This is a genomic window from Nannocystis bainbridge (genome assembly GCF_028368995.1).
Classification (GTDB): domain Bacteria; phylum Myxococcota_A; class Polyangia; order Nannocystales; family Nannocystaceae; genus Nannocystis; species Nannocystis bainbridge.
In genome coordinates, this window is record NZ_JAQNDL010000003.1 from 1,325,583 (window position 1) to 1,382,995 (window position 57,413).

The 57,413-nt window shown below is 71.3% G+C and carries 47 protein-coding genes (2 of these 47 cut by a window edge); 24 read left to right on the plus strand and 23 right to left on the minus strand.

All coding sequences use genetic code 11. The features are described 5' to 3' along the window. A protein-coding gene (locus POL25_RS30510; RefSeq protein WP_272089779.1) for a sensor histidine kinase crosses the window boundary here: on the minus strand, positions 1-316 show its start. 605 nt of this gene lie to the left of the window's left edge; only the first 316 of its 921 coding nucleotides appear in the window; the start codon lies at positions 314-316; the stop codon falls past the left edge of the window. Positions 317-847: 531 nt separating this feature from the next. Beyond that, positions 848-1,465 (minus strand): hypothetical protein, encoded by a 618-nt coding sequence (locus tag POL25_RS30515; protein WP_272089780.1) that lies wholly within the window; start codon positions 1,463-1,465, stop codon positions 848-850. 579 nt (positions 1,466-2,044) lie between these two features. Between POL25_RS30515 and POL25_RS30520 the strand changes: the two genes are divergently transcribed. After that, positions 2,045-3,586, plus strand: a complete 1,542-nt coding sequence (locus POL25_RS30520) for an ATP-binding response regulator (RefSeq protein WP_272089781.1) — start codon at positions 2,045-2,047, stop codon at positions 3,584-3,586. A 69-nt stretch (positions 3,587-3,655) separates the two neighbouring features. Here the strand turns inward: POL25_RS30520 and POL25_RS30525 are convergent, their stop codons facing one another. Beyond that, the gene (locus tag POL25_RS30525; protein ID WP_272089782.1) at positions 3,656-5,482 is read right to left on the minus strand and encodes a WD40 repeat domain-containing protein; all 1,827 of its coding nucleotides are present in this window, start codon (positions 5,480-5,482) and stop codon (positions 3,656-3,658) included. 282 nt (positions 5,483-5,764) lie between these two features. Between POL25_RS30525 and POL25_RS30530 the strand changes: the two genes are divergently transcribed. After that, positions 5,765-6,685, plus strand: a complete 921-nt coding sequence (locus POL25_RS30530) for a hypothetical protein (protein ID WP_272089783.1) — start codon at positions 5,765-5,767, stop codon at positions 6,683-6,685. A 139-nt stretch (positions 6,686-6,824) separates the two neighbouring features. Here the strand turns inward: POL25_RS30530 and POL25_RS30535 are convergent, their stop codons facing one another. Then, complete coding sequence (locus tag POL25_RS30535; protein WP_272089784.1) at positions 6,825-8,156, minus strand: MFS family transporter; 1,332 nt, start codon at positions 8,154-8,156, stop codon at positions 6,825-6,827. Positions 8,157-8,468: 312 nt separating this feature from the next. Further along, a complete protein-coding gene (locus POL25_RS30540; protein ID WP_272089785.1) occupies positions 8,469-9,368 on the minus strand; it encodes a LysR family transcriptional regulator in 900 nt (299 codons plus the stop codon). Positions 9,369-9,445: 77 nt separating this feature from the next. On the opposite strand from POL25_RS30540, the gene POL25_RS30545 reads away from it, so the two are divergent. Together POL25_RS30545 and POL25_RS30550 are read left to right on the plus strand one after the other, a co-directional pair. Then, positions 9,446-10,834: a monooxygenase gene (locus POL25_RS30545; protein ID WP_272089787.1), complete on the plus strand. Its 1,389-nt coding sequence runs from the start codon at positions 9,446-9,448 to the stop codon at positions 10,832-10,834. A gap of 184 nt (positions 10,835-11,018) precedes the next feature. Next, positions 11,019-11,849, plus strand: a complete 831-nt coding sequence (locus tag POL25_RS30550) for an amidohydrolase family protein (RefSeq protein WP_272089788.1) — start codon at positions 11,019-11,021, stop codon at positions 11,847-11,849. A gap of 125 nt (positions 11,850-11,974) precedes the next feature. Here POL25_RS30550 and POL25_RS30555 read toward each other — a convergent pair whose 3' ends face one another. Together POL25_RS30555 and POL25_RS30560 are read right to left on the minus strand one after the other, a co-directional pair. Then, on the minus strand, positions 11,975-12,487 hold the full coding sequence (locus tag POL25_RS30555) for a DUF1622 domain-containing protein (RefSeq protein WP_272089789.1): 513 nt from the start codon (positions 12,485-12,487) through the stop codon (positions 11,975-11,977). 357 nt (positions 12,488-12,844) lie between these two features. After that, positions 12,845-13,288 carry a hypothetical protein gene (locus POL25_RS30560; RefSeq protein WP_272089790.1) on the minus strand — a complete coding sequence of 148 codons (444 nt, stop codon included), beginning with the start codon at positions 13,286-13,288 and terminating at the stop codon, positions 12,845-12,847. Here POL25_RS30560 and POL25_RS30565 point away from each other — a divergent pair. Further along, on the plus strand, positions 13,287-14,804 hold the full coding sequence (locus POL25_RS30565) for a hypothetical protein (protein ID WP_272089791.1): 1,518 nt from the start codon (positions 13,287-13,289) through the stop codon (positions 14,802-14,804). The two genes, POL25_RS30560 and POL25_RS30565, sit on opposite strands and share 2 nt — an antisense overlap. A gap of 296 nt (positions 14,805-15,100) precedes the next feature. After that, complete coding sequence (locus POL25_RS30570) at positions 15,101-16,453, plus strand: hypothetical protein (protein WP_272089792.1); 1,353 nt, start codon at positions 15,101-15,103, stop codon at positions 16,451-16,453. A gap of 75 nt (positions 16,454-16,528) precedes the next feature. Here POL25_RS30570 and POL25_RS30575 read toward each other — a convergent pair whose 3' ends face one another. The 3 genes from POL25_RS30575 to POL25_RS30585 all read right to left on the minus strand — a co-directional run bounded on the left by POL25_RS30575 (position 16,529) and on the right by POL25_RS30585 (position 21,024). Next, positions 16,529-17,071, minus strand: a complete 543-nt coding sequence (locus POL25_RS30575) for a hypothetical protein (protein ID WP_272089793.1) — start codon at positions 17,069-17,071, stop codon at positions 16,529-16,531. A 390-nt stretch (positions 17,072-17,461) separates the two neighbouring features. Next, the gene (locus POL25_RS30580; RefSeq protein WP_272089794.1) at positions 17,462-18,118 is read right to left on the minus strand and encodes a glutathione S-transferase family protein; all 657 of its coding nucleotides are present in this window, start codon (positions 18,116-18,118) and stop codon (positions 17,462-17,464) included. A gap of 152 nt (positions 18,119-18,270) precedes the next feature. Further along, on the minus strand, positions 18,271-21,024 hold the full coding sequence (locus POL25_RS30585; protein ID WP_272089795.1) for a serine/threonine-protein kinase: 2,754 nt from the start codon (positions 21,022-21,024) through the stop codon (positions 18,271-18,273). Between the two features lie 127 nt (positions 21,025-21,151). Here POL25_RS30585 and POL25_RS30590 point away from each other — a divergent pair, with 127 nt between their 5' ends. Further along, complete coding sequence (locus tag POL25_RS30590; RefSeq protein ID WP_272089796.1) at positions 21,152-21,769, plus strand: RNA polymerase sigma factor; 618 nt, start codon at positions 21,152-21,154, stop codon at positions 21,767-21,769. Positions 21,770-21,773: 4 nt separating this feature from the next. Here POL25_RS30590 and POL25_RS30595 read toward each other — a convergent pair whose 3' ends face one another. Then, entirely contained in the window at positions 21,774-22,685 is a 912-nt protein-coding gene (locus POL25_RS30595; protein ID WP_272089797.1) for a trypsin-like serine peptidase, read from the minus strand. 195 nt (positions 22,686-22,880) lie between these two features. Here POL25_RS30595 and POL25_RS30600 point away from each other — a divergent pair, with 195 nt between their 5' ends. The 3 genes from POL25_RS30600 (at position 22,881) to POL25_RS30610 (ending at position 25,502) form a co-directional block, all read left to right on the plus strand. Beyond that, positions 22,881-23,285, plus strand: coding sequence for a hypothetical protein (locus POL25_RS30600; protein ID WP_272089798.1), 405 nt, complete (start codon positions 22,881-22,883; stop codon positions 23,283-23,285). Between the two features lie 122 nt (positions 23,286-23,407). Then, the gene (locus POL25_RS30605) at positions 23,408-24,115 is read left to right on the plus strand and encodes a hypothetical protein (protein WP_272089799.1); all 708 of its coding nucleotides are present in this window, start codon (positions 23,408-23,410) and stop codon (positions 24,113-24,115) included. 25 nt (positions 24,116-24,140) lie between these two features. Further along, positions 24,141-25,502: a hypothetical protein gene (locus POL25_RS30610; RefSeq protein WP_272089800.1), complete on the plus strand. Its 1,362-nt coding sequence runs from the start codon at positions 24,141-24,143 to the stop codon at positions 25,500-25,502. 69 nt (positions 25,503-25,571) lie between these two features. Here POL25_RS30610 and POL25_RS30615 read toward each other — a convergent pair whose 3' ends face one another. After that, positions 25,572-26,465 carry a hypothetical protein gene (locus POL25_RS30615; RefSeq protein WP_272089801.1) on the minus strand — a complete coding sequence of 298 codons (894 nt, stop codon included), beginning with the start codon at positions 26,463-26,465 and terminating at the stop codon, positions 25,572-25,574. 194 nt (positions 26,466-26,659) lie between these two features. Between POL25_RS30615 and POL25_RS30620 the strand changes: the two genes are divergently transcribed. From POL25_RS30620 to POL25_RS30635, 4 genes are all read left to right on the plus strand, one after another. Continuing rightward, entirely contained in the window at positions 26,660-27,355 is a 696-nt protein-coding gene (locus POL25_RS30620) for a CoA transferase subunit A (RefSeq protein ID WP_272089802.1), read from the plus strand. A 26-nt stretch (positions 27,356-27,381) separates the two neighbouring features. Continuing rightward, positions 27,382-28,200 (plus strand): hypothetical protein, encoded by an 819-nt coding sequence (locus POL25_RS30625; RefSeq protein WP_272089803.1) that lies wholly within the window; start codon positions 27,382-27,384, stop codon positions 28,198-28,200. Positions 28,201-28,240: 40 nt separating this feature from the next. Beyond that, positions 28,241-28,900, plus strand: coding sequence for a CoA transferase subunit B (locus POL25_RS30630; RefSeq protein ID WP_272089804.1), 660 nt, complete (start codon positions 28,241-28,243; stop codon positions 28,898-28,900). A gap of 190 nt (positions 28,901-29,090) precedes the next feature. Then, a complete protein-coding gene (locus POL25_RS30635) occupies positions 29,091-30,749 on the plus strand; it encodes a leucine-rich repeat domain-containing protein (RefSeq protein ID WP_272089805.1) in 1,659 nt (552 codons plus the stop codon). A gap of 161 nt (positions 30,750-30,910) precedes the next feature. Here the strand turns inward: POL25_RS30635 and POL25_RS30640 are convergent, their stop codons facing one another. After that, positions 30,911-31,822, minus strand: coding sequence for a hypothetical protein (locus POL25_RS30640; RefSeq protein ID WP_272089806.1), 912 nt, complete (start codon positions 31,820-31,822; stop codon positions 30,911-30,913). Between the two features lie 108 nt (positions 31,823-31,930). On the opposite strand from POL25_RS30640, the gene POL25_RS30645 reads away from it, so the two are divergent. Together POL25_RS30645 and POL25_RS30650 are read left to right on the plus strand one after the other, a co-directional pair. Then, positions 31,931-32,314: a BlaI/MecI/CopY family transcriptional regulator gene (locus tag POL25_RS30645; RefSeq protein ID WP_272089807.1), complete on the plus strand. Its 384-nt coding sequence runs from the start codon at positions 31,931-31,933 to the stop codon at positions 32,312-32,314. After that, positions 32,311-33,561: a M56 family metallopeptidase gene (locus tag POL25_RS30650; protein WP_272089808.1), complete on the plus strand. Its 1,251-nt coding sequence runs from the start codon at positions 32,311-32,313 to the stop codon at positions 33,559-33,561. The genes POL25_RS30645 and POL25_RS30650 overlap by 4 nt, the downstream gene beginning before the upstream one ends. Before the next feature lie 407 nt (positions 33,562-33,968). Here POL25_RS30650 and POL25_RS30655 read toward each other — a convergent pair whose 3' ends face one another. Both POL25_RS30655 and POL25_RS30660 read right to left on the minus strand, forming a co-directional pair. Beyond that, positions 33,969-34,385: a VOC family protein gene (locus tag POL25_RS30655; protein ID WP_272089809.1), complete on the minus strand. Its 417-nt coding sequence runs from the start codon at positions 34,383-34,385 to the stop codon at positions 33,969-33,971. A gap of 75 nt (positions 34,386-34,460) precedes the next feature. Beyond that, positions 34,461-35,429, minus strand: a complete 969-nt coding sequence (locus POL25_RS30660) for a sigma-70 family RNA polymerase sigma factor (RefSeq protein ID WP_272089810.1) — start codon at positions 35,427-35,429, stop codon at positions 34,461-34,463. Between the two features lie 450 nt (positions 35,430-35,879). Between POL25_RS30660 and POL25_RS30665 the strand changes: the two genes are divergently transcribed. Continuing rightward, complete coding sequence (locus POL25_RS30665) at positions 35,880-36,827, plus strand: hypothetical protein (protein ID WP_272089811.1); 948 nt, start codon at positions 35,880-35,882, stop codon at positions 36,825-36,827. A gap of 3 nt (positions 36,828-36,830) precedes the next feature. On the opposite strand, the gene POL25_RS30670 is transcribed toward POL25_RS30665, so the two are convergent. After that, a complete protein-coding gene (locus POL25_RS30670) occupies positions 36,831-38,075 on the minus strand; it encodes a M48 family metallopeptidase (RefSeq protein WP_272089812.1) in 1,245 nt (414 codons plus the stop codon). 100 nt (positions 38,076-38,175) lie between these two features. Beyond that, the gene (locus tag POL25_RS30675) at positions 38,176-38,616 is read right to left on the minus strand and encodes a tellurite resistance TerB family protein (RefSeq protein ID WP_272089813.1); all 441 of its coding nucleotides are present in this window, start codon (positions 38,614-38,616) and stop codon (positions 38,176-38,178) included. Positions 38,617-39,511: 895 nt separating this feature from the next. On the opposite strand from POL25_RS30675, the gene POL25_RS30680 reads away from it, so the two are divergent. The 4 genes from POL25_RS30680 to POL25_RS30695 all read left to right on the plus strand — a co-directional run bounded on the left by POL25_RS30680 (position 39,512) and on the right by POL25_RS30695 (position 46,333). Next, positions 39,512-42,628, plus strand: coding sequence for a DUF2309 domain-containing protein (locus POL25_RS30680; protein ID WP_272089814.1), 3,117 nt, complete (start codon positions 39,512-39,514; stop codon positions 42,626-42,628). After that, positions 42,618-44,024: a proton-conducting transporter transmembrane domain-containing protein gene (locus tag POL25_RS30685; protein WP_272089815.1), complete on the plus strand. Its 1,407-nt coding sequence runs from the start codon at positions 42,618-42,620 to the stop codon at positions 44,022-44,024. The genes POL25_RS30680 and POL25_RS30685 overlap by 11 nt, the downstream gene beginning before the upstream one ends. Then, positions 44,021-45,526, plus strand: a complete 1,506-nt coding sequence (locus tag POL25_RS30690; protein WP_272089816.1) for a proton-conducting transporter transmembrane domain-containing protein — start codon at positions 44,021-44,023, stop codon at positions 45,524-45,526. Before POL25_RS30685 ends, POL25_RS30690 begins: the two co-directional genes overlap by 4 nt. Before the next feature lie 477 nt (positions 45,527-46,003). Then, the gene (locus POL25_RS30695) at positions 46,004-46,333 is read left to right on the plus strand and encodes a hypothetical protein (protein WP_272089817.1); all 330 of its coding nucleotides are present in this window, start codon (positions 46,004-46,006) and stop codon (positions 46,331-46,333) included. Here the strand turns inward: POL25_RS30695 and POL25_RS30700 are convergent. Both POL25_RS30700 and POL25_RS30705 read right to left on the minus strand, forming a co-directional pair. Then, entirely contained in the window at positions 46,330-48,027 is a 1,698-nt protein-coding gene (locus tag POL25_RS30700) for a DUF389 domain-containing protein (RefSeq protein ID WP_272089818.1), read from the minus strand. The genes POL25_RS30695 and POL25_RS30700 overlap by 4 nt on opposite strands. Before the next feature lie 144 nt (positions 48,028-48,171). Then, positions 48,172-48,792 carry a hypothetical protein gene (locus POL25_RS30705; protein ID WP_272089819.1) on the minus strand — a complete coding sequence of 207 codons (621 nt, stop codon included), beginning with the start codon at positions 48,790-48,792 and terminating at the stop codon, positions 48,172-48,174. A 231-nt stretch (positions 48,793-49,023) separates the two neighbouring features. Here POL25_RS30705 and POL25_RS30710 point away from each other — a divergent pair, with 231 nt between their 5' ends. Together POL25_RS30710 and POL25_RS30715 are read left to right on the plus strand one after the other, a co-directional pair. Next, positions 49,024-50,883 (plus strand): FG-GAP-like repeat-containing protein, encoded by a 1,860-nt coding sequence (locus POL25_RS30710; RefSeq protein WP_272089820.1) that lies wholly within the window; start codon positions 49,024-49,026, stop codon positions 50,881-50,883. 137 nt (positions 50,884-51,020) lie between these two features. Beyond that, the gene (locus POL25_RS30715) at positions 51,021-51,512 is read left to right on the plus strand and encodes a hypothetical protein (protein ID WP_272089821.1); all 492 of its coding nucleotides are present in this window, start codon (positions 51,021-51,023) and stop codon (positions 51,510-51,512) included. A 141-nt stretch (positions 51,513-51,653) separates the two neighbouring features. Here POL25_RS30715 and POL25_RS30720 read toward each other — a convergent pair whose 3' ends face one another. The 4 genes from POL25_RS30720 to POL25_RS30735 all read right to left on the minus strand — a co-directional run bounded on the left by POL25_RS30720 (position 51,654) and on the right by POL25_RS30735 (position 56,885). Beyond that, the gene (locus POL25_RS30720) at positions 51,654-52,721 is read right to left on the minus strand and encodes an outer membrane beta-barrel protein (RefSeq protein WP_272089823.1); all 1,068 of its coding nucleotides are present in this window, start codon (positions 52,719-52,721) and stop codon (positions 51,654-51,656) included. Between the two features lie 760 nt (positions 52,722-53,481). Beyond that, positions 53,482-54,063 carry an HdeD family acid-resistance protein gene (locus tag POL25_RS30725; RefSeq protein WP_272089824.1) on the minus strand — a complete coding sequence of 194 codons (582 nt, stop codon included), beginning with the start codon at positions 54,061-54,063 and terminating at the stop codon, positions 53,482-53,484. A 209-nt stretch (positions 54,064-54,272) separates the two neighbouring features. Beyond that, entirely contained in the window at positions 54,273-56,084 is a 1,812-nt protein-coding gene (locus POL25_RS30730; protein ID WP_272089825.1) for an IgGFc-binding protein, read from the minus strand. 150 nt (positions 56,085-56,234) lie between these two features. Continuing rightward, on the minus strand, positions 56,235-56,885 hold the full coding sequence (locus POL25_RS30735) for a 3-oxoacid CoA-transferase subunit B (protein ID WP_272089826.1): 651 nt from the start codon (positions 56,883-56,885) through the stop codon (positions 56,235-56,237). Positions 56,886-57,016: 131 nt separating this feature from the next. Here POL25_RS30735 and POL25_RS30740 point away from each other — a divergent pair, with 131 nt between their 5' ends. Further along, positions 57,017-57,413, plus strand: partial view of a hypothetical protein gene (locus POL25_RS30740; RefSeq protein ID WP_272089827.1) — the beginning only. It continues 1,019 nt past the right edge of the window; the window shows 397 of its 1,416 coding nt (coding positions 1-397); it begins with the start codon at positions 57,017-57,019; the stop codon falls past the right edge of the window.

Here is a 57,413-nt window from a genome sequence, read left to right on the forward strand (position 1 = left end):
TGTCGTGCGCCAGCATCTCCAGCAGCTGCGCCTCGCGCTCGCGCAGCAGCGCCGCCATGCTCGCCGCGTACTGGCGGTCCAGCACCTCGTGGAGCGCCTCGCCGACCTCGCCCTCGCGATCGGCCGGTTCGAGGTGGCCGGCGACGTCCCGGCGCAGCGCCGCGAACTCGCGCGCGAGCGCCTCGGGCCCGGCGTCCTCGCGCGCGCGGCTGGCCCCGTGCCCGGTCGCCGCGTCGGCGCTGGCCGTCGTGTCGGTCGTCTCCAGCAGCTCGGCCAGCTCCTCGACCAGCAGCTCGGCGCCCTCGAACAGCGTCACGAACGCGGGCAAGCGCTCGCGCAGGCGCTGGGCGGCGTGCGCTCGGGACGAGGGTGGAGACCGCCGGGCCGGCATCGTCGGCCGCGGAATATGGCACAGAGGCCCGCGGCGCGTGAAGCTCCGCCCCGCCGTCCGCGCCGCGCGACGCCTGGGAATTCCCCGACGAAAGCGGCGCTGTACGGGTGATTTTCGCCCCTGCGCAGCAGGTTCGTCGCCGACTCACGCCGCGCGCCGCGACGCCCTCCTGCGCGACCGCTCGCCCCCGTCTTCACCCGACGCCCGGGCCGCGCCCGCGCGGCCCGCGAGGCCTCGATCCTCGGGAGCGCCGCGCCTCTCCTGTCTTTGCAGACAGCCTCCTCCGAGGTCCCCGCGACCCTGACGCCCGCGGCCCGCCCCCCGGCGAACATGTCCGCGAGGACAGCCTCACCGGTCCCTGCGTGAATCCCCGTCCCGCATCCCACCTGTCCCCGAGGACATCCGCCTCCGTGACCTGTCCCCGAGGACATCCGGCGGCGCTCGACCTCGCTGGGCTCACTCCACGCCGCTGTCGTCCCGCAGCAAGTCGGCGTCCGGATCGGGTCGCAGCTCGAGCGGCACCCCGAGCAGCGCCGCCAGCTTCGCCGCCGCCGCCTGTGCCGCCGCCTCGCGGATCGGCTCGGCCAGAGGATCGAGGTCCAGCGACCCGACCCGCAGCGTGCGCGCGTGCGTACGCACCTTCAGCTCGAGCCAGCGCGGCGCGCCGCGCTTCATCTTCGCCCGCGCCGGGCGGGCCTCCAGCGCCTGCAGCCCGAACGCCGGCTCGCTGTGCCGACGCGCGGCGGCCTGGAACTCGAGCGTCACCTCGCCGCGCACTGCCACGATTCGCAGCGGAGCCTCGAGCAGGAAGCAGTAGAGCACCACCCGCAGGCAGATGTAGAGCGGCAGCAGGAACGACACGCCCTTCAGCGCGTTCGCCAGGGCCATCTCGCGGTACAGCAGCACCCCGAAGATGAGCACCTGGAGCGCGGCGATCGTCACCACCGCCAGCCACAGCCCGACGCGGCGCCGCCAGTCCGCCGCCGTCCGCCGCCGCGACAGCACCAGCCGCGTCCCGTCGTCGACCTCGACCGTGAAGGGCCGGAACGGGTCCTCGATCACCGCCTCGGGCACGATTTCCAACCATACCGCAGTCGAGCTCGCCGCCACCACCCGCCCGACTCGCGGGTTCGCGCGTGCGCTCGACGAAGCGTCGGGCGAGCCCGACCTGCGAGGGCGTGAGCTCGGCCTCACGCGCCGTCGCCGACGCCCGCACCGACGAGCTTGCGCGCCCGCCCGTGCGGCGGACGTGCCGTCACGCGCCGCCCTCGCCGCGCGCGTCCCGCTCGCGCCCGGCTCGGCCAGGCGCTGCGAGCCCGACCTCTGGCAGCGCCTCGACCGAGCTGGGGCCGGCCAGCTCGCTAGCCAGGCCGCAGGCTCGCCCGCGTCGGAGATCCCCCGCTCGAGCTCGCCTTGAGGTCGGCCCGCCGCGATTGTGCCAGTGCCCCCAGCGGCTGACCTTTCGGACATCTCGCGCTCCCTTCGCCGCTGCGCGTCATGACCGACCTCAGCCATGTACCTGCATGTGACCCGGCGAATACGAACTGTGGTTCGCCGGAGCCGCTGCGACAGCGGCACGCGTGTATGCCACACACGGTGCGGCAGGCGCTGATATTGCGGCGCGGCCCCGGAGCGAGGACACTGTCACTCGGCATGCACGATCCCGGAGGCATGGATCAGCTCGAGCAGTTGGAGGCATCGCGCGCCCGCCTGGCCGCGATCGTCGACAACTCGCACGACGCCATCTTCAGCAAGACGCTCGAGGGCACGATCACCTCGTGGAACGCGGCGGCCGAGCGGATCTTCGGTTACACGGCGGCCGAGGTGATCGGTCGGCCGATGGCCCTCATCATCCCCGAAGATCGCCTCGAGGAGGAGCGGAGCGTGTTGAGCCGGATCCGCACCGGCCAGCTCGTCGAGCCGTTCGAGACGGCGCGGCGGCGCAAGGACGGCCAGATCGTCGCCGTCTCCCTCACCGTCTCGCCGATCAAGGACCGCCACGGTCGCATCATCGGCGCCTCCGGCATCGCCCGCGACATCACCGAGAACACCCGCGCCGAGCGCGAGCGGGCCCAGCTCTTCCTCGACCTCCAGCGGGCCAACCAGGCCAAGGACGAGTTCCTGGCCATGCTCGGCCACGAGCTGCGCAACCCGCTGAACGTCATCACCGTCGCCGTCGACGTGCTCGCCCAGGACCCGTCCGAGGCGGCCCACGCCCACGACATCATCGCCGAGCAGGCCGCCCACCTGAAGCACCTCGTCGGCGACTTGCTCGAGGTCGGCCGCGTCGTCTCCGGCAAGATCCGCCTCGACCTCCAGACCTTCGACCTCGGCGAGCTGACCCGCGAGCACGTCGCCGCCTTGCGGACCAGCGGCACCTTCGACCGCCACACCGTCACCTGCGAGGTCCGCCCTGCGCTGGTCCAGGCCGACCCGCAGCGCCTGCGGCAGATCCTCGACAACCTGATCGGCAACGCCCTCAAGTTCACCCCGCCGGGCGGCACCATCGCCGTCCAGGTCGACGTCTCCGACGACGTCGTCGCGCTCGAGGTCCGCGACAGCGGCATCGGCATGACCGCCGAGCTGCTGCGCAGCGCCTTCGACCTGTTCGTCCAGGGCCACCGCGACGCTCACCGCGCCGAGGGCGGCCTCGGCCTCGGCCTCACGCTCGTGCGGCAGCTCGTCGAGCTCCACCACGGCTCGGTCGAGGCCTTCAGCCAGGGCGCGCAGCAGGGCACGCGCCTGCTGGTCCGCCTGCCGCGCCTCCGCGCCAGCCCGACCCTGCGCCCGGCGCCGAAGCTGTCGCGGCCCAAGATGCCGCCGCAGAGGATCGTCGTCGTCGAGGACAACAAGGACGGCCGCGAGATGCTGCGCAAGTTGCTGCAGCTGTCCGGCCACGAGGTCGAGGAGGCGGCTGACGGCCCCTCGGGGGTCGAGCGCATCCTGCAGTTCGCCCCGCGCATCGCCCTGATCGACATCGGCCTGCCGGGCTTCGACGGCCACGAGGTGGCGCGCCGGGTGCGAGCGCAGCAGTCGAGCGAGCAGCCGCCGATCCTTGTCGCCCTGACCGGCTACGGGCTCGAGGCCGACCGCGCCGCCACCCGCGCCGCCGGCTTCGATCACCACCTCACCAAGCCGGTCGGCCTCAAGGACCTGGCCAAGGTGTTCCACGCCCACGAGCTCGACCGCGAGTGAGCATGTCCCGAAGGACATGCTGCGCCGGGCCGCCTTGACGACATGTCCCTCGGGACATGTCTGCCGAATCTACGGCTCGAGCTCGCCCCAGCGGACGATCGTGCCGTCCTCCGAGGCGCTCCACAGCGCGCCGTCGGCCCACCGTAGATCCAGCACCTGATCGGTGTGTCGGTGGAGCACCGCGACCTGCTCGCCGCCGGGCACCCGGTGCTGCGTGATCTGGCCCCACTCGTGGCCGACGAACAGCCACTCGCGCGTGAGCAGCAGGCTGCACGCGTGGCTGGGCCCGCTCGGGAGCTCGGGCAGCGCCTCGACCACCGCCCCGGTCGCCACGCGGATCAGCCGGATCTCCGGGTACCCTGCCACCGCCACGAACGCCCCCTCGGGGCTGATGGCGATCGCGCCGCCTCGCTCGATCTGCAACGACAGCGTCGGCTTCGCCTTGGCCAGGCCGACCACCGCCAGCGCCTCGCCGATCAGCACCGCCGCCACCTCGTCGGCCAGCGCCAGCCGCGGCCAGTCACCCTTCGCCTTGAACGTCTTCCCCTTCGCAGCTCCGAACGCGCGCCACTGGGCGTGGCAGGTCGGATCGCTGCGCGGGTTGGACGGCCGCGTGTGCGACAGGACGCCCCACGTCGCGTCGTTCGGCGCCAGCGCCAGCCCGTCGGCGCAGCGCTGGACCTCGATCGTCTCGAGCTTCTCTCCCTCGGCGTCGAGCACCGCCACCGCCACCGCCGCCCCGTCGTGGAGCACCACCATCCGCTGGCGGTCGCGCGTGCGCACCACATCGTGGACCTGCACGTGCGTCAGCATCCGCGTCGCTCCGCTCGCTAGCTCGATCTCCACCACCGAATCGAGGTAGTTCAGCGACTGCGTCAGGTGGGCCGTGACCGCCCCCTCGTACACGATCACCCGCCGCAGGCCGCGGCTGAAGCCCGTCACTCTGGCGAGTGGTTGCTCCGGGCGATCGATCGCCCAGATCGCCACGCTCGCGTCGATGCAGTCGATCGCCGCCACGTGGCTCGCGCTGGCGGCCGCCCCCTGCCCGCGCCAGCCCGGCTGCTGCCCGATCGTGCCTGGTTGCCGGGCGGTGAAGATCGCCCGCTCCGCCGCCACCTCCCACACCACCACCTCGCCGAGGCTGTCATGGAAGGTCACGCGGCTGCGATCGTGCGCCACCGTCCCGGGGCCCGAGCCGATCGACAGATCGCGGAGGTGGACGAATTTGCCGTCGACGAGCCCGGCCCGCTCGCCGCGCGTCCCGATCATCCCGCCGTCGTCCGTCACCAGCAGCGGGTTCGGGCCGATGAAGAACGGGCTGTCCTCGCGCGGCTCGATACGCCCGTCGGCATGCACGATCAGCAGGTGATTGCTGCTCATATAGACCGCGCCGTCGCGGCGGACCGCCAGCGCCCCCCTCGCCTCCGGCGGCAGCTCGATCTCGCCGAGCACCGCCCCGGTGAGCGTATCGACGCGAAAGAGCGTCGCCGGCCGACCCGGTCGATAGCCGACGAGCTGCGCCCCGTCGGGCGTCAGCGCCCCGTTGAACTGAAACCCCGGAATCGGCGCCGGCACCAGCCCGACCACGCGGCCCGACGCCGGCCACACGCGCACCACGGCGCGGCCTCCCGGCTCGCGCACCGCCGCCACCACCGATTCCCCGTCGGGGTGGGCCACCATCCATTCGACCCCGCCGATGGCGGGGATGCTCGCGCGTGGCGGCATCGGCGACGCCGGATCGTGGAGCGTCAGCCCGTGGCTCGCGCCGACCACCAGCGACCCGTCGGCCAGGAACGCCAGCGCGTGCGGCTTGCCGGCGAAGATCCGCAGCGCCGGCCCGCGCGGGGCAGCAGCAAAATGCACGATGGGAGCGGCGAGACGGGGGGTCCAGGTCATGGGGAGGTGCCCGAGAATAACCGTGTGCGCCTTGTCGCGGTTCACGATCGTCCATCGCCGCGATCGATGGCGCCCCGGGTGGCACTCCTCCTGCGTGACCCCGACGCCGCGCGAACGCGTGCTTTGGCGCGTGACGGAGATCCACCGTCACGCGCCCGCGTACGGCGTCCGACCGTCGAGGGGCGACCGCGACGTGCGGATCGCTCCTGGGTTGCTACGCTGCGCCCCCATCCGATCGGTCGATATCACCGCCCCGGATGACTTGCCGATACCTCGGAGAAAATGATGCATAAGCCTGCTCGAATCCTCACCCTGTTGTGCGCCGCGCTGCTCGGCGGCTGCTCGGATCCCGGCGCCGGCGTCACTGCGGCCCCCAGCACCGACGATCCGTCGACCTCGACCGACTCCACCGGTTCGACCACCGTCGCGCCCACCACCGGCGAGCCCACCACCGGCACCACCACTGGCACCACCACCGGCACCAGCACCACCAGCGACGACGCCACGACCAGCGTGACCGACGGCGAGGAGGCGATGTGCGACGTGTGGCAGCAGGACTGCCCGGACGGCTACAAGTGCATGGCCTACGCGCCCGAGGGTGAGCCCGCGTTCGTCGGCAACAAGTGTACCCCCGTGATCCAGAACCCCGGCAAGGTCGGTGATCCCTGCATCGTCGAGGACGGCTGGTGGACCGGCGTCGACGACTGCGACTACGGCCTCGCCTGCTGGAACATCAACCACGACGACAACACCGGCCAGTGTGTCGCCCTGTGTTCCGGCACCGAGGACTCCTACGATTGCCCGGGCTCGGCCGACATCTGCGTGTTCTGGGTCCCCGGCATCGCCCACGTGTGCCTGCAGGGCTGCGACCCGCTGCTGCAGGACTGCCCGGACGCCCAGGGCTGCTTACCCGACTGGGCCAGCGGCGGCCAGCAATTCGTGTGCCTCGCCGAATACTCGTTCGAGGAGGGCCAGGAGTTCGACCCCTGCCAGTTCAGCAACGTGTGCGACCCGGGCCTCCTGTGCTGGGGCTCGGACTCGGCGCTCGAGTGCGACCAGGACATCGGCGGCTGCTGCCTCTCGTTCTGCGACATCACCGATCCGCAGTGCACCGGCGAGGGCGCCGAGTGCGTGTCCTTCTACGAGGGCCGCGAGGTGCCGCCGGCCTTCGCCGACGTCGGGATCTGCGTGCTCCCCGGCTGAACCAACGCGCCGGCTCTCGCTTGAGCCTCGGATGTCCCTTTCGCCATGTGCGAAGGGACATCCGAGACACGACCCGGATCCAATCCATCGAGATGCCCCCGAGGACAGGTCCACGCGGACGTTTCAATCAACGCCCGCGTCAGTGCTCATGATGAAGATACGCCGCCTGCCGCGGCAGCCGCAGGCTCACCAAGAACGCGAGCGCCGCCATCGCGCTCACGTACCAGAAGAACGCCGACTCGTGGCCCGCCGCCTTGAGCGCGAGCGCCACGTACTCGGCGGTCCCGCCGAAGATCGCGTTGGCCACCGCGTAGGCCAGCCCGACCCCGAGCGCCCGCACCTCGGCCGGGAACATCTCCGCCTTGACGATCCCGCTGATCGACGTGTACGCGCTGACGATCGCCAGCGCCGCCACCACCAGCACGAACGCCAGCGCCGGGCTGCTCACGTGCTGCAGCGCCGTCAAGATCGGCACCGTGAAGATCGCCCCCAGGCCGCCGAACAGCAGCATGTTGGTGCGTCGGCCGATCCGGTCCGACAGCGCCCCGAACAGCGGCTGCATACACATGCACAGGAACAGCGCCGCGGTCATCACGTAGCTCGCCGTCTTGATCGGCAGGTGCACCGTGTTGACCAGGTACTTCTGCATGTACGTGGTGAACGTGTAGAACATCAGCGAGCCGCCGGCGGTGTAGCCCAGCACCGTGAAGAACGCCGCCCCGTGGTGGCGCAGCAGCCCCGCCACGCTGCCGGCCTCGGCGTTCGTGCGGGCCTCCTCGCTCTGCGTCTCGTGCAGCCCGCGGCGCAGCAGCAGCGCGACCACGGCCGCCACCGCCCCGGCCGCGAACGGGATCCGCCAGCCCCACGCCTTGAGGTCGGCCTCGCTCAGCAGCAGCTCGAGCACCACGATCACCAGCACCGCCAGCAGCTGCCCGCCGATCAGCGTCACGTACTGGAACGACGAGAAGAACCCCCGCTGCCCGCGGAGCGCCACCTCGCTCATGTACGTCGCCGTGGTCCCGTACTCGCCGCCGACCGAGAGGCCCTGGAACAGCCGGCACGCCAGCAGCAGCAGCGGCGCCCAGCCGCCGATCTGCGCGTGCGTCGGCAGGCAGGCGATCACCAGCGAACCGGCGCACATCATCGTCACCGAGATCAGCATCGAGGTCTTGCGCCCGAGCCGATCGCCGATCCTTCCGAACAACCACCCGCCGAGCGGCCGCATCAAGAACCCGGCCGCGAACACCCCCGCGGTGTTCAGCAGCTGCGCCGTCGGGTCCGAATCGGGGAAGAACGCCGGCGCGAAGTACAGCGCCGAGAACGCGTACACGTAAAAATCGAACCACTCGACCAGGTTGCCCGACGACGCCGCCACGATCGCGAACACGCGGCGGCGCTTCTCCTCCGCGGTGTAGTGCGGGCTCGCGGCAGGGACCGTCGGGGTCGCGGGGGTCGTGGGATCGTCGCGCATGGTCCTCGCCCCGCAAGTGTTCGCCGAAAGCCCCCCACGCGCGCAACCTGCAATGCGCAGGTCGCTCGCCCGCCCTCGCCGCCGCCGTGGGGCCTCGTGCGGCCGCTGCAGCGCCGGCGCCGCTGGGGCAGCCCGAACCGCGGAGCCGCCCTGCGTCGTCGCCCGCCCGCTATCCCGCGAGCGCCGCACCGTGGGGCCCCTCCGCCGACGAGCCTCGCGCCTCCGTAGCACGCGACCGCCGACGATCGGCGAGGGCCACGCCGACCTCGCTGCGGTGTATCGCCGCAGCTCGCCGCGCCGAGTACCGCGAGCTCACCCGGCGCCGACGCGCTGATGAAACAGCTCCTCGAGGGCAGCCACCACCGCGCGGATCCGCGGCACCTGCCGCAGCTCGCGGTGATACACCAGCCACACCGTCACCGACGGCAGCGGTTCCTCGATCTCGATCCGCACCACATTGTCGAGCTCGCGACCGACCACCTCCGCCATCATGGCGATCCCCTGCCCGCGCTCGGTCGCCTCGTGGATCGCCTGCATCGAGTTGGAGCGGAACGGGAAGTGCTTCGCCCCGCGCGCCACCAGCCACTCCTCCAATTCGCGCTGGCGCGGCATCGCCTGGCTGTGGCCGATGAAATCGTGGCGCTCGTAGTCGCCGGGGCGCAGGCGGGCCCCACGGAGCCGGCGCTCCACATACGCCTGCGACGCGAACAGCCCGAGGTGCAGCACGCCCAGGCGGCGCTCGATCAGCACCTGCGACTCGGTGCGAGTGGTGCGGAGCCCGATGTCCGCCTCGCGGCGGGCGAGGTCGGCCAGGCGCGACTCGGCCATCAGCTCGATGCACGTCTCCGGGTGCTTGCGGCGGAACTCGCACAGCCCCTGCGTCACCGCGCGCACGAACCCGTCGCCGACCGACAGCCGGACCGTGCCCGCCAGCTTCGAGCTGCGCCCGCCCGCGTCGCGCCGCACCGCCTGCAGCCCGTGCTCGAGCTCCTCCGCCAGCGCCACCAGCTGCAGCGCGTCCGGCTCGATCGACGTGCCCGCGCTGCTGCGGTGCACCAGCGTCCCCCCGAGCGCGGCCTCGAGCGCCTCGATGCGGCGCGCCACCGTCGAAGTCGAGGTGCCCAGGGCCCGCCCGGCCGCCAGGAAGCTGCCGTGGCGATGCACCGCGAGCAACACGCGCAGGTCGTCCCAGGTCGTCGAGTCGATTTCCATATCCGGGAAACCGTTTAACAGAAATGTCCATCGCTGCGAAGCCGCAGCGCGCTCATCCTTCGCCGCGGGAGCCTCTCATGACTCTATTTGTGAACGGCCGGGGCGCCGCTGCCCCGTGGTGCATTCCTTTGTTCGCCTTGCTCGTCGCCTGCGGCGGCGACGACAGCGAGGCGTCCGCGACCGACGTCGGTGATTCCACGAGCGCGACCGCGGGCGAGGAGGCGCCCCTCACCTATTGGCAGGACGTCGCCCCCATCTACTACGCGCGCTGCGTCACCTGTCATCAGGCCGGCGGGATCGCCCCGTTCCGCCTCGACGATTACGCCGCGGCCGAGCCGTGGGCCGCGGCATCGGCGAGCGCCGTCGCGGCGCGCACGATGCCGCCGTGGCTGGTGACCGACGACGGCAGCTGCGGCAGCTTCGAGGGCTCGCGCGCGCTGTCGGCGGAAGAGATCGATGCGATCGAGGGCTGGGCCGCCGCGGGCGCGCCCGAGGGCGAGCCGCGCACCGACCTCGCGCTGCCGCAGATCGAGGTCCTCGCCGACGCGATCACCTACGAGACCCCGTCGTTCGTGCCCGAGGCCGAGGGCGGCGACCTGGCCGCGTTCGACGAGTACCGCTGCTTCCGCGTCGAAACCGGCCTCACCGCCGATCGCTTCCTCACCGGTTACAGCGTCGAGCCTGGCGTGGCGGCGATGATCCACCACGTGCTCGTCGTCATCGTCGACCCCGAAACCCCGGGCGCCGGCGGCGTCAAGAACAAGGACCTCATCACCGCGCTCGACGCTGAATCACCCGACCGCGACGGTTGGCCCTGCTTCGGCGCCGCCGGCGAAGGCGTCCAGCCGCGAGGGATCCCCGTGTCATGGGCCCCCGGTCAGGGCATCAGCGAGCTGCCCGCCGGCACCGGCTATCGCATGACGAAGGACGACTGGATGATCGTCCAGGTCCACTACAACCTCACCGACGACGCGCTCGCCGGCGTCGAGGACAAGACGGCCGTGCACGTCCGTTACGCCGACAGCGTCGAGCGCGAGGGCCACTTCTTCCTGCCCGACGACCTCCTCAACAGCCTCGCCACCGGCGATCCCGTGCAGCTCGCGCCCGGCGAGGCCTCGGTCGAGTACAGCTTCGACTTCAAGCTCGCCGACTTCCTGCCGCACCACGGCGCGCAGACCGGCGAGCTGCTCGGCATCTTCCCGCACATGCATCAATACGGGCGCAAGCTCAAGGTCGAGCTGGTCGAGGGCGCCGCCGCCCCCCGCTGCGCCGCCGATGTCCAGCGCTGGGACTTCGACTGGCAGCTCTACTACTTTTATCAGCAGCCGCTGCCGCTGACCATCGATTCGAAGCTGCGGATCACCTGTAATTACGACACCCGCAGCGCGGTCGACCCGGTCCTCCCGGGCTGGGGCACCAACAACGAGATGTGCCTCGCCGGCGTGTTCATCGTCCCCGACCCGTGAGCCCCGCCGGGGCCGGCGCGCCGCTCGAGGGAATGGTCGTGTTCATCGTCCCGGGCCCGTGAGCCCCGCCGGGGGTCGGCGGGCCGCTCGAGGAATGACGAGAGCGCAGTCGTGCTCGCGGCGGCGGCCCCTCGCTGCACGCGCGCACGAGCCAGGGGTGCCGCGTGATACGCTCGGTCTCTCCATGAGCGACGCCACCCCGCCGACGATCATCGACGCCTGGATGCAGCACCCGACCCCGCGGTTCATGGCGCAGCCGTGGCTCGACTCGCTCAAGCGCTGGACCGGCGACGATTTCGCCGGCCCGTGGCCGCTCGAGGCGACGCTGACGAGCATGGACCAGGGGGGCGTCGGCTTCGGCCTCATCAGCGCGTGGGTCGGGCCCATGGGCCCGCTCGTCAGCAACGACGAGGTCGCCGCATGGGTCGCGCAGGCGCCCTCGCGGCTGGCGGGCATCGGCTCCGTCGACATCACCCGGCCGATGGACGCCGTGCGCGAGCTGCGTCGCTGCGTCAAGCAGCTCGGGTTCCGCGGCGTGCGCGTGCTGCCGTGGCTGTGGGAGCTGCCGCCGACGCACCCGCGGTTCTATCCGCTGTACGCCGAGTGCTGCGAGCTCGGCGTCCCGTTCTGCACCCAGGTCGGCCACACCGGCCCGCTGAAGCCGTCCGAGGTCGGCAGACCGATCCCCTACATCGACCAGATCGCCCTCGATTTCCCCGAGCTCGTGATCGTCGGCGGCCACATCGGCTACCCGTGGACCGAGGAGATGGTGGCCGTCTGCACCAAGCACCGGAATGTCTATATCGACACCTCCGCCTATACCATCAAGCGCTACCCGCCGACGCTCGTGCAGTACCTCGCCGCGCACGGCCGCAAGAAGGTGCTGTTCGGCACCAACTGGCCGATGATCGCCCCGGCCCACGCGCTCGCGGGCGTCGATGCGCTCGGCCTCGACGCCGAGGCGCGCGCGCTGTTCCTCGCCGGCAACGCCCGGCGTGTGTTCAAGCTGGCCTGACAGCGGCGGCTCTTCGCGTTTTCCCGCGGCCGTCGAGCCGCGTCGATGGCCACGAGCATGCTCCGAGACGCACAGGCACGGTTACGACGAATCTCCCGGCGAGCTCGCAAGCGAGGAGCGCCGCATCACTCGCGCGCGACCTCGGGAGCCGCTCGCCCGCGGCTCTCCGCCTGCCGCAGCTCGCGCTCGAGGAAATAATTCAGCAGCGTCCGCAGCACCACGATCGCCGCCAGCTGACCGATCACCGCCAGCGACGGCGCCACGGCCGTCTTGAGGATGTCGGCCGCCAGCTCGAACTCCAGCGCCAGCGCCAGCGATTTGCCGAGCTGCAGCCGGATCTCGTCCTGATACGTGTCCCGCGGCGAGGCGCGGCGCGGCAGGTGCGGCACGAAGCGAGCGAGGGCCCGCAGCACCGCCACGGCGATCACCAGCGCCCCGCACAGCTCGGCGAAGAACGTCATGTACTGGACGACGGTCGCCAGCACCATCTCGGTGGCACAGGCCCCGGGGATCGCGTTCTCGCATATCTCGCGAGCAGGCTCGACCGCGGCCGCCGGGGCCACCGCGCCGTCCTCGATGCGCACGGTGAGAGGGCAGGCGCACAGCACGAGCAGCGGGGCGAGACGAAGGAGACGCATCACGCGAAATCTTGGTCGACGTCGCCGACCCGGGCCGCACCCCCGGCGTCGCCCGCCCACGCGCTCGCCCGTCGCGCGACGGACAGGCCCGCCGGGCCCATCGGCGCAGCATGCGAGCCGCGCAATCACGAGCGGGCTCGGCCGCAACACTCGACCGGAGCGCCTTCGCTTTGTCCTCACGCATCACGGCGCGTATCGACATTGTGCGCTAATGTCGGGAGCAACCGACACGCGCACGCTCGTGCCCACGCCTGCGGTGATCGACGGCTCGCATCATTCGTCGCACGCGCAAGCCGGCCATATGCGGCACACCTTGTCGCGGGCGATGCACATCTTTGCCGCAGAGGGCAGCTCACATCATTCGTCGCACGCGCAGCCGGGCGGCGTGCGGCATGTCTTGTCGCGAGCGATGCACGTATTGCCGCAGGCCTTGCCCTTGTGACACATCCGGCAGCACGCCCCTGCCGGCGACGCCTCGGGCTCCGGCTCCGGCTCCGGCTCCGGCGCCTCGACGCGCATGTGCGTCTCCGTGGTGGTGGACCGCTCCTCGACCGTCCACGACGACTCGCGGTGCTCGACCCTCGGCCCCGGCGCCGCGCGGGGCGGCGGCGGCGGCGGAGGCGGTCCCCAGGGTGGGTCGGGCTCCGGCTCGACCACCGGCGGCGGGGCCGGAGCCGGGGTCCCCCGCGCGTGTCCGCAGGCCAGCATTCCGGTCACCCCGATTGCAGTGAGGACGCGCAACGGCAGGCCGAGCCGCCGGCGCGCTGCAGCGAGCGCGGGATCGATACATTGCTGGGCCATGCGGATCCTATGCATCGCCGCCTTATCCCTCGCCGCCTGCGCCGGCGTCAACACCGGTCAATCGACCCGGGTCCTCGCCCCGCCCGAGGCCCAGCTCGGCCACGGCTATGATTCGCTGTCCGGCGATATGCGCGGCGCCTGCGTGGCCCCGCGGCCGGTGAACCGCACGCGCAGCGGCGGCATGTGGCGCCGCCACGTCTTCTTCGCTCGCAGCCGCGAGGAGGTCGCGCGCCAGGTCGGCTTCTCCGGCGGCGTGAGCCTCGGCCTGTCCGACTTCGGCCTCGACCTCGGGCTCGAGAACCTCGATCGCCGGACCCACCGTCGGGCCACCACCTTCACGGTCATCCAGATCTCCTTCGACTCCCCGGGCCATTCGCTGGTCGATTATCGCCTGCAAGACGGGGCCGCCGCGACCCTCCGCCGCGAAGGGGCGCACAAGTTCTACGAGGGCTGCGGCGACGGCTTCGTCGCCGCGGTCCGCAGCGGCGGGCTGTTCCTCGGCATCGTCGCGCTCGAGGAGGTCGCCGACGCCGAACTGCAGCGGGTCTCCGGCGGCGCCGGGGTGTCGTTCTTCGGCTTCGGCGTCAGGGCCGGGGCCGGCAGCGAAACCCGGCAATTCTTCGCGCGGCACCGCGCCCGCTATTACGTGCTGCAGAACGGCGGCGGCCCGGGCGGCTGGAACTCGGTGAGCGAGCTGCAGGACATCGACGTCCTGGTCCAGCGCGCCCAGGCGTTCGAGCGCGAGGTCCAGGCCGGCGCGACCGTGCCGACGCAGCTCATCGTCAAGCCGTACCAGGTGATCTCCAACCTGCCGCGCGGCGCCACCCTGTGGAACCTGCTCCCGCAGCAGCGCTTCCTCGACGCGCTGGCCCTGCGCCACGGCGAGCTCAAGCGGGCCGACGACGAGGTCCAGTCGCGCATCGCCGCTGGCTATTGCAAGCGCCGCGGCGACGCCAGGGAGCTCGAGCGGCTCCACGCGCGCTATGCCCCCGCGATCGAGGCCAGCCGCAAGCGCGCGCAGGACTGCCAGATCGATCCGCGGCGGAGCTGCAGCGATCGCGGGCTGACCTTCGTCGACCCGCCGGCTCACGCCAGGGCGCTCGCGCGCTGCGAGCCGCCGCCCCCGCCTGTCGATCTCACCCCGCCTCCGCCGCCCCCGCAGCCCGGCGTCGACGCCCCGTGCCACCTGTGGCAGTTCTCGTCGCTCTCCGTGCGCGTCGCCTCGCGCGAGTACGACGCCGATGGTTCGGCCCCCGAGCTCATCGTCTCGCTGCACAGCGACGGGCGCCAGATCGGCCTGCCGACCGTCAGCAGCTATTCGCATCAGGGCGAGCTGACCGACCTGTATTTAAAGCCAGGTGCGGCGGTGACCGTCTCGATCTGGGACCGCGACCTCATGGTCGACGATCACCTCGCCTCGCTCGCCGGCAACGTCCCGCCGATGCTCCCGTCCGGGCAGTGGACGCTCGGAAAGGGCGAGACGCGGGCCGTGCTGGCCGCCCAGTGCCGGGATTGAGCCGCCGAGCGATCGCTGCCCGATTCGCGGATCGCTGACCTGCAGCGCGAATCCGCGAACGCCACCGCATGGCGAGAATCCGACGACATGTCCCGTAGGACATGTTTTTTTTAAAAAAATAAGAATGCCATCGTTGACGAAGCACGCGGGCGTCCCTCGCATGCGCGGGCCCGGGGCCCCATCACCGCCTTCTGCGCGGCGTTCTCATACGTGCGAACCTCACCCGCACGTTTGCGACGGCGGCCTCGCGGGTGCGCGCGCGCGTCGAGGTAAAACGGAGCCCGACAGGTGGGTTCATGAACACGCGCATTCGCTCTGCTTCGCTCCCCTCCCGCTCTTCCGTCCTCACGCTCTCATGGGCCCTGACGATCGGCCTGCCGCTCGCGGGGGCGAGCTGCGGTGGCGGCGGCGGCCCTGCTGCGAGCAGCGACACTGACGGCGTCGGAACCGAGACCACCGCTGCGAGCGACGTCACCGCCAGCGAGCCGACGACATCCCCTTCGAGCGCCGGCCCCACGACCTCCTCCACCACCGGCGACAGTGGCGGTCCCACGACCTCCTCCTCGACCCGCGGAGACGCCCCGGACCTCACGACCTCCTCCTCGACCGGCGATGACCTGCCCGCGAGCTACCGCCACGGCGACCTCGTGACCATCGAGGGCGATTTCGGCAGCAACGACGTCACCCGGACCTTCCTCGGCGGCGCTGACGGCAAGATCGAGTCGCTCTCGCCCGGGCAGACCATGGAGAGCGGCGACGGTTGGTCGTTCAACGATCTCGGCGGCCCCACCAGCGTCGAGATCGACCCCGAGCGCGGCAGGGTCCTTTTTACGCCCGAGGACAGCGATCACTACAACGCCACCCGGCGCTTCGATCCGGGCTTCCCCATCGCCGAGCAGCGGCACTTTTATAAGGCCCACTACGTGCGCAACGTGATGCTCCTGGACGGCGCCCCGTACGTCAAGACCTACCAGTGGAAGCACGAGCGCGTGAACTGGGAGAACACCGTCGTCGACGGCGACTGCGAGATCAAGATCCACAACCAGATCGGCGGCGCCGGCGTGCTCACCTTCGTCAACCGCTCGGCCAGCGACAAGTCCACCTATTACGGCGGACAGGCCGGCGACAGCAACGGCGGCTGGGCGCTGCTGGAGATCCTCGTCTTCACCGGCACCGAGGGGCAGGAGGACGGCAAGCTGATCACCCGCGTGCACAAGGACGGCAAGACGATCATCAGCGAGAACATGCAGACCGAGCGGATCTACGCTGACCCGTCCATGCGCCTGCGTCACTTCATCGAGCAGAACTACTTCGGCAATTTCGGCCAGGCCGAGGACGGTGTCGACAATCCGCTGCCCAAGCCGGACGTGCGCGAGCTGTGGTCGGACGACAGCCGCGTCCTCGTCGGCAACACCGCCGAGACTGGCTGGAGGCGCGTCGAGCTGCGCGACAGCGTCGACCTCCAGAGCGCCACGCTGCGCGAGGTCCAGGAGTGGATCGGCTGGGACGGCGCCATCGACCTGCGCCTCAACGCCGACGGCCTCCCCCCGGGCGAGCACGACCTGTTCCTGGTCGTCATCGACGGCGTCGACCCCGAGGGCTGGGACATCGTGACTCACGCCATGCCCATCCGCGTCGGCGTCGATTGAGGCGCGGCGAAAACCGGGCACGCGCCGAAGCGCCGGCACGTGGTCCCCTTTCGTTTGTCGCGGAGGCGACGCGTATCAATCGACGCGTGCAGCGGCCACCGCGACGAGGGCCGAATACGGGGCGAGCGCCGACCCCAGGGCGGCGTCGAGGGCGTCGTTGCGAAACTCCGCGTCGGCGGCGGACCGGATGTCCGTCGTGAAGAAGGCTTGCCCCGTGCGCAAGCCCGTGTGACTCGCGGCGACGAAGGCATCGCCGGGCCGCGCGTCGTGGGCCCCTGCGGCGAGCTCCTCGAGCACCCCGCCGCGCTCGCGGTAGCAACGCGCGCCGCCGGTGCTTGCAACGTGGGCCACGTCGCCGAGCAGGAGCACGACGCTCGCGCCCGAACAATAGGGCGGCGGTGGGGTCGCGGCTGCGAGCGTCGCGGCTGCGCCGTCGCTCACGCGAGCCAGGCGTGCAAGGGCGCCCTTGATGCCCTCGAGCGACGGGGTGGCGAGATTGCCCTGCACCGCGACCAACGCGACCACGCGCCCCTCCTCGACCGACCGCGCCTCCACGCTGGACGCCGCGTCGGTGTCTGCGCGCCGTCCGTGAACGAGGGCCCCGAACTGTGTTGCCATGGGTGCCAGGGTAGCGGATCGCCGCTGAGAGGAAAGCGAAACGAGTGGGCCGCGCGCGATGAAGTTCGCAAGCGCGCCCGCGGGGTCTCGCCCGCCGTGTCGGCCGCGAGCTCGCGGCCTCGCGCAGGACCAGAAGGGGCGTCGCCTCGAGCCGCCGTGGCCGATCGACATGAACCAAAGGACAGACGCCCGCCGGGGTCGCTCGCGAGCTCCGCCTCGCGCAGGGCGAGCACGAGCAGCGCCGCGGGCGGCGATGCTGACCCGAAGGACCGGAGCCGCATCTCCTGCCGCGAGCTGCAGCGAAATGGCGCCACATGTCCCTTCAGACAGCTCTCAAGCATGCCCCGAGCGTCGCGCCGCTCCCCTGCGCACCGGCCTCGCCGGTCCCGCTCAGGGGATGTCCGCCACGGTCACGCCGAGCCGCTCGGCGTAGCGCTCGAGCGTGCGCTGCCACGCCGGGCGCGCCAGGGCTCGCACGTAGAACGCCCGCAGCCGCGGGTAGTCGCCGAGCAGGGCCGTTTGACGGATCTCCCGCAGGACGGTGGCGAGCAGGATGTCGGCCACCGAGAACTCGTCCGCGGCGATCCACGTGCGCCCCTCGAGTCGGCGCTCGAGCCCGGCGAACAGCCGGCGGGTCCAGGCCACCAGCGCGGCTTGCTGCTCGTCGCTGCCCGCCGGCAGGCCGCCGCCGCCGATCAGCTGGATCGTCGCCACCGGCGGCTCGACCGAGGTGAGCGCCGCGAAGCACCACTGGACGATCGCCGCCCGGCCCGCGGCGTCGGCCGGCAGCGCCCCGGCCTTCTCCGCCAGGTACAGCAGGATGGCGCCCGTCTCGGCGATGATGACGCCATCGTCGTCGATCACCGGCGCCTGGTTGAACGGGCTGATCGCCGCGAACGCCGGGCTGTCGAACTCGCCGCCGGTGTGGTCGAGCGGGTGGACGCGATAGCGCAGCCCGAGCTCCTCGAGCGCCCACAGCACGCGCAGGTCGCGTGTCTCGCCGATGACCTTGGGATGGACCCGGCCGAAGCCGTAGAGCGTGATCATCCGAACCTCCTCACCCGGGCCGTCGTGGCCGTGGGCATGCCAAGGAAGAGCACGTCAGCGATTTGCGCGCAAGCTGACTCGGCCATACGCAGAGCGCCATGAACCAAGCTCCGCGGCCAGGGCCCATGACGCGCGATGGCCGTTCTCACGGGCTAGCCGGGCACCTCCGTCAGCGAATCCGCCAAACGACGCAGCGCGCGGACCCGGCGAGGATCTCCCCGCGTTTGTTCGAGCGCCTCCGCCAGACGTCCCGCCGCCAGGGCGTACGCCGCGTCCATGCCCTGCCGCGCGCGCGGGTTCGCGTCGAAGATGGCGAGCGCCTCCTCGAGGAACGGAATGGCCAGAGCGGGAGATCCGCTCGCCAGGTGCACGCGCCCGATCCCCAGCGCCGGGAAGGCCCGCAAGACCTTCTCCTCGTCCGGCACCTCCGAATAGAGCACCGTCAACCGCGCGAAGTACGGCAGCGCTTCGTGGCAGCGGTTCAGATCGCACAGGCACTCGCCGATGTTTGTCAGCACCCCCGGGACATCGAATTCCACCGTCGTCTGCTCCTCGTCGTGGATCCGCAGCAGTTCGCGGCTCGTCTCGAGCAAACGCGCGACGTCGCCACTCGCGAGGTAGATGTCCGAGAGCACCAGCAGCGCCGCCACGCGATCGGGATGGCCGCGCGGCAGCTCCCTCGTGTACACCGCGAACGCCCAGCGGGCCCGCCGTTCCGCCCGCTCCAGTGATTCGGACGCCCGGTCGGTCTCGGCCAGCATGAGCTCCGCGGTCGCGACCCGCACGCTGTCGCGCCCGTACGTGGCGGAGAGGACCGCGCGGGCGTGCTCGAGCGGCGCTACCGCCTCCGAATAGCGCTGATCTTCGACAGCATCGATCCCGAGGTCGAGCTCGCAACGCGCGACCCACGGGTGCTCGGCGCCGTAGCGGGACCGGAGCTCCTCGCACAGCGCCTGGCGCAGGGCGAGACGCTCCTTCGGCGAATCTGCGCGGCCGAGGCTGCTGGCGAGCCCCTCGCGGGCGACGACGAGGTGCGGATGGTCGGCCGGGTGCAGGGCCTCCAGCGCGCGAATCACCATTCTGCGGAGTACCACGGCTTCGTGCGCGCGCCCCGGCTGCAGGTCCAGCAATTGCGCCTGCACGGCCTGCAACGTCGCGCCCACGGCCGGATCTGCCGCATCCACCACGGTGCTGTATGCGTGCTCCAGCCACATCTCGCCGCCGCTCGAGTCCCCCAGCTCGAAGCCATCCACCAGCGCGAGCTCGCTCCAGATCTGCCACAGAAGATCCGAACGACCGGCCCTTGCGGCGCGATCATAGGCGGTATGCAATGCCCGCCGGGCCAGATACGGCTCGCGCAACACGCGGTTCCGTAGCCGCCCCATCGCCAGCCACGATTCGGCCTCTGCCCCCGGATCGCCGATGCGCCTGCTCGCCTGTAACGCGAGCTCGCTCACCGCCACCGCGTCCCGGCCTTGTTTCGTCGCCTCGAGCACGCTCGCACGCGAGGCGAGCGCAGCCACCTCCGCGGCTCGCGGCGCAGGGGCGGTCGCCAGGGACAGGCGACAACGTTGCGGATCTGGCAAACCGGCGACCAGCCCCTCGGCCTCCGCTGCGATCCCGGCATCGGGCGCTGACAGCTGCTCGACGAGGTTCCCCAGAGCGTCTCGCGCTCGCTCGAGGCACTGGACCCTCCGCTCGAGCCGTGGTCGCGCCTGCTCGCTCGGTGTCACCGACGATTCACAGGCGTCTGCACGCGCTCGCGTCCACGCGCCCGCGTAGTCGTCCAGGGCCTTGACGACCCGCTCGCGGGCCATCGCTGCGAACGGAGCGTCGAGTGCGATGAACGCCGCCTCGAGCGCATCCCGGCGTGCTGGATCCCAGACCCCCACGAGCGCCGTCTCCGGCGCCGGGCAGCCGACGACCTCGGGCGGGCCCAGCCTGAGTTGATTGCCGGCGACGGCCGCCGCGATCATCGCCGGCCCCGCGACCGCGAACATCCGCGTCCGCTTGCGCCGGCCGAGCGCGGCCTCGATCTCGGCGATCAGCCGCGCCATCGCCGGATAACGATCGGCAGGGCTGTACGCGAGCCCTGTTGTCAATAGTCGCCGCAACCAGCGCGGCATCTTCGCCGCATGCGGCAGCGCCCGCGCGCCGCCCCCCGCGCGCCCACGCTCGAGCATCTCCTCCACCGTGAATGGACGCTCGCCGTGGACCGCCTCGTACAGGGCGACGCAAAACGAGAATTGATCGCTGCGAGCGTCGCACGCCGCACCGCTCAATTGCTCCGGAGACATGTACGCGGGCGTCCCGGCCAGCGAGCCCGTGGTCACCGCGGCGGGTGCGGCCCAGTCGACGCTTCCGCTGGCCGGCGCGCTCGCGGGCGCTTGCAGCCGTTCGCCGCGCGCGAGGCCGAAATCGACGATTCGGACCCGGCCGTCCTCGCCCACCAGGGCGTTCGCCGGCTTGAAGTCGCGGTGCACGATCCCGGCGCGATGCGCCGCCTCGAGCCCGTGCGCGGCCTCGACGAAGCGCCGGAGGATGTCCTCAAGCGACCTGGATCCGCCGACGAGCCAGTGAGCCAGCGTCGTGCCAGGCACCAGCTCCATGACGATGAAGACGCCCTCCTCGTGTTCTCCGACCTCGTAGACCTGGACTACGTTCGGATGCGACAGCCTCGCCAGCGCTCGCGCCTCGCGGAGCAGCCGGCCCCGCTCGCCGGGTGCATGGGCGACCACCTCCGGGCGGATCACCTTCAATGCGACCCTGCGATCCAACTGCTCGTCTTCCGCCGCGTACACCACCCCCATCCCGCCCTGCCCGAGCGTCTCGCAGACGCGAAAGCGGCCGATCGTGACGGTCTCCGAGGTCTCGCCGAACAGGCGCCACGCGATCCTGCGGCTCATCGCCTCGCCCTCGAGGTCCCGCGTCGGCGGACTGAATCCCCGCGAGCTGGTCGGCTCACTGTCCATCACAGGTCCATCGCCAGTATACGCCGTCTCGCGGCGCGTCCGCCTGTGATAAAGTGAGGTCATGACGAGCGACGTCGAGCTACTCCAGGCGTGGCGTTCGGGGGACCGTCGCGCGGGCAATGACCTCTTCAAGCGCCATTTCGACAGCATCCGCCGCTTCTTCCGCAATAAGGTCGACTTCGGGGTCGAAGACCTGGTTCAGCGGACCTTCGTCGCTTGCGTCGAGGGCCAGGAACGGTTCCGCGAGGACTCTTCATTTCGCACCTATCTGTTCGGGATCGCCCATAACATCCTGCGGGAGTTCTTTCGGGCCAAGCTGCGGGCCCCGGCTCCCCTCGACCTCGAGCAAGCGTCTGCCATCGACCTCGGCGCCGGCCCGTTCTCCCTGCTGGCGCGGCGCGCCGAAGAAAAGCTGCTGCTCCACGCCCTGCGTCGCCTCCCGCTGGCGTCCCAGATGATCCTCGAATTGTATTATTGGGAGCAGATCACCGGCGGGGAGCTGGGGGTGCTGTTGAACGTCCCTGAAGACACCGCGCGCAGCCGCCTGCGCAAGGCCAAGCGGCAGCTCGAGTTGCTCCTCCACCAGCTCGAGACCGACCGCGAGAGCCTGCATAGCACGATCTCGGACCTGGAGCGGTGGGCAGCCGGTCTGCGTGACCAGCTGGCGCTCGCGCGCTGAAGCATCAAATGTTCCGACTTTTCATGAACGCACGGATCGCCGGAGCCGGAGCCGCCAGGTTGTACTGACAGCGCGGGCCGTCCCCGCTGCATATCCCCCCATAATGGAGACCGACGACCTCGCCGGTGCCGGCATCGACCATCAGCGAGCCCGAGCTCCCGCCCAGCGTCGAGCAGTCGTGCCACAGCTCGTTGTCCGCGACCTTGAGCAGCCTGCCCGGCGCGACCCGCTTGATGTCGAAGGTCTCGCCGAAGATCCTGGTGATGAGGTCCTTCGGGTAGAACGCCGTCTTCTCGGCGGGATAGCCGATGAGGCACACCGTCTGGTCCTCCCGCACCGCGCTGGCGAACCTCACCAGCCCCGTGGGCGGCACCGCGGGGCCCTGCGCCACGTCGATCTTCAGGAACGCGACGTGAAGCGCGTCGGAGATGTCGAGGAGCTGCGTCACCTTGAACTCGCGCGACTGCGTCGAACCCTTCTCGGCCAAGAAATCGACGTATAGCTCGGTCCTGCCCCGCGCCTGCAGCTCGCCGAAATAGTGCCCCATGTGGCCCGCCGTGGCGATCACGTCAGGACGTACCAGCCACGCCGTCCCCAGGTTCTCGTAGGCCGGGTTGCCGGCGAGCTCGAACCGCCCGACGCAGGCGATCGCCGGCCCGATGCACGATCGCGCGGTCGTCAGCACGGGCGGCCACTTGCCGGACAGCGGCAGGGCGAACGAACCGCCGACGATCGGGATGCTCGGGTTGTCCCCGTCGATGGGATGGATGTTGCGATAAATCAAATGCTTCAGCAGCGCGGGGCCGAGCACGTCCCCGAAATTCTCGGGCGCGAGTTCGGGCAGCAAACCGCCCCGATAATCCTGCATCAGCTTCTCCAGCGAGAACCTCGCCCCCGTGAATCGCTCCTCCGCCATGTTTCACCTCCGGCCGGATAGTGACGGCCGTTCGCCGAACCGTCACGCGCCCTCGGCGACAAATTTCGCGCGCGCCGGGTCGCTTCCGCCGGCGTGACGGTTCGGTGTTCCGGCGTCACTATCCGGCGGTCCCGTGGCGCGCTGCCTGCGGGGCGATTTTTGAACGCTGCGAATCGTGAACGAAAGGACGGCATCATGGCGACGACTTGGTTATTGAAGGATGCGACCGGAGCCAACCTCACCCATCAGCCCCCGAGCGGCTCTCCGCTCGAGCTCAATTTCACCCCGAGGGGTGAAGCCCATCTCGCGGGCTGGCCCGCCGAGTTGATCTACCTCTGCGAGGCCACCGAGCCCACCGGGGCGACGGTCGTCATCCATCTCAGCCCCGACGAGTCCGGCTACTGGCTCTCGCAGGTGATGACGCGCCCCCGGGAAGACCCGTCGCACCCCGGCGACTACACCTGGACGACTGAAGGCGACGGGACGACGACGATCACGTTCGATGTCCCGGCCCTCACCAGCACGGAGATCTACCGCTGGACGCTCGGCGAGGACGAACCACCGATCGCGCTCAAGATGAAGGTCCGCGTGCATCGGTAGCGCCCGGCGAAAGAATCGACGCCCCGGCGTGACGGTCTTCGACCCGCCTGTCACTCATGCATCGAAGCGGCCGACCGGCTCCGTCCTTTCGACGGAGCGGTCGGCCCGCCCCCAGGATTGTCATGGCCCACAACACGCTCCAGATCTATCTCAACGAGATCATGTTCGACCGCGCCACCCTCGAGGTGATGCACGGATACGTCGCCACCTTCGCCAGCGCGAGCGTCGATTCGCGCGACGGCAGGGCCGGCGACGACGACGAGTGCAGCTGCCAGATGTACATCAGCCCGATGGCCTTCCGCGTCCAGCGCGAGAACGTCGCCGGCCGCGCCGACCGGATCCACCAATACGACGGCGACGGCCTGCTGCTGGCCTCTTTCCCCAGCAAGGACCTCGACTCCATCTCGCTCACTTCTTTCTTCATCCGCGACCACAGCCGGTCCCGTGACACCGCGACGATGCTGGAGAACCTCTTCGAGGGCGAGGGGCAGGGTCAGGCGCTCGTCGACGCGCTGCTCCCGCTCGTGAAGATGCTGCCCAGCGGAGGCCTCGCCGCGTCCGCCGTGATCGGCCTGCTGCCCGACGTCGCCCGGCTCATCGCCCGCGTGCTCAAGAATCGCAGGGACGCGATCAAGATCTACGCCGACGGCTCGCTCAACTTCCGCGACCCCGCCAGGCAGGTCGACAGCGACCAGGCGTGGGGCAAGAGCAGGGGCGACAAGGGCTACTTCAACACCACGTGGGACTTCTGCACCACGCGCGACCCATACGCGCCGGTGCACCGCCTCACCCTCCCGAAATCGTTGAAGGAGCGGCTCGGGCTCAGCTGACCTCCCCTCGGACCCCCGGCACGTCATGAAGATTCCTCCTCGCGTCATCGAACTGCTCCGGGCCGGCACGCCGCCCGTCTTCATCCTCGTGCTCGTGCTGGGGGCACTATGGTTCGTCAACAGTCGCTTCTCGGACTGCCAGGCGTTCGAGTGCATCATCCCTGTCCAGCGGGCCGAGCCGGAGGTGGAGCTCTACGCCACGCACACCGTCTTCGATCGCCATGGCATCCACGAGTACCAGGTCTCGGGGACGTTCCTCCAGGCTTCGTCGCAAGTGCTGTCCGGGCTCGAAGAGGAGTTCGTGGTGGTCTTGCTGGTCTACGACCGCAGCGGCGCCATGCTGCACATCGACCACGAGACGCTCGTCAGCGGTCGCTTCACGTTCCACTTCCCGCTGCGGACCACCGTGGCGCCCGAGGTCATCAACGTCAGCGTGCGGCGACGAACGCTCTGCCGTCCCGCGCCCGCCACACACGAGGTCGAGGGCCGCGCCGAGAAGCCGACATCCGCCGCGGCCGTGAACGACGGGCCCACCCGGCCACCCGACGAGAAATGCAAAGAGAAGTCCCAGCATCTCGCCAGCGCCACCATCGAGCTGCCCGCCGATACCTCCAAGAAGCCCACCTCGCGGCTCAGCCTCGAGAAGGACGGCAACTCGCTCCGCCTGCTGTTCGCCATCTTCGCCGCCGGGCTGATGAGCATCGGCACCGTCCGTCTGCTCGACAGCCGTCTCCCCTGGCAACAGACCGTGCTGACGATGGTGATCTTCGGCCGCATCACCCTCGCCTGCTTCGCCGCGACGATGGCGGTCGTGATCCTCCGCGGCTACCACACCCTCACCTCCGGCGATCTCAAGTCCGAGCTGGTGTCGATCGGGCTCGGGTACATCCAGAAGGGTCGCTTCAGCGAGCTCGCCAGCGAGGACTGGCTGTTCATGTTCGACATCCCGGCTCCCGCCAAGGACGGCACGATCGCGGCGCTCGGTGCTCCCGTATGGGTCATCATGTTCGCCACGCTCGGCGCCGGCATCATGGTCACCCGGTTCCTCCTCGACGAGATTACGGAGGCCAAGATCGACAACGAGACCAACCGACTCCGCGACCATTTCCTCGCCGTCGCGTTCGCGCCGCTCGGGGCGATCTTCGTCTATCAGGTGGCCAGCAAGCTCGACATCGCCAATCGCGAGCTCATCGCCAGCTCGGCGCTCGCGTCCGGTCTGGCCATGGGGCACATCCTCGATCGCTCCATCACCTTCGTCACCGAGCACTTCCCGGCCGGCCAGGGAGACTCGAACGCGAAACAGGGGACGGCCCTCGCCACCGTCCCCCCGGCGGTCACGCCCCCGCAGCCGCCCACGCCCACGCTCGGCGATCCCGACGGATCGTGAGGAGGGCGAGGGCTGCAGGCCAGGTCTCCTGGCGCGTGGAGTTCGGGGCGACTCGGCGCTGACCCGCGCTCAGCAGAACTGGCACTCGCATTCGATCCCGACCGGCTGGTCGTTGCATTTCGTGTGCGGCGGCGAAGCCTCGCAGATCTCCTGGCCGCACTCGCAGTCGATCTCCGCCGCATCGCCGCAGGCCGCGGGCTTCGGCTCGCACACGTGATAGGCGCCCTTCTGGCCCTTGAGTACACACACCAGCGGATCGCTGTCGAGCTCGCACGCCGCGCAGTCGGGCGCCCAGTCGCAGGCCTCGACGGGCGTGCACTGGCCCGACCAGCAATCGTCCTTGACGCTCGGCAGCGTCCCGGCGGCGCAGATCGGCGGTGGCGTGTTGCACGTCACCCCGAACGGGTTGCACGTCACCTTGGGGAACGTGCAGCGGCCGAACCGGCACTCCGGCTGGTCCGGCCCGAGGTCGAGCGTCGAGCACACGTCGACGAAGCACTCGGGCACGTCGCAGGTGGGCGGCGCCTCGCCGACCGCGATCACGTCGCAGGTGCAGCAGTCGGTGTGGAGCTGGCAGTCGCTGTCCTGCTCGCAGGTCGCGCCCATCGGCTCGCCGGTGGTGCCCTCCGAAGTCTCGGCGGCCGTCGTCGCGTCCGTCGTCGAGGTCGTGTCTGCCGTCGTCGCCGACACCGCCGTCGTCTCGCCGGTCGCAGTCTCGGACGCCGAGGTCGTCGAGGTCGTCGAGGTCGAACTCGTCGGACCTGTCGTCGTCGTCACCGCCTCGGTCGTCGCCGTGGTGGTCGTCGTCGTGTCGGTCGTCGCCTCGGTCGCCGTCGCCGGCCCGGTCGACTCGGTGGTCGCCACCGTCGTCGCCGTGGTCGCCGAAGTCGCGTCGCCGCAGGCCGGGAGCGAGAGCAGGAAGATCGCCGCGAGGGCGCCGGAGAACCTTGTATGGGAAGCCATGGCCCCTCCTCTACCACAGCCCGCCAGGGCCACCAGGCGGGCGCAGCCAACCGCCCGCGAGGCGCGCGGCGGCGCCGAGCTGCGGCCGTCTACGGCGCGCCTGCAGGCTTCGGCGCGGCCCGCTGCGCCGGCTCACGCGCGCCGGCGTCGGCGCGCTTGCCTCGCGCCCGTCACGGTCCGACAATCGCCGCGCCATGGACAAGACCTACCCCAGCGCCGACGCGGCCGTCGCCGACCTGCGTGACGGCATCACCCTCATGAGCGGCGGCTTCGGCCTGTGCGGCAACCCCGAGAACTTGATCCAGGCGATCCATCGCAAGGGCATCCGCGACATCGACCTCGTCAGCAACAACTGCGGCGTCGACGGCGTCGGCCTCGGCATCCTGCTCGAGGCCGGGCAGGTGCGCAGCATCACCGCCTCGTACGTCGGCGAGAACAAGACCTTCGAGAAGCTCTACCTGTCGGGCCAGCTCAAGGTCACGCTGGTCCCGCAGGGCACCCTGGCCGAACGGATCCGCGCCGGCGGGGCCGGCATCGGCGGCTTCTACACGCCGACCGGCTACGGCACCCCGATCGCCGAGGGCAAGGAGGTGCGCGAGATCGACGGCCGCTGGTACGTGCTCGAGGCGCCGCTCAAGGCCGACTTCGCCATCGTCAAGGCGTGGAAGGGCGACACGCACGGCAACCTCGTGTTCCGCCGCACCGCCAACAACTTCAACCAGGCGATGGCCAGCGCCGCCAAGATCACGATCGCCGAGGTCGAGGAGCTGGTGCCCGCCGGCGCGCTCGACCCCGACCACGTGCACACCCCCGGCATCTACGTCCAGCGCATCATCCAGGGCGAGCGCTACGCCAAGCCGATCGAGTTCCGGACCGTCCGGAGCGCCTGACCGTTTCGCCAGGTCCCAAGAGACAGATGCACGGCGGCCACCAGCGCATCGACGTCGAGTGGCTCGCGCTCGCCGCGGGCCTCAAGCCGGCGATCCGGATCGCCGCAACCGCGCTCGAGGCGAGCGCGATCGCGGGCCGGTTCCAGGCCATGGGCGCCGCCGTCGTCACCGCGCGCGGGCCGGTCGGCGTCCACCGCCACGAGCACACCCTCGTCTACGTCGCCCGCGACGCCGAGGCCGCCGCGGCCGTGCGCGCCGCCGAGCGCCCGCTGCTCGCCACCCACCTGCCGCCGCGCGACAAGGCCTACTACGCCGGCGAGCTCGGGCGCCGGCTCGGTTACCCGCGCTGCTGCGTCGAGGCCTTCACCGCGCGGGTCCTCCGCGGCCCCGGCAAGCTGCGCGCCGGCGACCGCGACAGCGTCCACGAGGACTACGTCGCCGCCCGCGACGCCCACGTCGCCAGGCCCGACTGGCGCCTCAACAACCTGCTGCTGCGCCAGCACCTGCGGCTCGTCACCTTCGAGCCGTGCCGCTACGACTGCGCCCTCGCCCTCGCCTTCGCCGCCGAGGTGCTGCGCCTGTGCCAGGCCAGCGACGCGCCCTCGGCACATGTCCTCGCGGACAGGTTGCAGCGCCCGCTGGTGCTGACCGCCGCCGGCGCGCGCGCGTGGGCCCGGCTCGAGGGCGGCGGCTCGCCGCGCATCGTCGCCGCCGAGGCCCCACGCGCCGGCGACCCGGGCGCCCGCCCCGACCCCGCCGACGAGGCGCTCGCGGCTCGCCTGCCGCGCCTCTCCCTCACCGAGCTCGGCGACCCGCCGCCGCTGCTGCTCGACTTCTCAACCTGAACGCCCGCACCTGTTACCCTCCCGACCGGAAGACCACGCCATGCCCCTGTCCCGCGAGCAGATCGTCCAGCGCGTCGCCCGAGAGCTTCGCGACGGCTACTACGTCAACCTCGGCATCGGCATGCCGACCCTCGTCGCCAACTACATCCCGGCCGGGATCGACGTCGTGCTCCACAGCGAGAACGGCCTGCTCGGCATGGGTCCGTTCCCGCGCGAGGACGAGGTCGACCCCGACCTCATCAACGCCGGCAAGCAGACCATCACCTTCCAGGCCGGCGCCTCGTTCTTCGGCAGCCACGACAGCTTCGCCATGATCCGCGGCGGCCACATCGACCTGTGCGTGCTCGGGGCCATGGAGGTCAGCGAGCGCGGCGACCTCGCCAACTGGATGATCCCCGGCAAGAAGGTCAAGGGCATGGGCGGCGCCATGGACCTGGTCGCCGGCGCCCGCCGCGTCATCGTCTGCATGGAGCACAACAACAAGGACGGCGAGCCCAAGCTGGTCAAGTCCTGCGCCCTCCCCCTCACCGGCAAGGCCGTGGTCCACGAGGTCGTCACCGACCTCGGCTACTTCAAGACCGGACCGAAGGGCCTCGTCCTCGCCGAGATCGCGCCCGGGCACACGCTCGACGAGGTCCGCGCCCGCACCGGCTGCGAGGTCCACGTCGAGGGCGAGCTGGCCACCGTCGCGGTCAACTGAGCACCTGGTCGCTGCGACATCCGCTGAAGGTCGCGGCCGCCAGCGCACCCTCGACCCGCTGACGGATCGACCGTTATCCGGCGCGCGCTCGCCTCCGCCGTCGCGCCGGCCTGCGAGCGCGCTCCCCGTCCACGCGCCCCGCTTCGCCGGCCGTTTGCGAGCCGCGCGCGTCATGCTCTACGGTGGCGCGATGGCTCGTTCGCTCGTGCTCGCCGCCCTGAGTCTGCTGTCCGCCTGCGGCGACCCGGTCGCCGAGGACAGCGCCACGAGCACCGGGACCACCGGGACCACCGGCGCGTCGGAGTCGATGAGCACGACCTCGGTCGGGACCGACGGACCCGCGACCACGGACGAGCCGACCGGCGGCACCGCGGGCACCACGGCGTCGACGACGACGAATACGGACACCGCCACGTCAGACACCGATGCACCGGCGATGGACTGCTACGAGGGCAGCATCGTCACCGCGGTCGCCGAGCTGAGCGCGGAGCGGTTGGTGGGGAAGAACTGCATCCTCGGCGACGTGTGGATCGTCGAAGGCACCGGCCCCGACCTGTGGTTCTTGAGCGAGATCCGCTCGATCGGCGGCTACTTCAAGATCCAGGGCCCGCACGAGATCGTCAGCCTCCACGGGCTGGAGAAGCTCGAGTCGGTCGGCGGCTCCATGTATATCGCCGAGACCCCCGAGCTGCAGGACGGGAGCGCGCTCGCGGGGCTGGTGTCGGTCGGCGGCCCCCTCGAGATCCGGGGCGCGAACAAACTGGAGACCCTGGACCTCGGCTCCTTGACCACGGTGAACGGCGACCTGCGCCTGTCGGCGGGGCTCGCGTCGCTCGACCTGACGGCGCTGACGAGCGTGCCCGGCGACCTCGTGCTCGAGCACACCCGCTTGACCGACCTCGCCGGCCTCGCCGCGCTCACGTCGATCGCGGGCCTGCGGCTCGCGGACAACGCCGAGCTCGTCGACCTGAAGGGCCTGGACGTCGTCGTGCAGCCGGACGCGCTCCTGGAGATCGAGCACAACCCGGTCCTGGTCGACCTGGACGGCCTGTCGGGCCTGACGACGCTGAGTCGTCTGGAGGTGCGGAGCAACCCGGCGCTGACGAGCCTGGCGCCGCTCGCCGGCACGTCGGTGGCGCACGCGTTGATGATCGTCGGCAATACGAAGCTCACCGCCTTGCCCCCGCTGCAGGGCGAGGTCGGCCTCCTCGACGTCAGCAGCAACGCCGCGCTGCTCGGCCTCGCAGGGCTCGAAGACGTCGCCACGACCCACGAGCTCAGGATCGACGGCAACGAATCGCTGACCGACCTGCAGGGCCTCGCCGGCGTCAGCGCCGAGCTCCAGAGCATGGCGATCACCCACAACCCTGCGCTAGCGACCCTCGCCGGCCTGTCCGCCGTCACGAGCGCGCTCGAGGTGAAGATCGTCGGCAACCCGCTGCTCGCGTCGCTGGAGCCGCTGAAGAGCTTGCAGTCGGTATCGTGGTTGACGCTCGCGCAGACCCAGGCCGCGGCGCTGCCGGCGTGGCAAGACCTGACGAGCCTGGGCACCCTCGTCCTCACCGACAACCTCGCGCTCGCGTCGCTGAAGGGGCTCGAGAACCTGGCCAGCGTGGACTCCTTGCACATCGGCCAGAACCCGCTGCTGACCACGCTGGCGCCGCTGCAGGACGGCGCGCTGATCGAGGTCGGCCAGGCGTACGACGTCTCGGGCAACCCGAAGCTGCCGAGCTGCCTGGCCAAGGCGCTCTACGACTCGCTGCAGTCGCCGCCCGCCGATTTCTGCTACGACAACATGGACGACGCGTGCAGCGGGCTCGGCGGCTGCGTGATCCTGCCGATGCCCTGAGCTGCGCGTCGCCGAGCTCGGGCCGCAGCGAGGTGCTCGCGACCGGTGGTCATACCAATGCCTTCAAAGACATGTCTTGAGAGACATTATGATCACACCGACGCGCACCGCGGTCGTTCGCGGCGGCGGCAGCCTCGGGCTCGCCACCGGCGATCCAGCGCTCACGGCAGCGCGCACACGCCGACGTTCTCCAGGCCCACCGGCGCTTCGCCCGGGTCGTAGTACGGCCGGCATTGCTGACCGACCCCCGGGCAGGCGGGGTTGTCCAGGGCGCAGTACGGCGAGCAGCAACCCGGGCCGTCGCCGCCGCCGATGCACTCCACGGCCGCGTCTTCATCGACGCAGTTCAGCCCGGGCGCGCACTGCCAGTCGCCGCCGCAGCCCTCGAACAGCTGGTTGGCCGGCAAGTCCGAGACCCCCAGGCACACGAAATCGACGCCGGCGTACTGGCAGGTGTCGCCCGCGGGGCAGCTCGGCAGCAGCGGATCGCAGTGCGGCACGCACAGCGGGATCTCGTGATAGCCGAAGCACGCCGACGCGCTGTCGCACAGCGGCTGACTCGAGCTGCCCTGACACATCACCGCGCAGGTGCCGGTGCCGGTCTGCGGATCGGCGTGGTCGCAGAACAGGCCGACGTCACAGGTATCGGGCCCCAGGTGGCCGAGGACCAGCTGCTGACACGATTCGCCGGCCTGGTCCGGCTCGGCGACGATCGATGAACAGACGATGCTCTCGCTGTCGAGCGGAGGCGGGCCCTCGGCGCTGCACTTGAACCCGCTCTCGCAGTCCTGGGCGTAGACGTCGCACGCGGCCGGCGGACCCGGCGGGACGACGAACACGGCCCCGGTCGGGTCGTCGCAGGTCGTGCACGTGGAGCCGGAATCACCGCTGATGGCGCCGGTCGAGCCGTCGCTCGCGGTGCCGGTGGAGTCCGGGGTCGGGTCGGTGGTGGTGGTGCTCGCCGGCCCCGACATCGAGCCGCCGCTGCCTCCGCCGGTGAGGATCGGATCGAGGACGCCAGGGTCACAGCCGAACAGGGCCAGGACGAACAAAAAACGGGTTGAGACTCGCATGCGCAGAGGGTCGTGCGAGCCCCTCCGGACGGCTCAGTTGTTTTCGCCCGCGAGAAATACGAAGCTCTTCGTTGACACTACGAAGATCCTCGTACATCATCCCGAGCGATGCCACCGCCGCGCCCGACTGACGCCGAGCTTTCGATCTTGCGGGTGTTGTGGTCGACCGGGCCGGCCACCGTGCGCACCGTGTTCGAGGCGCTGCAGGCCGAGCGGGCGGTCAACTACACCACCGTCCTCAAGCTGCTGCAGATCATGACCGACAAGGGGCTCGTCACCCGCGACGAGAGCGCGCGCAGCCACGTCTACGTGCCCGCGCAGGCCGAGGCCGAGACGCAGGGGTCGCTCGTGCGCGACCTGCTCGACAAGGCCTTCGCCGGCTCGACGTCTCGCCTCGTCATGCGCGCGCTCGAGGAGCGGCCGGCCAGCGCCGACGAGCTGGCCCAGCTGCGCGCTCTGCTGGCGCGGCTCGAGCGAAAGGACGGGCCATGACCGCCGCGCTCGCCTTCCTCGGTGTCGTCATGCTGCACGCCACGTGGGCCGGCTTCGCCGCCGCCGGGGTCGCCGCGATCGCCCTGCGCCGGCTCGGCGCCGCCCGCTCGCGCCGACGCTACGCCGTCGCCCTCGCCGCCTTGCTCGCGGTCCCGGCGGTCGCGGTCCTGTGCGCCGCCGCCCCGCGCCTCGCCGCCGAACCCGATGCGGTATCCGCCGCCCTCGCCGGCCTCGCCGCGCCTACCTCCGACTCGCTCGCCGGCCTCGCCGCGTCCGCCTCCGACTCGCTCGCCGGCCTCGCCGCGACCGCCTCCTCCAGCCTCATCCCGGCCTCGCTCGCCGGCCTCGCCCCGCCCGCCTACTCGCTCGCGCCCGCGACCCCGTGGCTCGGCCTCGCCTGGCTCCTGGGCACCGCCTGGGGCCTGCTCGGCCTCGCCGTCGCCTCCGCTCACCTCGCGCGGCTGCGGCGGCGCGCCCGGCCCCTGCCCCGCGCCCACGCCGAGCGCCTGCTCGCGCGGGCCCGCGGTCAACTCGACTACGCCGGCGCGATCGACCTCGTCATCTCGCCGGACGTCGGCGTCCCCACGGTGCTCGGCTGGCGGCGTCCGCTGTGCGCCTTGCCGGCGGCGGCGCTGACCGCCTGGCCCGGCGACGACCTCGAGTGGTTGCTGGTCCACGAGCTCGCCCACGTCCGCCGCGCCGACATTGCCTGGGGCTGGGCGCAGAACCTCGTCGAGGCCGCGCTCTTCTTTCACCCCGGCGCGCGCTGGCTGTCGCGGCAGGTCCGCCACGAGCGCGAGTGCTGCTGCGACGCCGCCGTGCTGGCCCGCCCCGACGCCCTCGTCCCCTACGTCCGCGCCCTCGCCCGGCTCGCCACGGCCGATCGTGCGGCGATTGGTCCGGCCCTGTCCGCCACTGGAGGAACCCTCGTGTCTCGCATCGAACGCCTCGTCGACCCCACCCTGCCGCTGCCCGCCTGCTCGCGCAGCCTCTGCCTCGCCCTCGTGCTCGCCGCGTTCGCCGGCGCCGGAGCCCTCGCCGCTTGCGAGACCGAGGAGGCCGACACCGCGCCGACCCGGCCCACCGCCGAACCGCTCGTCGCCCCGCCGACCCCGGCCGAGTCGCCGGCGGCCAAGCCCGAGAGCGAGGCCCCGATCGGGACCCCGATCCCCAGCGACATCGATCGCTACCCGATCCCCTTCATCGAACCGCCCGAAGGCGAGGAGGAGATCGACACCGGCTGCTGACCGCCGCGGAGCGGTGGTCACGGCCAGGCTTCAGGCCATGTAGAAATAGACATGTCACATCGGACATGTCGTAACGGGCATGTCGCAGAGAGCATGTCGTAACGAGCATGTCGTGACGGCCATGCAAAGTCGGAGCGTCGAGCGGCGCGCGGATCTCCATGCGCCATAGCGACGGCGGCGTGAAGCGTTCGCCGCGACCGCGGAGCTCGCCGGGACTCTTCTCCAGGAAAATGTCCGAGAGGACATGTCCTCGAGGCTCGGCGAGCCCGCCTCGCGCCACCAGCCGGGCACCGCGAGGCGCCCGGCGAGCTCCCGGCGTCGCCATCAGCCGGACGTCGCGGGGCGCCCGGCGGACCCGCGCCTCCCGGCGTCGCCAATGGTCGGGCGCCGCGGGGCGCCCGGCGGCTTCACGCCTGCACGTGGCTCGGGTCCATGTAGGCCAACTCCCAGTGGTGGCCGTCGAGGTCCGCGAACGCGCGGTAGTACATGAACCCGTAGTCCTTCGGCTCGCCGATCGCCTTCCCGCCGGCCGCGACCGCCGTGTCGGCCAATTGGTCGACCTCGGCGCGGCTGGTGGCCGACAGCGCGAACAGCCCCTCGCGGTGCGTGCGGGTGTCGCAGATCCCCTGCGGCGTGAAGTCCCTGAAGCGCTCCTCGGTCATCAGCATGAAGAACGCCTCTTCGCTGACGATCATGCAGGTGCACTTGTCGTCGGTGAACTGCGGGTTGAAGGTGAACCCGAGCTTGGTAAAAAATTCGACCGTGCGCTCGAGGTCGCGGATGGCCAGGTTGACGAACAGCTTGCGCGGGTTGGTGATTGCCATGGTGGTTCCTCCTTGAAGGTTCTGAACTGGAGACCGGAGCCCTTCCCTGAACTCATCGGTCGCTCGCAAAATTTTTTAGGGTTCGAGGGCCGGCGGCAGGCCGAACCGCGGGAACAACGCCGCGGTGTCGAGGAACGAATTGAGGCCGACGACCTGCTCACCCGCCGTCTCGAGCACGATCAGCGCCCACGCCGTGTGACCGCCCTCGGGGCTCGGACGGTACTGCCCGAACGCCAGCGAGCCTGAGGCCGCCGTCGGCACCAGCCGCGAGCCGCGGCAGCCGCCGCCGCGGCCCGTCAGCCAGGCGCGCAGGATCGGGTGCCCGCGCAGCCACAGCGAATACGGCGGCATCGACAGCGTGGCGTCCTGGTGGAGCAGGCTCGTCAACGCGTCCATGTCGTAGCGCTCGAAGGCGTCGACGAACCGCTCGAGCAGCTGCGACTGCGAGCTCGACAGCGGCGCTCGCTCGGTGGTCACGCCGCGGCTGGCCAGGGTCGCGCGGGCCCGCTGCAGCGCGCTGTTGACCGCCGCGACCGAGGTCTCGAGGCTGCCCGCGACCTCGGCCGCCGGCCACCCGAGCACCTCGGTCAGCAGCAGCACCGCGCGCTGCTTCGGCGGCAGGTGCTGCAGCGCGGCGACGAAGGCCAGGCGGATGCTCTCGCGCAGGCTGGCGCGCTCGTACGGGTCGGCGTCGGCCGGCAGCACCAGCGCGTCGGGGATCGGCTCGATCCACTGATCGCCCGGCAGGGCCACCAGGCTGTCGTCGATCGTGCCCATCGGCCCGAGCTCGACCGGCCGCCCGCGCCGCGCGCGATGGCCCAGAGCGTCGAGGCACACGCGGGTGGCGATCCGGTACAGCCAGGTGCGCAGCGACGACCGCCCCTCGAAGCGATCGAGCGCCCGCCAGGCCCGCACCAGGGTCTCCTGCACGGCGTCGTCGGCCTCGGCGGCCGAGCCGAGCATGCGGTAACAGTGGCCGGTGAGCGCCGCGCGGTGCTGCTCGAGGTCGTGCGCCGTCGCGGGGGAGCTGACGACTTCGTTCATCGCCGCCGAGGTGTACCAGGCCCGCCGGCCCCGGCAAAGCGCCCTGAAGCCGCCGGAGACGCGGCCTTCGTCGCAACCGAGTAGCGAACCGGAGGTCGCGGGCCCGGACTGCGAACCCCGACGCAAGCCCTCGCCGGGTGACCTCCGCTCGCGCGAGATCGCGGCGCACGGAGCCCCGGCCCCGTTCGCCGCGGGGAGCTCACGGCGCCGGGTCCAGGCGAAATCACCGCGAGCGACCGAGGCGGCGATCCACGCGCAGGCGCGGGCGGCCTCTCATCCGGGCCCCGGCCCGGGCCCGTCGCCATCACCTGGCCTTCGAGACAGCTTTTAAAACCTGCCTCTCGGGATAGGTGCGCCACACACGCAGGCGCTGCCCGGCCGCTCAGCCGGTCGCGGGGATCCGCACCTGCGCGGGCTGACCGCCGGCCTGCACCGGGCTAGATTCGTCGCATGCGCCTGTTTGGCTTACTGCTGCTCGCCTCGGCCTGCACCCTCGAAAACCCCGCGTTCTTCGTCACCGACGGCGCCAGCGGTGACCCCACGCGCCCGACCGCGACCTCGAACACGCCCACCGCGCCCGGCACCGACGCGACCAGCGAGCCGCCCGCGACCACCAGCGAGCCCATCACCACCGGCACGAGCACCGGCGGCCCCACCAGCGATCCGCCGGCCACCGCGACCTCGACCACCGTCGACACGACCACCGACCCGACGCCGATGACCGCCAGCAGCAGCAGCAGCAGCAGCGGCGGCGACGACACCGACCCCGTGGCGTGCGGGTTCCTCGACGTGACGGGGCCGATGCTGCCGGCGCTCCTGCTGCCGAACAAGGAGCCGCTGAACGCCGACCAGTGCGCGCAGGTGCAGATGAAGGAGCTCACCGGCAAGCTCTACGCCGGCCCCGGCGGGTTCCAGATCGAGACCCACCAGGACTGCCCGTCGCAGAACCTGCCGGGCCAGGGCTTCGCCTTCAACATCTTCATGCCCGACCTGCCGGTCGCCCAGGGCGAGTGCGTCAAGCTCGAGCTCACGCTGCACCCCGATCAGCCGAGCTGCCTGGTGTCGTCGCTGATGGTCAAGCACCAGGGCTCACCGGTCCTCGTGGGCAGCTTCGGTCGCGCGAACTTCGGCCCCGAGGTGCCGTTCCAGCTCGGCCTGCAGCCCACCGGCACCTGCGCCTGCCCCGACTGCTGCGCGCCCGGGCTCGACCCCGACCTCTACCGCTACCAGCTGTCCGCAGGCGAGGTCGCCGAGGGCCAGACCCTGATGTTCGAGCACGGCGGCAAGCAGCACGTGTTCTCCAGCATCCGCGCCCACGTGCACGCGCCGCCCGAGTGCACCGAGCTGCCGCCGCCCGAGTGGCAGCACCTCGACTGGCTGGCGATCCGCGTCGAGTGAGCGTCAGTCGAGCGGGTGCATCGCCCCGCGGATGGTCTGGTGCACCACCTGGGCGCCGACCTCGAGCCGGCGGGCGATGTCCTCCATCACGTGCAGCTCCTCGTCGCTGACCGAGCCGTCGGCGGCGGCGACGATCGTCAAGTGCTGCACGAGCTGGGCCCGGTTGCGCAGCGGCACCTCGAGCGCGGCCTGGATCCGCCCGTCGAGGTCGCCGAGCAGCTTGGGGATGTCGGCCGGCTCGTCGGCGTGGTCCGAGCCGAGCAGGCGCCCGAGGGCGTCGAGCTCGGCCGGCTCGACCCCGCCCGACGCGGCCGCCACCGCCAGCCCGGCGGTGTAGAGCAGCCGCCGCAGCGTGTCCGAGGTCTGGCTCTTCTCCTCGAGGTACGACGGCTCCATCAGCTGCAGGTCGCGCTCGATCACCTGCTCGACGTCCTCGAGCTGCCACGCGCTGTCGGTGCTGCGCCCCAGCGCCTGCAGGTACGGCTCCGAGCGGCTGAACGCCCACACCGCGCGCACCCGCACCGGGTTGTACGGGTGCGTGCTGAAGCAGTCGAGGGTGTCCTCGTCGTACTCCTTCTCGCGCGCCTCGGGGGCCGAGGCCAGGCTCTCGACCTGGCGGGCGAAGGTCGCCAGGTCGGGCCGCACGCGCTCGCTGGCCATGCCGCTGGCGAGCTTGAAGAAGCCGCTGGCGGCCGCCTCCGGGTCACCGGCGCACAACAGGCCGATGCGGTCGGCCGACAGCTCGGCGCTGCGACACCACGCGTAGAGCCGCAGCGACGTCGCCCGCGACACGAACGGGATCCCGAGCTCCTCGATGGTCGCGGTGATCGGCATCGGCAGCCCGTAGTGATCGAACACCGCGTGCCCGAGCTCGTGGCCGATGACGAACCGCAGCTCCGCCGGCGTGAACACCTCGAGCAGCCGGCTCGACAGCGTCAAGATCGTCGGGCCCTTGATCTCGCGGTAGCAGGTGGCGTTGAACTGGTGCTCGGGGGTCACGTAGACCTCGACCGGCGTCTCGTAGCCGAGCATCTCCTTGCACTGCGTGACGGTGTCGGCGATCTCCGGCGACATCGAGCGCGTCAGCCGGAGCGTCGAGCTGAGCAGGTTGCGCCGGTAGCCGTAGCCCTTGCCGCCGCGCCACTCGCGGAGCTTGGCCAGGGCCTTCCGCACCCCGAAGTCCTGCATCACGTCGTCGCGCAGCTGCTGCTCGCGCCGGACCTGGAACTGCCGCGGATCAATGCGCATCACTCCACCTCTCGCCTCACACCTGTCTTCACGAACGAAACGCGCCGCCCGGACCGCCACGCGGCACCGGGTCGGCGCGCCTCGCTACCTGCTCACGCGATCACGCGCGGGCATACTTGAGCGTCAAGACCTCGAGGATCTTGGTCGCCAGGCTGTCCTCGACGTTGAGCACGCGCTGCATCGCCTCGAGCATCGCGTCCTCTTGCTCGTCGACGTCGCCGCTCGACATCGCGATGTCGGCCGCCAGCAAGTAGGCCTTGTTCTTGACCATCTGCGACGAAAGATCGCCGAGCGCCTTGACCGAGTCCTTCAGGTTGGGGAAGCGCTTCAGGATCTTCACCGCCTCCTGATACACGTCGCCGAACTCCTTGCCCTCGAACTCGGGCAGCTGGGCGAAGTAGCTCTCGACGGTCGGCAGCTCCGCCTCGTCGAAGCTCCCGTCGGCGCCGCACATCAGCAGCATCCCGTGGAGGAGCAGGGCGTCGTCGGTGGGCTTCTTCTGCGGCGTCACCTTGCCGGTCAGTTTGGACAGCAGACCCATGAGGTAGTCACTCCTTGATCCCGCAGTGCGGGCGCAGGCAGTGTCGGCGAGGCGACGGCCGCGTACAAGGGTCAAACGCCGGCGTCGGCCGGATCGGGCGATTGCCACGCAAACGTCGTTTACATGGCGATTGAAGCGTTTCGGCGCGATACGTCGGCGGTCGCGGGCGGCCGTCCCCACCTCGTGCAGCGACAGGGCGGAGCGCCGCATCGCCGCAAAACCGCGTACTGCCGGCGACCGAGCCTGACCCCTGCACACACAACGACCGCCGACCCGGGCGTAGATCTCGCCCGCGGACAGAGGTCCGTGGCGCGACGACAGCCGCGACCTCGGGCCGCGCCGGCAAGCACCCCACGCCGACCTCGACGCCGCCGGTCGGCCGCCGCGAGCCGCGATTCCCTCGCTCGCGCCGGTTTGACCGCGAGCGCGCAACACCAGCGCGAGCGCAATCGACGCCAGCGCCTGCGTAAGCATCCGTTCATTTTTCTCGGCGGCCTTCACCGCGAGCCGCGGCCGCGCGCTCGCACGAAGCGGGCCACGACGCGCCATCGACAGGCACACCCATGCTCGCTCCGCCGCCCACGAAGCTGCGCCTGACAGCGAGGATGCGGGCCGCGACCGCGCCATCGCCGGGCTCGCTCGCGCTGGCCGCGGTTCGTGCTCCACTGCCAGCGGCCACGCGCCGACGCACCGCCGTCGCTTCGCGGCGGGCGGCCCCATCGCGGCAGACGACGCGGATGAAGCCCCGCGCGGCGGACGGTGAAATTTTCGTCATGCGCTCGTGTCGACCCCCGTCTGTGTGCACGCTCGAGCCCACGGACGCCGTTCGAGGCGCGCCGTGTTCGGGCCGACGCCGTCGTCATCGCCACCGCTCGGCCCAGGGAGACCGTCGACAATGACCACCACCGACGCCGCGCTCGCGCACGGCCCCCGCGATCGCCTTCGTCACGCGCTCGAGCGGGCGGCCCAATGGTTGCCGATCCAGGCCCCGCTCGAGGTCTTCGTCCACAACAACCTGCTGGTCGCGTTCCAGCACCTGCCGTTCCACCAGGCGATGCTGGCGGCCCGCCGCAAGCTCGGCGTGCGCGGCTACTTCCCCGAGGACCGCTACCGCCACGAGCACGCGGTCGGGCGCATCACCGAGGCCGACCTCGACGCGGTGTTCGCCGACGAGCCGCTGCCCGACCTGCCGCTGGCGCCGAACTTCCCCTCGGCCCGCGCGATCGCCCGCACCGTCACCCGCTACAGCATCGGCGCCGAGACGCCGGCCGACCTGCACTGGAAGATCGTCGAGGAGCAGGCGACCACCTTCTTCGCCGCCGACACCGGCGAGGACGCGCGCAACGCCATCCTCGCCGCCACCGCCGACTGGCTGCAGCCGCAGCTGGCCCACCTGCAAGGCCGCGAGGCCGAGCTGGCGGCGCTGGTCGTCGGCCGCCCGCCGTTCCGCACGCCGACCGGCGAGCTGACGGCGCTGCTCGGCGACCGCCTGCACGCGGCCGCGTTCGCCGAGCGCCGCGAACCGGTGGCCGTGCGCGCGCTGTGGACCGCCTGCGTCGACGCCTGCGTCCACTACGCCGGCATGCCGGTGATCGGCGCGCGCAAGCTGTGGACCCACCGCGAGCTGCTGCGCGCCTGCAGCGACATCGACGCCAACGACCTGGTCCACGCGGTGTTGATCCCGCTGTGCGCGGCGTTCCTCGACCGCGGCCAGTCGCACTGGTCGATGCCCGACCGCGCCGACGGGTTCTTCAACGCGTGGTTGCGGGTCAAGCAGGCCGGCGTGTCGATCCGCCCGAGCTGGCTCGGCGGCGCCGACAAGCGCATGCGCGACTGGCAGACCCGCGGGGTGACGGCCGAGGACGCGGTGATCGAGCTGCTGGCCGAGCTCGGCGTCGAGCCCGACGAGTACGAGGCCTACGTCGAGCGCACGCTGCTTCAGCTGCCGGGGTGGGCCGGCATGTTCCACCGCCTGGGCCACGCGCCAGGCCCGATCGGCCGCTCGCGCGCCAAGATCGAGCTGCTCGATTTCCTGGCCGTGCGCCTCGCGCTCGACCTGTTCGCCTTCCGCGACATCGCCCGCCAGGTCGGTCACAGCGGGCCGGCGTCGCAGATCCGCCGGGTCTGCGCCGGCCTGCCGCAGATCGCCCCGCCGCCGGTCCGCGGCCCGCACGACACCGCCTGGCCGCTGTTTCAATTGGCGCAGCACGCCGGCATCGCCGCGCCGACGATCCGCGCCGCCAGTCGCGGCGAGATCGACGTCCTGGTCGCGTTCCTCGACCGCCACGACGACATGACCCGCATGCGCCTGTGGCACGAGGCGTACGAGCGTCACTACCGGGTCGAGCTGCTCGACGCGATCGCGGCCAACGTCCGCCAGGCCCGCATGCCGGAGGTCGCGCCGCGGTTCCAGGTGATGCTGTGCCTCGACGACCGCTTCGAGTCGTCGCGCCGCTACCTCGAGGAGATTTCGCCGGAGGTCGAGACCTACGGCGGGCCGGGCTTCTTCGGCGTGGCGTTCGCCTACCAGGGCATCGACGACCCGCGCACGTTCCCGCTGTGCCCGGTGATCGTCACGCCGCAGCACCGCATCGACGAGGTCGTGCTGACGCAGCAGTACGACCTGGCCCAGCTGCGCAAGCAGCGGATCCAGCGGATCGCCCGGGTGCGGCAGCTGTTCGGCCGGGCCTCGCGCTCGCTGTGGCTCGGCCTGCTGGTCAGCATCGTCACCGGCGTGTTCTCGCTGGTGCCGCTGCTGCTGTCGATCTTCGCCCCGCGCACCGCCGGCAAGCTGCGCGAGGCGGTCCGCAAGCGGATCCTGCCCGAGCCGAAGACCCGCCTCACGCCGGCGCGCATCGGCCTCGACAAGGCCCCGGGCGACGACCTGCTGCCCGGCTTCTCGGTCGACGAGATGGCCGCGCGCGTCGCCTCGCTGCTCGAGAACCTCGGCATGACGAAGCGCTTCGGCAAGCTGATCGTCGCCCTCGGCCACGACACCTCGTCGGTCAACAACCCGCTGCTCGCGGCCTACTCGTGCGCCGCGTGCGGCGGCCGCAGCGGCGGGCCCAACGCGCGCTACCTGGCCCACATCGGCAACCGCCCCGACGTGCGCGAGCGGCTGGCCGCGCGCGGCATCGTCATCCCGCCCGAGTCGGTGTTCGTCGCCGGGGTCTACGACACCTGCGCCGAGAAGATCGCGTGGATCGACGAGGACCTGCTGCCGGCCGCGGCCCGCGGCGAGCTCGCCGCGCTCACGGTGATCCTCGACGAGATGTGCCGCCGCAACGCGCTCGAGCGCAGCCGCCGGTTCGCGACCGCGCCGAAGCTGCCCGACGCCCAGGCCGCCCGCAAGCACGTCGAGAGCCGCGCGGTCGACCTCAGCGAGCCGCGCGCCGAGCTCGGCCACGCCACCTGCGCCTGCAGCATCGTCGGCCGGCGCGAGCTGACCTACGGCCTGTTCCTCGACCGCCGCTGCCTGCTGATCTCCTACGACCCGACGCAGGACCCCGACCACAAGATCCTCGAGCGCACCCTCGCCGCGACCTCGCCGGTCGGCGCCGGCATCTCCCTCGATTACTACTGCTCGAGCGTCGACCCGGAGAAGCTCGGCTCGGGCACCAAGCTGCCGCACAACGTCACCGCTCTGGCCGGGGTGATGAACGGCTCGTCGAGCGACCTGCGGACCGGCCTGCCGACCCAGGCGACCGAGATGCACGAGCCGATGCGGCTCGAGGTGATCGTCGAGGCCACGCCCGAAGTGCTGCAGGACATCCTCACTCGCCAGGCCGCGGTCGCCGAGCTGGTGCTGAACGAGTGGGTGCGGATCACCGCGATCCACCCGGACACGCGCCAGATGTGGACCTTCGACGCCCGCTTCGGCTTCCGCCCGTACGCGCCGACGCCGGTCGAGCTGCCGGTGGTGCCGCGCTCCGAGGACTGGTGCGCCGGCCGCGTCGAATGCCTGAAGCCGGTCCGGGTCGTCACGCCCAACGAGGTGAAGCATGCTCCCTGAACTGCTGTCCGTCGGGTTCGCGCTGGCGCCGGTGTGGCCGGCCCTGGCGGCGATCGTCGTCGCCCTGCTGCTGCTGCCGGGCACGCGCCCGTCGGAGCGCCTGGTCGCCCGCATCACCACCGCGGCCGGCTGGCTGAGCCTGCTCAGCGCCGTCTGCGGGGTCGGCCTCTACCTGTCCCATGGGCCAGTCGATTATCGGCTCGGCAACTGGTACGACGCCGCCGGCTACAGCTTCCCGCTGGTGCTGCTGTTCGACGGCCTGGCAGCGGCGATGTCGGCGTTCATCGCCGTGATCGTGCTGACGACGGTGCGGTTCTCGGTGACCTACCTGCACCGCGAGCCGGGCTTCATCCGCTTCTTCGTGCTGACCCTCGGCTTCGCCGCCGGCATGCAATTGCTGGTGATGGCCGGCAGCGTCGAGCTGCTGTTCATCGGCTGGGAGTTCGTCGGCCTCAGCTCGGTGCTGCTGGTCGCGTTCTTCCACGAGCGGGCGATGCCGGTCCAGGCGGCCCTGCGCGTGCTCGTCACCTACCGCGTGTGCGACATCGGCCTGCTGATCGGTGCGGTGACGCTGCACCACTGGCTCGGCAGCACGGTGTGGGTCGACGTGTTCGCCCGCCTGCCGCAGCACACCGGCGCCGCCGCCGGGCTGGCGACCGCGCTGGCGCTGGTGTTCGCGGCCATGGGCAAGTCGGCCCAGTTCCCGGTCGGCGGCTGGCTGCCGCGGGCGATGGAGGGCCCGACGGCCTCGTCGGCGGTGTTCTACGGCAGCCTCTCGGTCCACGCCGGGGTGTTCCTGCTGCTGCGCGCGGCGCCGCTGATCGAGCAATCGCTGACGGCGCGCATCGTGCTGGTGATCGTCGGCCTGACGACGGCGGTGATCGCCGCGCTCAGCAGCCAGGTCAGCGCCGACGCCAAGTCGGCGGTGGCCCACGCGACCGCCAGCCAGGTCGGCCTGATGTTCGTCGAGTGCGGCCTCGGCTTCTACACGCTGGCGACGGTCCACCTGATCGCCCACGCGACCCTGCGCTACTATCAATTCCTGCGCACGCCCACGGCGCTGCACGACGCGCTGTGGCAGCAGGCCGCGCTCGGCCGCACCGACTCCGACGAGGCCGCGGCCCGCTGGGAGGGCCTCGCGCTCGGCCAGCGGCGCGCGCTCTACCGCCTCGCGCTCGAGCGGTTCGCCGTCGAGCAGGCGCTCGACCGCCTCGTCACCCGCCCGATCATGAACCTCTCGCGCCTGCTCGATCGGCTCGAAGGCGGCCTCCTGGCCCTGCACGGCCGCCAGCCCGAGGCCGGCACCGGCGCGCCGCTGCCGGTCATGGCGCCCGACATGAACGGCGACCCCGCTTTCAGGCCCGCCGACCACGGCGCGCCGGAGGCCCGCACATGACCCACGACCTGGTCGCCCTCGCCATCCCGCTGCTGTGGCTGTTCCCGCTGCTGGCCGCGTTCGTGGTCCAGTTCCTGATCCGCGAGCCGACCCGCCAGCGCGACGTCGCCATCGGCGTGGCCTGGGTGGTGTTCGCCGTGGCGATGGGGGCGTTCCTGCTCAACGGCTGGGACTCGCACTTCGACCGCGACGACCTCGAGTCGGGGCTGTTCATGTCGCTGCGCTTTCACATGGCGGTCGACGGCCTCAACGCGCTGCTGCTGCCGATGACCGCCGCGATCGCCCTGGCCTCGCTGCTGTCGACCCCGCGCTCCGACCTGCGCGGCAACACGGCGGCGCGGATCCTCGCCGTGGAGGGCACCCTGCTCGGCTGCTTCCTCGCGCTCGACGCCGCCACCCTGTCGCTGTTCTGGGTCGGCTCGATGCTGCCGCTGTGGCAGGACACCCGGCGCAGCAAATCGCGGCCGCTGCACCTCGTCATGACCCTCGCCATCGCGGCCACCACCGCCGCGCTGGTGGCCGCGCTGGTGATCATGGCCGGGGCCGGGGCCGCCGGCTCGGCCTCGCCGTTCGACCTGCTGGCGCTGACGCAGGCCACCACCTCGTTGCCGCCGATCGTCGGCTGGCTGTTCCTGTTCGTCGCGCTGCTGCGCATGGGCATCTTCCCCATGCACCTGTGGCTGACCGCGGCCGGCTGGCGCGCCCCCGGCTACTCGGCGATGCCGGCGCTGTTCACCTCGCTGGGCTCGTTCGGGCTGACGCGCGTGGTCATGCCGCTGTTCCCGCGGCTGTGCGAGCAGGTGTCGACGCCGCTGGTGGTCCTCGGCGCCGTCACGGCCCTCTACGGCGCGGTGCTGGCGGTCGGCCAGTACGACCTGCGGCGCGTCATCAGCTACTTCTGGGTCAGCCAGATGGGCCTCGTGCTCACCGGCCTGGCCACCCTCAACGCCCCCGGCGTGTCGGGCGGGCTGCTGCAGGCGATGTCGTCGGTGGTCGAGGTCTGCGGCCTGATGCTGATCGCGCTCGAGGTCGAGGCCCGGGCCGGCACCACCGACATGCGCCTGCTCGGCGGCCTGGTCCGCCGCGCCCCGCGGCTCACCACCGGCTTCCTCATGCTGTCCACCGCGGCCGTCGGCTTCCCCGGCACGATCTCCTTCGTCGCCGAGGACCTCGCCATCCAGGGCCTCCTCTACGACCACCCGCTGGCCGCCGCGCTGCTGCTGGTCGTCACCGCGATCAACGGCGTGGCCCTGTTCAAGGCGTTCAAGCAGACCTTCCTCGGCCCCGGCTCGCAGCACGCCAAGGACCTGCGCTCGTTCGCCGACCTGCGCGGCTGGGAGTACCGCGCCTCGGTCGCGCTGATGGCCACGCTGCTGATCGGCGGCCTCATGCCGCAGCCGCTGCTCGCCGTGCGCGCCGGCGTCGTCGACGCCCTGCAGAAGCTCGAGCCGGCCGCGGCCCACGTCGTCGCCCCGGACGACGACGACGACGACGACGGCTGAACGTCGAAGCATGTCGCACCGGGCTCGCCATGCCTGTCCCTTCGGACATCTCGCGCGGCTAGCGACGACGCATGGCCCCGGCCATCGACCCGCCGCCGACCTCGGCCTGGCCGCGGCGCACGTCTCGCCGGGCGCACGTCGACATGTCTCTTGGGCCATCTCTCCGACGCCGTCCTCGTCCTGTCCGGGACCAGGGTACCGGCCTCGACCGTGATCGTCGCGGTCGAGCTCCCACGACCTGTCCTTCGTGACATCCCCTGCGGACCCGCGCCGGGCCGCGGCTCGCGCCGCATTCTTCGGCCCTGTGATTTTCTCTGTCAGACGTCGACCTGCTCGCGTCATACTGGGCGAGCAAGGGTGCCGCGGCGTAATAGTTCGCCGCGGCAGGATTTGGCTCCCGCCGTCGCATCGACGGGAGCGCTGAAGTGGTCGGGCCGCCATTTCGCAGACGCCTCGTGCGGCTGCGGAGGACGTCCCGTGTCACCACAACTGAAGACCCCCGACCACGCGCCTGCGCCGGCAGGCTGCGCGTTGCGACTGTTCTGGATGCTCGTCGGCAACGCGATCGTCTACGCCTGCCTGGCCACCATCGCCTTCCAGGGCCTGCCGTTCCCGTCGCTGCTCGACGGCGTCGTCTGGATCACCGTCGCGCTGACGATCGCCGCCCGCCGGGTCGACATCACCCGCTGGGCCGGCACCACGGCCAGCGGCGAGCCGGCCACGCTCGCCCACTGGCGGCGCTACGCCGTCACCGTGGTCGTCGTCACCGCGGCGGTCTCGGTGCTCGCGCACGCGCTGTCCGGTTAGTCGGCCCGCGCCGTCGCGTCGTCGACCGCGGCGCCGCCGCTCGCGTCCGCGGGGCCGGCGACGCCGTCGCGCCGCGGGCACGGACCGACCACCAGCTCGACGGCCCACCCCGGGCCGTCGCGGACCTCGACGTCCGCGCTGGCGAACGCGCCCAGCAGCAGGTCGCCGGTCCGACGCACCTCGTCCTCGGCGACGCGCTCCTCGTCGGCCGGTTCGGCGGGCGGCGGTCGGTCGACGCACGCCCGCAGCCCTGGCGGGCGCCCGGCGGACGCCAGCCCGCGCGCCAGGGCCCCGAGGAACTCCGGCGCGGGGCTCTGGCCGGCGCTCCACCTGCCCACGAGGACAGGTTCGCTGCGGACGGCGATCGACTCGCCGAGCGCGAGGCCGAGGAAATCGGCGAGCAACGCCTCCGCCGCCGCGCCGAGCGGCGGCCCCTGGTGGCGGACGTGCAAGGTCGTCACGTCGGCGCCGAGGTCCACCTGCCAGCCGTGCAGCGCGCCGCCCGCGGCCGGCCAGTGGGCCGCGAGCGCCTCCTCGATCGGCTTGCGCAGCAGCGACGGCCGCGGCTGCGGCGCGAGCGGGGCCGTCGCGGGCGTCACCGGTGCCGCCATCGCGGCGGTGATCCTCTGCAACGAGCGCTCGTCGGCCACCGCGGTGACGTCGACCTCCGGTTCGCTGCCGGCGACGGCGGCGATCCGCGCGACCAGCAGCGCCTCGACGTCGTGCGCCTCCTCGGGGGAGCCGATCAACGCCAGGCGCACGCGCACCCCGCCGGGTTCGACCACGAGCGCCGTGCGGAACGAGCGATCGTCGGGGGCGACCTCGGCGAGGATCCGCGTCACCGCGTCGCGCACGCGGATCTTCCACGCGACCTCGGCGAGGGCGGCGCGCAGCGGCACGTAGACGCTGGCGAGCAGCAGGGTCGGCAGCACGAGCCGCCAGATCACGCCGTAGCGGGCGCCGACGGCCCGACGCAGGCGAGCGGCGAGCGCCGACGCGCCGTCCTCCGCGAGCACCACGTGGTTGAAGCCGAGGCCGACGAACAGCAGCGCCGAGCAGAAGATGATCGCGCAGAAGTTGGCCGTGAACAGCAGGAACGCGCCGCCGGCGATGTTCCACTGGTTCACGCCGAGCCCGTAGCCGGCCACGCACAGCGGCGGCACCAGCGAGATGCCGATCGCCGTGCCGGCCGCCGCGCTGGTGGTGTCGGCGCTCTGGCGGGCCGTCGTGAAGCCGGCCGCCAGGGCGCAGAAGGCCGCGATCGCGAGGTCGAGCACCGTCGGCGACGTGCGGGCCGCGATCTCGGGCGTCGTCTCGTGGAACGGCAGGCCGACGGTCAGCCCCGCGGCCAGGAGCACCACCCACGCGATGCTCGCCGCCACGCGGAACATCGAGCCCAGGGTCAGGAGCGGCGAGCCGACCGCCAGGCCCATGCCCAGCCCGACGATCGGCGACATGAGCGGCGAGATCAGCATGGCGCCGATGACCACGCCGGTGCTGCTGAGCACGAGGCCGAGCGTGGCGATCCCCGTCGCCAGCACCAACTGCAGCCAGTAGCTCACCGTGTCCGCACGATGGCGCGCGTACATGTCGCGGACGATCGCCGCGCGCTGGCCGGCCGGGACCCCCAATCGCCGCGCCAGCGCGTCCTGGATCGGGTGCTCGCGGCCGGCCGCTGCAGATGCGTCGCTCATGTCCGCGGATCGTAGTCGCACCGCGCTCGCGCTTGAATGAACTCGAGATCGTCGAGCGCGCGGCAGCTCACCGGCGCGGGCGTGGCGCCGTCGAGCCCGCTCGGCGGACGCGCGCGACGCGGTCGAGCTCGCCGCGCCGCTTCGTCAGTCCTTGCGCACCGCGTGGAATTTCCCGTCGGTCAGCGTGGGCCCCTCATTGCCGGCCGCCGGCGACCACTGGAAGCTGCCGTCGATCGCCGACTCCGAGGCGGCGCTGACGATCACCTGGGCGCCCTTGAGGTCGACGTACGTGCTGCCGCGGATGCTGTCGGTCACGACCGTGTTCTTGGCCTCGTCGCCCTGGGCCGCCTTGGCCGCCGCCGTATCGACGCCCACGCTCACATAGCGCGAGCTCCCGCCGGTCGTGTACGTCGCGGCGCCCTTGAAGTCGGCGACGACCAGCACGAGCTCCTCGCGGTTCACCGCGCCTTCGCTCGTCGCGGTGTGGCTGCACGACACCGTCAACGTCTCGCCGCCGCCGTCGCTCGCCTTGGCCCGCGCCGAGCAGCGCTCCGCCGCCCACGGTCGACCGTCCATCGTCACCGTCCCGTCGCCCCTGTCCTTGGCCCCCCCGGACGGCTTGGCCGCGGCCGGTGCGGGCGCCGCTGCGGCCGCGGTCGCGGCCGGCTTCGTCTCCGCGGCCTCGCGCTTGGACTCGTCGTCGCACGCCGGAGCGATCGCCGCGACGATCATACAAAGACACAACCTCGAATAAACACCACGCATGCGCCTCCCCTAGCACTGCTCGAGCGAGGGTGTCCACGCGCGAAGTCGGACCGAACCTCGATTCGTGCATGCACCACCTCGCGTCCTCGGCGACGTCTCGCCTCGTCCGATTTTTTTTTGCGGGCCCGGGAAGATCGCGAAGGCCCGGCGTTGTCGCGGCAGACCCCGACGTCCGGCGCGCGCGACCTCCGCGACGCGTCGTCCGACGGTCGCAGCCACGAGACCGACACGATGCAATCACGAACCTTCCTCAGTGCCACCCTCGCCACCCTGCTGCCCGCGATCGCGGCCTGTGACAGCGACGCCGCGACCGACACCGACGACGCGCTGCTCGCGGGCGAAGACACCACCGATACGGATGACGGCGCGGCGATCGAGCTCGACGCGCGCGACGTCCTCGCGGCCGACAGCGAGCCCGCGACCATCGTCGGCGGTCAGCCGGCCGCGGCCGGCGAATTCCCGTTCATGGCGACCATCGAGGTCGACACCCCCACCGGTCTCCGCATATGTGGCGGCACGCTCGTCGCGCCAGCGCGCATCCTGACGTCGGCGGCCTGCATCACCGATTACGGCGCGGTGGCGCTGCCGGGCCAGATGACCGTCGGCATCGGCGATATCGGCTTCAGCGTCACCGCCTCCGACGAGATCCGCAGCGTGTCGCAGGTCGTCGTCCACCCGAAGTACGTGCCTGCGCTCCCGCGCCACGACAATCCTTACGCCCTCGCCGTCCTGGTGTTGAGCTCGCCCTCGAGCTTCGCGCCGGTCGAGATCGCCAGCCCCTTCGGTCCGAGCGACCGCGCGAAGTGGTTGCCGGGCGCGCTCGTCACGGCGCTCGGGTGGGGCGACCTCATCCCCGGCGGCCTCGGCTCGTTCAGCCTGCAGAAGATCCAGCTGCCGGTGTTGACCGACACCGACACCGGCGCCCAGTGGCTCGATGGCGACTACGACCCGGCGCTGCACGTCATGGCCGGCTCGCCTCCGGCTGGCGCGTGCGACGGCGACGAGGGCGGCCCGCTGCTCGTCCAGACCGCCGCCGGCTGGAAGCAGATCGGCGTGCACCTCTACACCAGCGGCTGCGACCTGGACTATCAGCCCTACGACTTTGTCAGCCCGTCGCTGTTCAGCCGCATCGGCGCGCCGACCCTGCACCGCTGGCTCCGGACCGTCCTCCACGAGACCCCCGCGGTCGGCGACGTCGACGGCGACGGCAGGGCCGACATCGTCACCTTCACCCACGGCGATTCGTCCTACGGGCCGCTCGACGTCTACGTCGCGCTGTCGAACGGCGCGACCTTCGGCACCGCGCAGAAGTGGCACGATTGGTGGGCCCACCGCGGCCACACGCCGATGCTCGGCGACTTCGACGGCGACGGCCGGGCCGACATCTGGGCCTTCACCGACAAGCAGGTGTGGGTCCGGCGCTCGCGCGGCTTCGACTTCAACGGCGGCGGCTACGAGACGCCGGTCGGTAGCACCACCGCCGTCAGCATCGGCGCCGTCGGCGACGTCAGCGGCGACGGTCGGGCCGACGCCGTCGTGTTCGCCAATGACGGCACCGGCGACGTCCACGTCATGCTCGCCACCACCTCGGGCTTCGGCGCGAAGACCAAATGGCACGACGCGTTCTCGTACGCCGGCGAGACGCCGATGCTCGCCGACATGAACGGCGACGGCCGGGCCGACCTCGTCAGCGCCACCCAGGGCATGAGCGGCCGCGAGCTCCGCGTCGCCCTCTCGACCGGCAGCAGCTTCGGCGCGCGCGCGACCTGGCGCATCAACCACATCCAGGCCAGCGAGGTCCCGGCTCTCGGCGACTTCAACGGCGACGGCAAGCACGACGTCCTCCGCTTCATCGGCAACGGCGTCGTGTCGGCCGCCAACTCGACCGGCGCCGGCCTGTCCGCCGAGACGCTGCGGCGCCTCGATTTCGGCGACTACGGCGACGTCCTGCGGATCGGCGACGTCGACGGCGACGGCAAGGACGACCTCCTCCGCTTCACCCAGGACGTCGCCGCCGACGTCTTCGTCGCGCGCTCGAACGGCACCATCTTCGACGCGCCCTACCTCGCCCACGGCTTCTTCTCGCCCTGAGCCGCGTCCGCTCGTCCGCGCCCGGTGAGCGGATCGTGAATACACGCGCCTGTCGACCGCGCAAGGACCGGCGGGCGCCGGCGCCGTAGAATCGCCATTCACCGCCGCGCGCTCGGGCGCGCAGAAAGACGCCCCTCATGCAGCTCACCGTCCTGCTCGCCGCGCTGTGGCTCGCCCCGACCCTCCCGGGGTCGGCGAGATCGAAGACATGCTGGCCCGTCGCGGCCCCCGCCTCGCTGGAGGTCCCCGAGCTCGTGGCGATGGAGCGCCTCGACGACTGGAAGGCCGGGCCGCGCTGGCCGGAGGTGGCCGAGAGCGCGGTGGTCGTCACCCCGCACGCCGACGACCGCGGCCGGTTCATGGCCTTCCTCGTCGACGTCAAGGAGCGCAGGATCGTCGCCGTGCGCGACGGCGACACGCGCAAGCACCTCGCGCAGATCGGGCCGCCGGCGAACCATCGCGTCCCGGTCGACGTGTCCGACGAGATCTCCGGCGCGGTGATCATCGTCCGCCCGCCGAAGCCGCCGGGCCCGCGCGGGCTGCCGAAGGACCTGGTGGCGCGGATCGTCGAGGTCGGCGTCATGGCGGGCCGCGCCGAGCGCTGGATGGACCCGGGCTCGCGCGATTGACCGGCCCCGCCAGCGACCGGCCCGATCCTCACATGTCCACAAAGACATGTCCCGCGGCCGCGGGCGACGACCGACCGCCGGGCCCGCGGGTCTCGCCGTACACCCCTCGCGCGGCGATCGTCACGCCGTCTGGCGCCGCCCTTAGAAGTGGAACGCTCCGCCGAAGTACACGTACCAGTCGTCCTTGACGAGCACGTTCGTCCGGTTCCTGAACACAGCGTCCTTGTTGGCCCCGTAGCGCCCCTCGGCGCGGAACGTGAGCTGCGGCAAGGGCAGATACTCGAGGGTCAGGGCGCCGCTGTGGCTCTGCCAGCCGTTCGGGGTGTTCGTCCTCAGCTCCGGGACGATGTCGGCCTTGTTGTAAAGGTACTCGTACCTCGCGGCGATGCCGACCTTCTCCGTGATCGCCAGCCGGGCGGAGAACGCCGGCGAGACGACGAATTCGTACCTCTCCTTCTCGTTGTTCTTCTGCATGACGAGGTCGAACATCGGGAAGATCAGCCAGCGCCTCCCGAGCCAGATCCGGTAATACAGGTTCTGGTAGTGCCTGAAGATCGGCGGCTCGCCCTGTCGGGCCTCGTTGCCCCAGTACATGGTCCAGTCGCCGACGATCTTGAAGGGCCTGAAGACGCTCCAGACGAAGCCGTACCCCTTCCTGCCGTTCGCGTCCCGCACCTCCTGCCACCCGTTCAGGACCATGAACCTCAAGGTCATGTCCTTGCGAAAGTGATAGTGGAGCCTGGCCCCCGCCTCGTAGTCGGGGGTGAAGTCGGCGATGTACGCGCGCGTGGCGTGGAGGTTCTCCTTGTTCAGGACGATCTCCGCGCCGTAGTACGAGGGGAAGATCCCGGCCTCGACCGCCAGCTTGGGGTGGAAGAAGTAGTAGATCGCCGCCTCGCGGATCAACTGCAGCGATTTGGGCTCTTCGTTGTAGAGCGACTCGACGATGTGCCCGGCGTGCACGGCGAAGCGGAACCGGACCTTGTTCGGGACCTCGTACTGGCCCTGCACGAACCCGTACGCCAGCGCGAACTGGTTGGCGTAGAGCGGATAGCTCGTGTAGTCCCTCCTGCCGTAGTCCTCGACCTCTTGCTTGGTGATGTAATCGTAGTACTGATGTCTCCCTTGCGGCCCGATGGCGTAGCCGAAGTCCCCGTACAGGTTCAGGGACAGGATGCCTCTGCCGATCTTGGTGCTGATCGGCGGCACGAGCGGAGCGCCGCGCGCCTCTTTGCACCGACGCAGCAGGCACGGGAAGGGCCCTCGCGCCGAAGCGGGCGCAGCCCAGGCCGAGGGAGCGCCCTCCATGACCGCGCCCCGCGGTGACGGAGGGACAGCCCCCGGCGCCTGGGAAACCGGCCCCGGCGTCACCGGATCCGGAGAGACAGTCTCACCGGGTCCCGGAGACTTCTTGGGCCGGATGACGCGCTTGAGCTCGGTGACTTCGGCCCGCAGGAGCTCCAGTTCGCGCCGCAGCGCTTCGGTCTCGCTTTCGGCCCGCGTGACGGACGAGGCCGACGGATCGGGCACAGGGACCGAGTCCGGCACGGAGCTCGACGGGGGCGTGACCGTCGGCGCTGCGGGTGCGTCCGGCGAGGCCGAAGACGAGGGTGTCGAGCTCTCGGGATCGGCGGCAGGCGGCGAAAATGCCGGCTGCCAGGCGCCGATGGGGCCGATGCCCACAATCACGAGGAACGCTGTAAGAGCCGTGAGCGGGGCGTTCAAGAGCAAGTCCTTGGGCCCGGCAGCATACCGGAAACCCAGGACACCTTTCATGTGAGAAAGGCTGCACCAGGAGCGATCGCGCCCGCCCGTCACCCGCCAGGGACTTCGCTGTCGGAGCTGCTGACGCGGTGTCGGCTGGCGACCGTGCGCGAGGGACGAGGAGCGAAGCGGCCGACCTGCCCGCGCGAGAGATCGCGGACCTCGACGTGAACGAGTGGCCCGGCGTCGGGCGCCGCGCCGCGCCTCAGTGCGCCGGGATGGTCTGGCCGCCGCGCCACACGCCGCCGGCCCGCCCGATCCGGCGCACCCGGAACGCCAGGAAGATCAGCGAGAAGCCGACCAGCAGCGCCCACACCCCGATGTACAGCATCAACGCCAGCGCCCCGGCCCCCGGCATCGTCATCATCAGCCCGCCGAACAGCACCCCTGCGAGGCCGCTGAGCGCCAGCCACCATTCGCCCTCGATCTCCTTGCGCAGGCGGATCGCCATGACGATGCGCAGCACCCCGGTGATGATTGCGTACGCGGCGATGTACATCAGCAGCACCAGCGCCGTGATGCCGGGCACGCGCAGCGCCAGCAGCCCGAACGCCACCCCGCACAGGCCCTCGAGCAGCATCAGCCACCAGTGCTCGTTCTCCTTGCGGCCGGCGAACGACCCGCCGATCAGGAACACCCCGTCGACCAGCACGAACACCCCGAACCACACCGTCAATGCCGCCAGCGACAGGCCGGGCGCGACCAGAGACAGGGCGCCGAACAGCAGCGCCACGAGGCCGCGCAGCAGCAGCGACCACCACGCCGTCGAGAGCGATTCACAGAGCATGAGACCCCTTCTTTCAGCCCTCAACGTGACGCACTCTCGCACCCCGTCCAGCAGCCCCAGCGACGATTCGCCTCCGCGCCCGCCGCGCCTGCCGGCCGCCCTCGTCCGTTTTTGCATTCCTTGTGTTTCGAGGTGGAATCAGCGGACTCGACCGCCGCACCGGCGGCGAATCCTGCCACGAATCACCCTCGACGCGTTCGCTGCCGCAATCACTGCGGATTGATCACCTCGAGCCGCGTCCCGCCCGGGTACGCGTACGAAGTCACGTCCGTATACCCGTAGTTGACGATCCCGAACGGCTCCGCGCTCGCGGCCAGGTGGCCGCCCTCCGCGATCGGCCAGTCGGCCACCTCGTAGCCGCCGACCGCGTAATAACCACCCACCGCCACCCCGTCGACTTGCACCTCCGCCCCGCCCTTGATCCGGACGATCTGTGCGAAGTGTTGTGAATACCCGGTGCCGGTGGCGAACGCGTAGCGGTCGAGGAATTGCTCGACCGGGATCGCCTGCACCATCGCCGGATCTCCCGTCCCGCCGCCGCCGTCCTGGCTCTCGAGGTATTGCACGGGCAAGAACGGCTTGTCGCCCGCGAACACGAAGCTCGTCCCGGTGTTCACCACCAGCTCTTGCCATTCGCCGCGGTTCAGCTGCAGCGGCGTGCCCGGCAGCGGCGGCACCGTCGACACCGTCGTCCCGTCCTCGCCGCCGAACACCCGCCAGTAGTGCTTCTCCTTGTGGCGCGCCGGCGCGTGGGCGCCGACGTACTCACGACCCCAGTAGGCCAGCGGCAGCATCTGCTCCTCCACGTGATCGCAGTACGACACGTTGCTGCTCGGCACGTTGACGCACTCGACCGCCCCGACCACCCAGATCGGTCGGTCGGCGCTCACGATCGTGCCCGAAAGGTCGCCGCTCGGCCCCGGCGCGATCACCTGCAGCGTATCGAAGCGGTTCATCACCACCTCCCCCGTCTGGCCCGCGAACACCTGCGGCACCCCCTTGCCCGCGCTCGTCGTGATCGGCGGCGTCCAGCGCACCGTCGTCTCCTCGGCGATCGCGATCACCGTGAAGTAGCTCGGCGACTCCTCCTGCGTCTGCCGGTACGACGCCACCACGTAGCTCGCCTGCAGCGCGTGCTCGGGGAACAGCATCGACGCGTCATTGGTCGCCTGGGCCCCGATCGGCGAGTGCTGGTACGCCACCACCGGCACGTCGCTGTCGACCCGATAGGCCCCGCCGACCCGCAGCGCCGACACCTTGTCGATCGGCGGGTTCGTCAGCGTGAACGTGTGCGTCTCGCCCGGCCCGATCTTCACCGCCGGGCCCTGCGGCGCCTCCACGTTCTGCCCGGTCGGCGCCAGGTACAGCTGCACCGTCGCCGTCTTGCTCGCGTGCGTATTGCCGATCACCAGCGAATCGTTCTCCTCCGCATAATAGTTGTCCATGCGGCTGGCGAAGAACGAGCAGCCCACGGTGCTCGGCGTCGACTCGGCCAGGTCGCACAGCGAGAAGCACTTGCTGCCCGCGCACGCCTCCGCCGGCCCGCACGCGACCGGCGGCCCGTAGCCGCTGCCCTCACCGTTGCATTGCGCATAGTGATCGTCGTCGACGCACTTCGAGCTGTTCGGCGGGCAATCGCCGGCCTCGCACGACCCGTGCGCGCACGCCTGGTCGCGTCCGCACGGCTGCGGCGCGAACGCCGAACAATCGGCCTGGCACACCAGGATCTGCGCGCCCTCGCATTCGCCGAGGTCGCCCGGCGCGCAGCTGCACACCGCCTCGCCCGTCGAAGTCGAAGTCGTCGAGCTCGTCGAATTCGTCGAGCTGCCCTCGCTGCCCGGCTCGGCTGTCGTCGTCGGCGGCGCCGCCTCGCTCGTCTCGCCCGTCATCGGCCCCGGCGCCGCCGTCGTCCCCGTCGTGCTGCCCGTCGGCGCCGATGCGCTCGTCGCCGCCGGCGTATCGTTGCAGGCGGCGAGCAGGCACAGGAGCCATGGACCGGCGAAGCGCGGGCAACGTGACATGCGCCGACGTTGGCCAAAACTGCATGGCGATGCAACTCGGGCCGCGCCCTGCGGCCGGCGAACTCTGTTTCCCGGCCCCGCGCGCGCAGGTGCGCCTCGCTCACACCCCGCCTCGCCGGGGCCCGATCCCCGACCCACCTGTCCCGAAAGTCAGGCGTTCGCGACGGACGGCTCGATCTTCAGCGACGCCCCCGTGGCGGCCACGATCGCCTCGACTGTCACGCCTGGCGCCCGCTCGACCAGGCGGAAGCCGCCCTCCTCGACCGCGATCACCCCGAAGTCCGTGATCACCAGGTTGACGCAGCGCATCGCCGTCAGCGGCAGCGAGCAGCGGCGGACCAGCTTGGCCCCCCCGTCGCGGTCGGTGTGGGTCATCACCGCGATCACCTTGCGCGCCCCCGTGGCCAGGTCCATCGCCCCCCCGATCCCCGCCACCTTTTGCCCCGGCACCATCCAGTTGGCCAGGTCGCCCGTCTCTGCCACCTGCATCGCCCCCAGCACCGCCACATCGACGTGGCCGCCGCGGATCATCGCAAAGCTCAGCGCCGAATCGAACGTCGACCCGCCGGGCACGATCGTCACCGTCTGTTTGCCGGCGTTGATCACCTGCGCATCGACCTCGTCGTCGTACGGGAACGGCCCCATCCCCAGCAGCCCGTTCTCCGAGTGCAGCAAGATCCCCGAATCGGGCGGCAAGTAGTTCGGGATCAGCGTCGGGATCCCGATCCCCAGGTTGACCACGCTGCCCGGGCTCAGCTCCCGGGCCGCTCGCGCGGCCATGTCTTCGCGGCTCCACGGCATGGCCGGCGGATTTTGGCTGGCGCCGCGCCGCGAGGCAACGCGAAATCGGTGCGTTTCCGCGCTCCAGGGCCATCCTTCGGCAACCGCGCCACATTGCCGGCGCCTGTCGTTTGCGGGCACCCTTCGCGGGCATGCGCGTCGTATTCCTCGCGCTCGCCGCCCTCCTCGCGTGCGCGCGCCTCGGCGGGTCGCGCGACGGCGACGACGAGCGCGAGGTCCGCGTCGCCGCCGAACCGCTGACCGCCGAGCAGCAGACTCGCCTCACCGACCACGCCCGCGCCGGCGGCCTGCTCTGGTGGCGCCTGCCCGGCGACGCCGGCCCGCGCTGCGAACCGTGGCGCCTCGTGCCCGACCCCGGCGATCTCACCCACGGCCACCTGCTCCTGACCGACCCCCCGCCTGTCCCGACGGACAGCCCGCCGGACCCGCGCCCGCCCGCCGACCCCGACCCGTCCTCTGCCCCCGAGGACAGCCAGGCCCACCAATCACATGTCCCGAAGGACAGCCGCACCGACCCGTCCTCTGCCC

Coding starts and splice junctions, on each gene's coding strand:
- POL25_RS30555 (WP_272089789.1), bottom strand. CDS start 12,487: ATGCGTCTCCTTCGTCTCGCCCCGCTGCTCGTGCTGTGCGCCTGCCCT.
- POL25_RS30690 (WP_272089816.1), top strand. CDS start 44,021: ATGACCCACGACCTGGTCGCCCTCGCCATCCCGCTGCTGTGGCTGTTC.
- POL25_RS30625 (WP_272089803.1), top strand. CDS start 27,382: ATGCACGGCGGCCACCAGCGCATCGACGTCGAGTGGCTCGCGCTCGCC.
- POL25_RS30550 (WP_272089788.1), top strand. CDS start 11,019: ATGAGCGACGCCACCCCGCCGACGATCATCGACGCCTGGATGCAGCAC.
- POL25_RS30545 (WP_272089787.1), top strand. CDS start 9,446: ATGACTCTATTTGTGAACGGCCGGGGCGCCGCTGCCCCGTGGTGCATT.
- POL25_RS30655 (WP_272089809.1), bottom strand. CDS start 34,385: ATGGCAATCACCAACCCGCGCAAGCTGTTCGTCAACCTGGCCATCCGC.
- POL25_RS30650 (WP_272089808.1), top strand. CDS start 32,311: ATGACCGCCGCGCTCGCCTTCCTCGGTGTCGTCATGCTGCACGCCACG.
- POL25_RS30665 (WP_272089811.1), top strand. CDS start 35,880: ATGCGCCTGTTTGGCTTACTGCTGCTCGCCTCGGCCTGCACCCTCGAA.
- POL25_RS30725 (WP_272089824.1), bottom strand. CDS start 54,063: ATGCTCTGTGAATCGCTCTCGACGGCGTGGTGGTCGCTGCTGCTGCGC.
- POL25_RS30705 (WP_272089819.1), bottom strand. CDS start 48,792: ATGCGTGGTGTTTATTCGAGGTTGTGTCTTTGTATGATCGTCGCGGCG.
- POL25_RS30620 (WP_272089802.1), top strand. CDS start 26,660: ATGGACAAGACCTACCCCAGCGCCGACGCGGCCGTCGCCGACCTGCGT.
- POL25_RS30680 (WP_272089814.1), top strand. CDS start 39,512: ATGACCACCACCGACGCCGCGCTCGCGCACGGCCCCCGCGATCGCCTT.
- POL25_RS30585 (WP_272089795.1), bottom strand. CDS start 21,024: ATGAGCCGCAGGATCGCGTGGCGCCTGTTCGGCGAGACCTCGGAGACC.
- POL25_RS30530 (WP_272089783.1), top strand. CDS start 5,765: ATGATGCATAAGCCTGCTCGAATCCTCACCCTGTTGTGCGCCGCGCTG.
- POL25_RS30730 (WP_272089825.1), bottom strand. CDS start 56,084: ATGTCACGTTGCCCGCGCTTCGCCGGTCCATGGCTCCTGTGCCTGCTC.
- POL25_RS30580 (WP_272089794.1), bottom strand. CDS start 18,118: ATGATCACGCTCTACGGCTTCGGCCGGGTCCATCCCAAGGTCATCGGC.
- POL25_RS30630 (WP_272089804.1), top strand. CDS start 28,241: ATGCCCCTGTCCCGCGAGCAGATCGTCCAGCGCGTCGCCCGAGAGCTT.
- POL25_RS30670 (WP_272089812.1), bottom strand. CDS start 38,075: ATGCGCATTGATCCGCGGCAGTTCCAGGTCCGGCGCGAGCAGCAGCTG.
- POL25_RS30575 (WP_272089793.1), bottom strand. CDS start 17,071: ATGGCAACACAGTTCGGGGCCCTCGTTCACGGACGGCGCGCAGACACC.
- POL25_RS30520 (WP_272089781.1), top strand. CDS start 2,045: ATGCACGATCCCGGAGGCATGGATCAGCTCGAGCAGTTGGAGGCATCG.
- POL25_RS30645 (WP_272089807.1), top strand. CDS start 31,931: ATGCCACCGCCGCGCCCGACTGACGCCGAGCTTTCGATCTTGCGGGTG.
- POL25_RS30735 (WP_272089826.1), bottom strand. CDS start 56,885: ATGCCGTGGAGCCGCGAAGACATGGCCGCGCGAGCGGCCCGGGAGCTG.
- POL25_RS30675 (WP_272089813.1), bottom strand. CDS start 38,616: ATGGGTCTGCTGTCCAAACTGACCGGCAAGGTGACGCCGCAGAAGAAG.
- POL25_RS30640 (WP_272089806.1), bottom strand. CDS start 31,822: ATGCGAGTCTCAACCCGTTTTTTGTTCGTCCTGGCCCTGTTCGGCTGT.
- POL25_RS30715 (WP_272089821.1), top strand. CDS start 51,021: ATGCAGCTCACCGTCCTGCTCGCCGCGCTGTGGCTCGCCCCGACCCTC.
- POL25_RS30610 (WP_272089800.1), top strand. CDS start 24,141: ATGAAGATTCCTCCTCGCGTCATCGAACTGCTCCGGGCCGGCACGCCG.
- POL25_RS30590 (WP_272089796.1), top strand. CDS start 21,152: ATGACGAGCGACGTCGAGCTACTCCAGGCGTGGCGTTCGGGGGACCGT.
- POL25_RS30565 (WP_272089791.1), top strand. CDS start 13,287: ATGCGGATCCTATGCATCGCCGCCTTATCCCTCGCCGCCTGCGCCGGC.
- POL25_RS30700 (WP_272089818.1), bottom strand. CDS start 48,027: ATGAGCGACGCATCTGCAGCGGCCGGCCGCGAGCACCCGATCCAGGAC.
- POL25_RS30615 (WP_272089801.1), bottom strand. CDS start 26,465: ATGGCTTCCCATACAAGGTTCTCCGGCGCCCTCGCGGCGATCTTCCTG.
- POL25_RS30570 (WP_272089792.1), top strand. CDS start 15,101: ATGAACACGCGCATTCGCTCTGCTTCGCTCCCCTCCCGCTCTTCCGTC.
- POL25_RS30595 (WP_272089797.1), bottom strand. CDS start 22,685: ATGGCGGAGGAGCGATTCACGGGGGCGAGGTTCTCGCTGGAGAAGCTG.
- POL25_RS30540 (WP_272089785.1), bottom strand. CDS start 9,368: ATGGAAATCGACTCGACGACCTGGGACGACCTGCGCGTGTTGCTCGCG.
- POL25_RS30685 (WP_272089815.1), top strand. CDS start 42,618: ATGCTCCCTGAACTGCTGTCCGTCGGGTTCGCGCTGGCGCCGGTGTGG.
- POL25_RS30710 (WP_272089820.1), top strand. CDS start 49,024: ATGCAATCACGAACCTTCCTCAGTGCCACCCTCGCCACCCTGCTGCCC.
- POL25_RS30525 (WP_272089782.1), bottom strand. CDS start 5,482: ATGACCTGGACCCCCCGTCTCGCCGCTCCCATCGTGCATTTTGCTGCT.
- POL25_RS30635 (WP_272089805.1), top strand. CDS start 29,091: ATGGCTCGTTCGCTCGTGCTCGCCGCCCTGAGTCTGCTGTCCGCCTGC.
- POL25_RS30600 (WP_272089798.1), top strand. CDS start 22,881: ATGGCGACGACTTGGTTATTGAAGGATGCGACCGGAGCCAACCTCACC.
- POL25_RS30660 (WP_272089810.1), bottom strand. CDS start 35,429: ATGAACGAAGTCGTCAGCTCCCCCGCGACGGCGCACGACCTCGAGCAG.
- POL25_RS30560 (WP_272089790.1), bottom strand. CDS start 13,288: ATGGCCCAGCAATGTATCGATCCCGCGCTCGCTGCAGCGCGCCGGCGG.
- POL25_RS30605 (WP_272089799.1), top strand. CDS start 23,408: ATGGCCCACAACACGCTCCAGATCTATCTCAACGAGATCATGTTCGAC.
- POL25_RS30535 (WP_272089784.1), bottom strand. CDS start 8,156: ATGCGCGACGATCCCACGACCCCCGCGACCCCGACGGTCCCTGCCGCG.